This is a genomic window from Kaistella gelatinilytica, from assembly GCF_015679325.1.
Lineage (GTDB): Bacteria > Bacteroidota > Bacteroidia > Flavobacteriales > Weeksellaceae > Kaistella > Kaistella gelatinilytica.
Genome location: NZ_JADPVI010000005.1, coordinates 1 through 57,671, shown reverse-complemented (window position 1 = coordinate 57,671; position 57,671 = coordinate 1). Strand labels below are relative to the sequence as shown.

Sequence of the window (57,671 nt, the reverse complement as noted above, 5' to 3'; positions counted from 1 at the left end):
ATATAGTTATTCCGATAATTTTTAAACATTTTTATCAAAATTACCAACTATTTTTGACAACATTAACATGAAATGTTATATTAAATACTATGATATTCTAAGAAAAATTGTTTCTGAATTTGATATATTAAAATTAATGTGGTTAACAAAAATAAGCGTAAAATAAAATATCTTGTCTATTCACTAATCTTTACATTATTAAATTGTAAAAATAAAAAAAATATTTTAGTTCGTAATGTCAAAGGAATGATTTATTCGAAAATTACTAATAAACCGATTCAAAATGTAAAAATATTTGGGTATAAGTACGCTATTAATAATTTTGATACAATAAATTCTCGTAAAGATGGTGGATTTGTAATTTTAGGATGGTCAAGCACCAGTAGTGATTTCCGACGAGATAGTAGGGATGTCTCTAGTATTTTTCTACTCAAAAATAAAAATGAATTTAAGTTTGCTGATTCCAAAAAGATTTACAAAGGTGAAAACTATTATAAGAAAGATACAATTGATTTAGGTATAATTTATTTCGAAAATCTTAAGTCAATTGATAAAGATTCTATCCCCAAATAATTTTCATATTCTGATAGAACAATAGAGACAAATCTTCTAAATCTGACGAAGGAACTATAAAGGGCTGGAACGTAATTACTCAAAAAACAAATAATAATGCAGCTAATGCCTCTAAAGATGGTGAAGAGATAGATTTAATGAAATATTATAAAAATTATTATGATATTCCATGAACGATTATTACGGAATTTAATCTTCTTAAATTAATTTGGTTAACGAAAATTAGGATATCATGAAAAATTACGCGAAAAACCATCAGTTTAAAATTTACTCAATTATGATTTTTTTGTTTTTGGTATTAAATTGTTCAACCAAAAAATATGTAATATATAATGCAGTAACTGGAACGGTAGTTGATTTTGAAAATGGGAAACCACTCAAAGATGTAAAAATTTTTGTAGATAAATTTGCTTCGAATGATTTTGATACAATAAAAACTAATCAAAAAGGCTACTTTTTTATTGATGGATTTCAATCTTCTTATAAATATTTAAACATGCAAGCAAAGGTTTCTTATAATTATCATATTGAAAAATCCGGTTATAAAACGAAAATTATTACTATTAAAAATTTAATATATTCTAAAGATAACAAATTAGACACAATTAAATTAAAAGAGATTATTTTAACTAAAGAATAGAAAATTTTATAATACATATTTTTTATACTTAAATAAGACACTACCGCATCAATGGTGGTTTTTTTTCGCAATGATTCGGGCCGACCTTTTGTGATGGGTGGAATGTTTCGCGGGGGAGTTGGATTAGGAGGTGGAGTTCAGAACCACATGCGATCGATTCAAACAAAGACCGGAATTAAGGTTTTGATGAATGATAATGAGAAAAGTGTAACTATTTTGGACCCAAGCGGAAATACTTATTTTATGGATGGTAATATCGAAGTAACGGCGCCGAAAAATATGACTTTTAATGCGGGAGAGAATTTAGATATTAATGTAGGCAAAAATATGAATACAAATGTTGGTGTAGACCACAGCATGAGTATTACAAAAAACCATAAATTTACTGTAAGCAATTATAAACAAACCATCAATGAAAATAAGACGATTACTATCACTGAAGATTTAAAAGAAACTACTTCCACAACAACACATAAAGCGACCAACGGCGATATTTTAATTCAAAGTGTTGGTGTGGCGAAAGTTTTAAGGAAAATAGATGCGAAAGTAGATAGAGGTTAAAAATGAAAAATTAAAGTGAGTACTACTTTTGCTGTAAAAGGAATGGTGAATCCAAATATTAGTTATTTCACAAATTCTGAAAACATGTTAAACCGTTAACACAATTGGGAATTGCATAGGCATCTGTATTGCTTATACCTCCTGCGGAGATTGGCAAGAGTTTGACAAAAACAAAATTATCTATATCTCAAAAGCATGGCTTTACACGGAATCTTAAGATGCAGATTTAAAATTTAAAGAGACTTCAGCACACCAAGTTCGGCATCAGTTATTGTTAATCTACGGCGATCGCGAGTACAGGTATTCTAATAAAGACACATCTGGTTCAACTTGGATTCAGCAAGATGCACTTCCTGGAAAAAAAATATCTTTCAAAGCCGGAAGAAATTTATTTAATGAAAATATGCAGATGAAATTGAACCTACTGAGTATTATCAAAGAGTTATTTGTCTAAAGAAGACTTGTTAATTGTTGTATGGCTGACCAAAATAAAAATACTGAGTATTTTGATTTTTTTTTCAATTTTATTATCTCGTAACTCAAAAAAAATATAAGACTTAGCAAAGAAATTGTGAATTATTATAGTGAATTGTACTTAATCACAAAAAGAAACTACTTCAGGTGTCACGGCTGCAAAATTAATAGAATTGACTAAAAAAGTTTCTATTGTAGTTTTTGCGGTTGGTATGGATGCAGAATATCACTCAACAATTGTAATTGTAACCAAAGATTCTGTCAGTAAACTTAAGATTTGCAATACTGAAATAACTAGTACTTATTCAGAACCTTCATTTATATATAGAAGATGGAGGTGGTGCAAGATATTTTAGTAAGTCTGAATTTGAAAAATCAATGCAAGTTTGGATATATTCTGCTAGAAAATTTTATAGAGGAGACAAAATTATTGAAGGAGCGGTAGATGGCAATAAAGCTACGGATGCATCATTAGATTCAACTGTATTTCAATTACTAAAGATTTGTGAATGTTAAAAGAATTAAAAATGAAATATATTTTAGTAATTTTCTTATACATTTTTCAAAATGCATTTAATCAACAAAAAAAGGAGATAGTTGCTATTAGCAGTGAATTTAATTTTGAAATGCTCTTTAAAAAAAGTAAAAATATTGATAATCTAAAAATGAAGCAGAAAAAAAATGAAGATTATTTTAAAGGTAATTTGTCGGGATGTAACAGCTATTTTTATAAGGGAGTAATAAGAAGTAAAATGTACTATTTAGCAAATGATAAAAATGATATTGTTGTACAGGAATATATTTTTGATAATATTGATGTTGCTAAAAATGCTTTTAAAGAAGTACAAATATACGCTGATTTTACACGAAACTTAAAAAGAAAAGACTTTGGACAAAGATGTTATGAGATAGGTGATGAACAAATTTATTATAGTGCTCGTCGATCTAATCATATTTATCTTCTAACAAGTGTCAGCAATTTAAATTATAAGGATGGAAATACAAGTGCTAATGATATTTTTAAATTTCATAAAGATTTTTTATTAGATGATCTGTACAGAAATTTAACTCAGTAGCCAAAAGTTACAATCTTACAAGCTAAAAAATGTAACGTCGTTTTAGCGCTCGTCGCAAAAAAATATCAATAAAAATTTTACATAAATTTGCTGTGTTTGGCAATCAGGTTACTGTGGGCGTCTTTCACAATTATCTGGATCGCCATTTTGTTATGGTTGGGATGTTCATGTGGTAACTGTTTGGGAGTATTTGCGTACAACCTTGTGGAAGCAATCATGACCAGATGTGAACATAAAGTGGTTTTTACGGAAGATGAAAGGATCATCATCACCGATAAATCAGGCAATGAAATTCATATGGATACTACGGGAAGAAATATTTATGTAACTGCACCAGAAACAAGTATTCCAAAGTCCCTTTTTCGATGGATGCCTTGCGAAATATTGGCAGTGGAGCTCGTGAAGCAGGAATTTTGGTTCAATCATTAGAAGGACTCTATGAATATAATCGATTGATAACTTATCATTACATTTATGCTTTGTTTATAAATAATTTACATCGTTAGATTTATGAAACATTTTTTTTATCTCATTACCTTCTTGCCTCTTCTTTTTTCTTGTCAACAGAATTATAATCACAAACCCTATGATGAAAAGGAAAAAGAAATAAGAGTTTTTTAGCAATCACGCAAAAAGAAATTGTTTTAGATAGTGTTTGGCAAAAGCGAGACTCATTAACTTATTTGAGATTAGTCAATACTAAAAGGATACTGATTAAAAATTCTAAAGTTATTCCTAATTGGATTGCTCTCTATCAAAATCTAGAAACTTTAATTGTCGATTTTACATCTCTTACTAAAGTTAATGATATTCCTAATTCCTTGGGTAACAGTCGAAGTATTAAACGGATAACGTTAAAATCAAATAACATCACATATTTACCTGAAAGTTTTTTTAACCTCCAATCACTTATTTATTTGGATTTAAATCAAAATAGAATCACTAAAATTTCTGGTCGAATAAAAAATTTAAAAAATTTAGAATCGCTATATTTATCAGATAATGCTATATCAAAAGTCCCAGATGAGATATAGAAGTTTTTAAAATACGATCTCTTTATTTATCAAATAATCCTTTATTGGTAATTTCAGAAAAAATATGTAATTTAAATCACTTAGAGTCTATAGTTTTGGAAAACACCAAGATAACAGAGCTACCTAAATGCATGGGAAGTTTACCTAATTTAAATTGGATAAATATTTCAGGCACACAATTAACAGAGTTTCCAGCCGAAATTTTAAATGCACCAAAACTGGAAACGATACATGCGAGGGGTTTAAAATTGAAAAATTATAACGAAATAAAGGACATTTGCGAGAAAAAAAATATCACTTTTTATTATGATTAATAATTTATTAACCAAACATATTTAAAAACGCTGGCGAACTGGATACTTTGTGAGATGCAATCTTTTATTTTGTCCATTTTTTTGGATCCGCACCAAACGGAGAGATGTTAACATTTCCTTTTAAGTTGCCATTTGTGCCGATGGTATTTGAAAAGTTGAAAGACGATTAAAGATTTTAGATAAATTTGGCAAAAAAAATCGCAAAAAGCACCCAATAGTGGAAAAAAGTTATACAAAATTTTAAAAAAGATAATTCTTATAGTAATGGTTAATCAATTCCAGATTTAGGATTTAATTTAGTTTACCTATCTTAAGATGATATTCAAATGATTTTAAAGAAAGAAATATCTCATTCTTTAAGTCCACTCTCTGGAGGATTTAGAGGCCTGTGTGGTATTTAGAATGGGATACTGTAAAACAAAATTAAAAATGTTTCGAATTTTACAAAACGTAGAAATAGAATCAAATTCTGGTAAAGTTTTTAAAGAATATCAAACTTTCAGCGAAATATAAAACTGCGTTTTTACATGAATTCTCTAAAGATTATTTTAATTTTTTTATTTCTAATTTCTTGTAATAAACAAGAAAAAAATTTCTTAGAAAAGAAAAAAATTAATATACAAAACTTTAAAAAAAATTGGAAGGGAGGTGGTGCATTTTTTTTAATGGCAGATGGGACAAAAATTGAACAATACGAAAACGATGATGGATATAATGAGATTATTAATAAAAGTGCCCCAGAATTTATTTCAGAATACAATACTTATTATAAAAATGGAAATTTAAAATCTTCTGTTATTAATTTTAAAGGAATCCCAATTCACACCTCGATTGAATATAATAGTACAGGGGATCTTATTAGCGAAAAAAATGAAGATAAAAAATTTGGGAAGATTAAGTATACTGATATATTAAAAATATTATCTGAAGAGAAATATCTTAATTTAATCACAGGTAAAGGATGGTCTTTAGAAAACGGTAACGATGCAATTAATATAAGATTTGACGAATTGAAAAAAATATGGAAAGTCAGTATTACAAGCGGAAAATCGGGAGCAGGAGGAAAAACAGGATCCGCTTTAATATATGATCACATATTTTATATAGACGGAGAGACAGGAAAGATTGTGGGAGAATAAAATTAAATTCCGCTGTATTTTTAATAAAGGAGAAGTAATAAAATTTCTCTTTTTGTTTTTGTTTCATTTATATTTAAAATTATTGTCTTTTTTAAAAAATAATAATAAAATTTAGTTATCAGATGATGGTGGGTTTTGTAAATATATACCCGTTCCGGCCATTTCTTATGGGTTAAATATTTCATAAGTCAGGTTGGACTGGGAGGCGGAGTTCAAAAGCATATGCGATCGATCTAAACTAAAAGTTTAATTAAATTTTTATGGCTAAAAAGCGAAGCGAGTGTTTAATCCAGAACAGCATTTCTACAAATTGAAATGGTATAATATATCATTCTTTCGAAGATCAACTATATTGAAGAGTACATCCGAGAATAAAAAATAAAATGGTGGAAGACTTAATGAAAAATAAGATTTAAAAGTTCGGAAAAATATCGATTAAGATGGATATGAGAAACACAATAAAATTTTTAAGATGAAAAGAATATATTCATTTCTAATTTTTACAGCAGTTTTTTTAAGTTGTGATAAACTAAAAAACAACATGCAGGGACCAAATTACACCTATAAAAACGCAGGGATTGATCAGTTTTATTATTTAAGTCATGAAGTCGGAAATGCAACTGCCACTATTCCCTTGCTAAAACCCTATACTTTGTTTAGAGATAATTCTTCTGCTACATGGTTTTTAGATACTGATTTAGGAAATTTATACAATGAATTAGGTGGTGGTATTGCACCTTTATTTAATTTTAACGTAAATGATTCAATGATTTATGGATATAAATCTAAGCTAATAGATGAAAACAACTCTGATTTTTTAATGCCAGAGAAATGGTTCATTATTAACACAAAAGGAAAAAAACTCTCCTTATTCGATAAAGAATCTGATTTCAAGGCAGAATTAGAAAAACTTAACCTTCCCGAAGAAATGTTAAATCCCGACGAAGTTTATGAACAATTCAAAAACGATCCAATATTACCTTGGTTTCCAGAAGATATAAAAAAGCAATTGAAAGAAGCAAAAAATAAAAAGTGATATGAAGGTAATATATCAATTATTTGTTCTGTTTTTTTTCACTGCAGCGTGCAATGGTCAGGAGATAAAAGAACTTCCAGAAAATAATGATTTAAAAACTAACAAACTTTTTGGCGAAGTAAAAACAGTAAAAGAAATTGCTTACAAAATGGATACAGACCAAATTTTGGGCGCCAGTGAAACCAACTATAATAGTTTTGGTTTTATTACAAGTGTCATTAATAAAGGCACTTACGAGCAGTATAATCCTGATATTTCTAATGTTTACAAACGAAATGAAGTGCTAATTGAGACGGTGGCTATATTTGGATCTAAGCGTCTCAAAATAAAAACCAGTTATCAGTACATCAGTAAAGAAAAGATTATTAAAACCGTCACTGATAATTTTGGTCAACATCAGTTTACTGTTTTCAACCAATACGACAAAAGCAAACAACTCATTGAAACTAAAATATTTTCTAAAAATAAACTTTCCTCTCAAACCCTTATTCAAATCAATAAAAACAAGGAGAAAAATGTTGAAGAAATCTTTTTTAATACCAGTGGTGAAATAGAAGAAAAGATCAATAGTCAATTTGATAAAACAGGAAACTTAATAAAGAAAATTAGAGTGGATCGTAATGGGATAGAAATGGCGAATGTAAAATTTCAATATGATGGTGCAGGTAATACAACTAAAGAGACACATTATTTTCCAAATGGAGATATTGAATATGAAAAATCTTCAAAATTTGAACTGGATAAAACTGGCAACTGGATCAAAAAAACAGATTTTATAAATGAATTTGCTGACTCAACTGTGGTAAGAAAGATTGAATACTATTAAGATTTTAAATTAAAAGTGAACGCACGAAGTTAAAGACCTGAGCAATTACCGCCTTAGACATTCTTTATTTTAGTGAGACAACATTTTCTCTATCCGGCTTTTGTCGCACATCTAAAAATAGCAACCACGGATCAAGTAATGTTTATTCTATTCTCAATCAGAAGTAAAAAAAATAGTGTTTAAAAATTTATAAACATTATGATCAGTATGTTTTAAATTACTCTAGCTCTCAACATATTTCCATAATTTATCAGCAGTGAATTCAAAAATTACATTTAAATGAAAGATTACTCTTTTATTTAAAGAAATTGTACCCAAAATGAACTATATGTTATTTTATAGGTTCACATTTTTTATTTTAAATTAAAATTTGCTATTATTTAAAAAAAATATTTATCTTTAAACTTTAAGTAGTAACATTAATAAAAAATAAGATTATGGCAATGTTTGATTATGGCGTTGGTGGTAACGAAGTAAAAGTTGACGCTAACGAAGCAATAACACATATTCAGGAAAATAGATCTTTGATCGTAAGTAAACTTACAGAAGAAGAACCTTTTGCGCCAGAAATAGTGAAGGGATTAAAAACAGTAGAAGATGTTTTTAGACATTTTAAACCAACTGTTGGCGTGCAGCATGAAACTGAAGATGGGACTATTGTAGATGAAGAATTTAGATTTAATACTGTAGGAGATTTTACCCCAAAAAGTTTAACGCAAAATTCAGAATATCTAAAAAAGTTGAGTGTTGAGCAGGAGCAATATAATAAGATCTTAAGACAACTAAAAAATAACAAAATTTTGAAAAAGATTTTGACAGATGAAGCTACTAGAAATGCACTGGTAGATGTTTTAAAAGACGTGGCCGGAGAATTGAAAAACGATAACTAAGTACAGATGGAAAATAGCAAACAACAGGAAAGTCAAAAAGAACAGGGTCAACAGCAAGGGAAACCGCAACACAAGCAAAGTTCACTGGATGAATTAAATAAAGTTGGTGGTTTTAATTTTATTGAAACAGTGGTCGATGGCGTTGCCAATATGAATCCAACCCGAAAAGCGCGGAAGGAAATTTTTCTTAACGACAATAATAAAGGAACAGAAAGAAAAGATTTATTACAGAAACTGAACTTATGGATTTCCCTCCTAGAAAGCGGAGATTCTGCTGACGTTATGGCAGAAGCTTGCAAGGATAAAGCCTTATCTGCTGAAAAAAATCTGAAAAGTAATCTTAAAAATACCTTAGACAGTGTTCGTGAGATGGAAACCAACTACAGAACGGTTGCCCAGTTTTACAAAAATACAGAACTCGATAAAGTTGACAATGTAAGCATCGTAAATGCCTCCATGGATCAGCTGACAGATTTAGATAATCCCCTTTTTGTAGAAGCAATTGCAGACGAATTTAAACAAAATTATGACCGTCTTGATCTTCGTGACAGCTATTCTATTCTGGCTTTACCAGGCTATTTAGGCTCTAATAAAGTTGTAGAAAAATGGGCGAAAATATGCAATGAGAACAAGGTAATGATGGTTACCGATTTTGCTAATCTTGATAAACCCGATGATGTTGTAGATCTTTTTCATTCCGCAAATCTTACCGGTGGCGAGTTGCACAGGAGTAATGTCATCATGACCACAAACTGGCTGGTTGGAAGAGGCAGAGCAGAAGAAGTTGGCGAAGAGGAAAATGTAGATCTTCCACCTTCAACCTCTTTGGCAGGAAAAATCCACAGAACTTTGATGTCGCAGGTTGCAGCAGGTAAGAAGCACGGTAACATTAATGAAGTTGATGCCGTAAAATTTGATTTGAAAAAAAGTGAAATTTCTCAGCTCGAAAAAATGGGCTTAGTTCCTATGGTAAGCGAGTACGGTAAAATCATGGCATTCTCTGCGAAAACATTATTTACAGGTGATAACATCGGGTTACAGACGTATTCTGTAGTGCGTGTTTTTGATTATGTGACTAAAGTGCTTTTAGATTTCTTAAACAGAAGAGCTTTTGAAAACTGGACACCTAAAAATGAAGATGATCTTAGAAAACAGATCGTTACTTTCCTCGACGGTATCAAAGGTGCTGATAAATTAATCGAGAAATTTAAAATTGTTCGTTTTGAACAGGATAAAGTGAATAAAGACAGAGTTTGGTTAGACATCAGAATGACCCCTTATTTTCCTACCAAAAGTTTTGTTATAAAACTCGATGGTCATAAAGGTGATGATGGTAACGAATGGGAATCTGAATACCAGCAGGAATAAAATAATTGATTAAATTCATTATAAAATATTGGGACAATCTCACATGATATTGTCTCATTTTTTTTTAAAAGTTTCTTATATTTGATAAATGTCCTCTTTAAAAACTTACTAGTATGAGCGTAATAATTACCAATGAAACCGTAAAGCAGATCATCCATATTGCCCAATCAATTGCAAGGGAAAATTATAATGCTACTTATGGAGCTTCACATCTTCTGCAGGCTCTTGTGCACAAAGACGGAGGTTTGCGGGAATTTCTGATCAGTATCGATAAAGATCCGGCTTACATCTATGAATGGGCCGAAGTTCGTATTGAAGAATATCCTAAAACTGGCAATCTTCCAACAGAACCAACTGCCGATGACAAAATTAATACCATCATGTCTGAAGCCGATGATATCCGCATCAAATTGGGGCTTGATGATATTTCGGCGATCTGCGTTTTAGCGGCAATTACCAAATCAAATATCGCCTACACCGCGCAGGAATTAAAATCCCTTCCCCTACGCGAACATGAAATTCTAAATTACTTTCAGGGCGAAACTCAAAAAGTTGCCTCGCAGGAGAACAATCTTCTTTCAGGATTTCAGGATCAAAAATCTTCTTTCCCGGCGATCTCCAGCTATTGTACAGATATGACGCAGATGGCGAGAGATGGAAAATTTGAAACCATTGTTGGTCGCGATAAAGAATTGCGGATGTTGGTAGAAATTCTTTCCAGAAAAACCAAACCCAATGTAATTATTGTTGGCGAACCAGGTGTTGGTAAGACGGCGCTTTTAGAAGGTTTTGCTTCAGAAATAATCAATGGAAATGTACCCGAATTATTAAAAGAAGCTACTTTATTGGAATTAAATACAGGGTCTTTATTGGCCGGAACATCCTACAAAGGAGAAATTGAAGACCGTCTTAAAAAAGTAATTACGGAATGTAAAAAGATTAACAAAGCAGTACTTTTTATCGATGAGATACACGCATTATTAGACCCTAAAGGAAGCGCGGGAAATGTCGCAAACCTTTTAAAACCTGAACTTGCGAGAGGCGAAATTACGGTTATTGGGGCAACAACGCAGGAGGAATACCGAAAAATTATTGAACCTGAACGCGCATTTGACCGTAGGTTTGAAGTTTTGTTGGTTGAAGAACCAGATGAAGCAGCCTGTGTGAAAATGATCAAAAAAATTCTTGAAGGTTATAAAGAGCATCACAATGTTGATGTAGATGAAAATAGTTTGGGAGATTGCGTAAAATTGGCAAAAAGATATTCGAAAGGCAAAAAATTGCCGGATTCAGCCATTGATCTTTTAGACAGAACCATGGCTTCCATTAAAATGCTGGATGAACTTTCGGAAGGAGAACTTGAAAAATGGAAAACAAATTATGAAGAGATCATCGCAGAAATACCCGAAGATGATCCTTTATTGGTTGATGAATTACTCTGGAATTTCCAGTTGCTTCAAAATAAATTGAGTCCAATTCTTTGGGGTTCCTTATCAGAACAGCACGTTTTAGATAACTCAATGGATGTGAGTCAAATTAAAAAAATTATAAACGAAACTTTTGAGGAACTCCTCAAGCACGCTTCCGTAAAACGCGAAAAAGTAGGAACTCTGGAAATGGCAGCAGTAATGGCTTCCAAAACTGGCATTCCAATCGGTAAAATTCAATCCGGAGAAAAGGAAAAACTCATGAATATGGAAGACTTGCTCAAGAAAAGAGTAGTCGGACAGGATCACGCACTCAAAACTTTAGCAGATGCAATTATTGAAAACCGAAGTGGACTGAACAAACCGGGTCAACCAATTGGATCTTTTTTCCTGCTTGGACCAACTGGGACGGGGAAAACAGAACTGGCAAAATCGATGGCAGAATTGCTTTTTAACGATGAGAGTGCCATGATCAGATTCGATATGTCAGAATTTAAAGAAGAGCATTCTGCAGCTTTGCTTTATGGTGCTCCTCCGGGATATGTTGGTTATGAAGAGGGTGGAGTTTTGGTTAATAAAATCCGTCAGCAACCTTACGCCGTGGTTTTATTTGATGAAATTGAGAAAGCACATACTTCTGTTTTTGATGTATTTCTTCAAATCATGGATGAAGGAAAAATTCATGATAAATTGGGCAAAGAAGGTGATTTTAGCAATTCGTTAATATTATTTACTTCAAACATTGGCAGTGAACAAATTGTGGAGCATTTTGAAAGAAATGAAATTCCGGGCACTAAATCTTTAATGAAGATCATGACCGATTCAGGTCGTTTTCGTCCGGAGTTTTTAGCCCGAATTACAGAAATTATTCCTTTCTCTCCAATTACAGAAGCAATGGCCGAAAATATTTTCAAAATTCAATTGAAACCTCTGAGAAATGCATTGCAAAGATTGGGTATGACTTTCGATATTTCAGACGCTGCTGTGAAAGAATTAGCCTTAAACGGTTTCAGCAGTAAATATGGCGCCCGACAAATTACAGGTGTGATACGATCTCAAATTGCACGGCCAATATCAAAAAGAATTGTACGGGAAGAAGTGAAAGCCGGCGAGCAAATTAAAGTCGATTGGGACGATGAAATAAAAGAATTAATTTGGACCGTCAACTAACTGAAAATTTTTATCAGAACGATTTTGAAACAACTTTTTTTTAAATACTGTATTTTATTTTCTTGTGTAATTTCTTCTCAGAATTTTTTCGCACAGCGTTTGACCGCCACAGATACTTCTGAGAAAAGCGTTCGTAGGTATCAGAATGTGATCAATAACAATAAGCAGTTGGTTCGTTTTATCGAATATTGTTTTACGAAGAGAAACATTCCAAAACATATGCGGAATCTGGCAATAATAGAATCTGGCTTAGATAAAAGTCAGGTTTCGTCGGCAGGTGCAGCGGGAGTTTGGCAGTTCATGACGGGACATGCAAATGATTATGGATTAACGGAGAGTGACCGATCAGATATGTATAAGAGTACAAAAGCTGTCACCAATTCGCTCATTAATTTGTACAATAAATACCATAATTGGGTAACGGTCGTCGCGGCGTATAACTGTGGGGGTGGAAATGTAAATAAAGCAATGCAGAGAGCGGGATCAAAAAATTATACCGATTTCGAATCCTTTTTGCCTTTAGAAACACAAAATCATGTTCAGAAATATTTAAATGCCTGTTATGCAACGGGTGAATTGAATTCAGTTTTGCAGGATTATTACAAAACTCCTGTAAGGCAGAAAGAAACGCCGAATAAACAATCGGTTGATGTTAAAAAGTTTAAAGAAAATACGGTAAAAAATCAGGGAAAAATCGATTTAATGGAAACAACCATTAATGGAGCCTATCATCTAGACACGATCTTAAAATATTTAAAAATTGAAAAAAGTCAGTTTTTAAAATGGAATCCTGAACTTGAAAGAAATCTTGCTCAAAAAGGCGAATCGATATTGATTTTACCAAAAAATTTGATGGATATGTTCACCATTAATAAGTATAGAATTCTAACCGAATCTCTTAAAAAATAAAGATACGATATGGATAATGAGAATTACAGATTGCCCTTAAATCCTTTGTCAATGATGATGAATGGTGGACATATTGATACTTGTGGCGTGGGTGAAAGTATTGCTCAAAATATAATGCTGCTGATCATTACCAAGAAAGGAGAAAACAGATATGATGAACATTACGGAAATGATGTCTGGAATTTAGAATTTGATAATGGCGTTACATCAGCAATGTGGGAAAATATTTTTGTAAAAAGTCTGCAGCGCCAGATTGATGATTATGAGCCACGTCTTATCAATGCGAGAGTGCAGGCAAATATAAAATTTGTAGAACATAATTATGAGACAAAAGGTTTTACTGAAGTTAAAAAGAAAGTAAAAGTAGTCATCAATGCAAAATTAGAATCGACCAACGAAGCTTTTAATTTTTCTACAGAAATATTTTTAAGCCCAATGTCTATCGATTAAAAAGAGTAAATTTTATTTTTGATATTTAAAATGCGATAAATTATTATTGCATTTTTTTTGCTTAAAAATTTCATTTTTAAGAGGTTAAAGTTCTAAAATTTTTTTGTGACGTAACAGTTTGTAGTAGAACTACTACAAAATTCAAACTTTTAGGTCTGAATGTTTTTCGGTTTCCTTTTTTCCTTACTTTTACTACAGAGGAAATTTTACTGATAAAATTACACTTCTTATGCGCAATACGAATATGGAAGATTTAATTACCATTTACGATGTAACACCCAATGACACCTTGGTCAAGATTGGACAAAAGATTGGGATGACTGCCGATGAGGTTCGTGATTTCCACAACTTAAATTGCGAGCGAAATGGCTTAATGTGGTTTAATAATCTCGTGGGTATTGAAAAAATCGTTCTTCCAAAAAACTACAAAAGTGCAGCTCAGATCAGAAAAGAAAATTTAGCGGCCATTCCACTAAAAATGATGGTTCCAGATTTTTTTGCACAAACTTATGAGGTTTTAGAATCCTACGAAAGTGATTTTGAAAATAAAGTAGAGATCGCATACACGCTCGATATTCAGCTCAAAAAAATGGAGAAAAATCAGATAAAAGTTTTCGTCGCCTCTGTCCATTGTTATGATTTTAAAAAGAACGGGGAAAAACCGGATGATAAAATGAGCGAACTTTCCATTGCCTGTGCGAAAAGTATTGCACCTATAAATCTCATCATTTCACCTGAAGGAAAAATTTCGGGCATTTTTGAATTTGAAAAACTGCTTAAAACATTTGAGGACAAGAGGAAAGATTTAGAAGATTTTTTTATTGGTGAAGTTTCAGGAAAATATATGGATCAATTTGCGAAAAGCTTGTCGGATGAAAAATATTTCGAGAAGCAGATTGGGTCCACTTTGCTATATCAGGTTCTATTTCCCTCTATGATTTGGTTTTACAAAGAGTCAGCTTGGAAAGAGGAGTTTTACTTGGTCAAAAACTCTTTCCCAATAAATTGTATCTTTAATGTAGATTTTATTCATCTGGATGAGGCACAAATTCAAACCGATATTAAAGGTGAAATTCAGGATAAGATAAGTCTGCAGGAATTACTGAAGGGTAAAAAATTTGAAGAAGAGCCGGAGGAACCAGTAGTCGGATTGGTTGAATTAAAATACACGACTCACAAAAACACAAAGCAGATGCTTCAGGCAGAAGCGGGTATTGCACTTTTACAGGAAGGTGAAATTTACAGAAAGCAGAAAATATTACTTTCAAAAATTTAAGACCATGGAAGATTTAGAAAAAGATAAAAAATTGTCAGAATTGGAGACGCCACCCAAAAACGAGGATTCCAGAATTTCTTCGCCATATTTTGGTGGAGATTTTGCAGCGCAGTCCAGCGCGATGAGAGAGATTAATGAGGACGATCTTAATCCTATGAATGGTTTTGACGATGAAGCAGATGACATCTCGGAAAGTAATGAAACTGATAAAAATTCCGCAGAATCTAAAGATGGTGATAAAAAAGGTGAATCAAAAGAAAGCAAATCGAGCGAGCACGACGGCAAATATTTCGTGATCCAAAAAGGCATGTGCAAATGCGACCAAGGTTTCAAATTCCCCAAATTTAGAGTCACTTCTCACAAAAAACATTACTGGAATAATGAAGAAGGTGAAGCAGATTATCTTGCCGTTACAGAAGATGATTTGATGCTCGATCCACCTGCGATGCCCTTCGGACAGTGCAAATTGCAACCTTCAAGTGGCGGATATTTGCCCTGTTCTTATGCACCCGTCGGAAAATGGCAGAAACCTTATGAAAAAGTAAAAGTAATGGGACACAGTTGTCTGACAGAAATGTCTGAATTGCAATGCGCAGTAGGTGGGAAAATAACGGTGATGAAACATGGGCAACAGAGTGAAGCGGGGAAAAGTAATGCCGCCAATGCAAATTCGAGAGAACAGGAAATTTATAATCCGGTTATGGATTATGAAGAGTTTCAGGAGGAGGTTAATGAGGATTATAGCGAGGATTATGTTTAGTTTCCAATTTTAAAAAAGAAAATTATGATTACCGGAACCCAGAATCCAGTTGTAGGAAAAGACGAAATTTTTCAGTTCAGCGATGGTTTAGATCTATTTAATTCTTTGAATGCTACTTATGTCTGGAATATCTGGAAAAAGAAAGCTGGGAAATGGATCAACATCACTCAAAAACCTCCAAAAATAGGAAAAAAAGTTTCCTTTAAATTTGGAGAGAAAGTGCTGGGTGAAGAATTTAAACTGGAGGTTTTTAAAGCCACGCCTAAATTGTTTAGCGAAGAGTTTGAGGCAAAACCTGCAGGAGAATTTTTCCTGGTTCCCACTTCCAGCAAAGTTCCTAAAATTGACAAAGTAATTTTATTTAATCAGGGCGCAAAAGATCCCAACAAAGCAAGTTACCGCGACACTTTGATTGCGAAAGCTTATTGCGTTGCGATGTTTAATAAGGAGGTAGAGTTTCAATTGTGGGAAGATGATGCAGCTGGTCCTGGACACAATGTAAGTATTAATAAAAATAATCAACTTCCACAAACATTTAAAGGGAGAGTGAATGAAAATGGGACCGCCGAAGTAAAAATATCCTTACTATCTAACGCCTCAATTCTAAAAGCCATAGCCAACAAATACATGATGAGTGGTGATAAAGATGAAGGTGCCAATCATGAATATTATGTTACGGCGAGTTATGCTGGCAAAATACAGAAAGCCAGCCAAGTAAATGTAGATGTGGCAAACCCTGATTACAAAACCAAACCTAAGGAAGATTCTCCAAAATTTCCTTCAACAACTGCGAGCAAAACCAAAAAACAACCTGATGCAAAAGGCAATATAACGGACGCTTATTTTGTGAATGATAAGAACCAAAAATTAGCGAGTGTTCTTGTTGGATCTCCTGTAAAAGTTCAAATATTGTCAAACAATATGGTGGGAAAATACATTCAATATGTGGTTTGGGAAAAAGATTTTGGTTTTCATGACGAAATTTATAGAAGCGGCAGAATAAAAATACCTGGAGATATTGCGACAACTGGCGGTTTCACAATTACGGACACCCTATTTAAAAAAGGAATAGATTCGCCAATTGGTGATTCGGATTCTGATAAGCAAAACTATTTTATAGAAATCATCGTTTTAGATTCCACCGCAGAATCCAAAAATTTTGGTATAGATGACAAAGCTGGTCAACCGATGGAAGTGGTGAGAAGTGCTTCGATGGTGAAGGAAGTGAAGGTGGAGAAAAAGAAAGAAGAAGATAATGTTTGTGAATGTGAAGCGAGAGTGAGAGCTTATATGCGAATGCTTAGAGTTGGTGAAGGTACTGGAGAACTAATAAAATCCTCTGTATATAATAAAAAAACTAAGAAGAATGAAATAGTATATGTAACACATGATTTTGAAGGTGGTTATACTAAATTATTTGGAGGAGGCAATTTTATAAAGGCACCACATTATAAAGATATGAGTGATCATCCACAAATAAAAATTCTCTTTTATACAAAAAAGAATGGCGAAAAAGTTTATAGTTCTGCAGCTGGTGCTTATCAAGTAATGGGATATACTTGGAGCGATAAAAGCATGATTAAAAATCGAAAAACTTATACTGTAAAAGATTTCTCAGCGGAAAGTCAGGATAAATTTTGTATTGTCTTATTCAAACATAAGAGAGCAGGAATGCTTGAGATGATAATAAATGGTAATATTAAAGAAGCTACAGAAACCTACGGAAGTTATGAATGGGCAAGTTTGCCACCAGGTAGATATGGACAACCGATTGAAACAATGGATAAAGCATTAGAGTTGTATAATACATTTTATCAAGAAGAATTAAGAGGCAAAAGTCCACTACATTTAAAAAAAGGATTTTTAAAAGATTTTGGCTATGATTGTTGCGATGAAGCACCTGTAAAACCAGTTGCAACAACAGGATGTGGAAAATCTGAAATAGATTTAAGAAGTAAAATAGCATGGCAAACTCAATTTGATCCTAAATGGGGAGGACGCGATAGGCAAATGGTGGCTTGTAAAAAAACTTGCGATGATATTTTAATTAATAATGGTCTTACGGCGACGTCTTTAGCAAGTTTATACCAAACTGCATTAGAAAATGACAAGCATACAATATTAAATATTAATACCCAAGTTTCAAAGGATGCTGTTTCGTATTTGGATAGCGAATTAGAAAAGGGTCATCCAGTTCAGGTAGGAGTAGATCATGGATTAGGATATAAAATAAATAATAATGCAGATCACACCACTGATCATTTTGTTGTTATTGTTGGACGCAAATGCGAGGGCAATAAATGCTATTATATTTTTTATGACGTTGGTACAAGTCATAAAGAAAAAGGCGCAAGTGATAATAATCGTTTATATTTTGATAAAGCAGATTATTCTCTAAAAGGTAAAACAGTTTATAATGGTAATTTTTACACAGTCACACAAATACGAAAAAATTAATATTTATATGAAAAACACTCTAAAACAACTTTATTATTTTTGGTTATTATTATTATTTTTAATTATTTCATGCCAATCAAAAGAATCAAAACAAATTATAGATATTATTGCTTCAAAAAGTATTACTGAAAACTCTTACAATGGTAAATGGTTTTTAGTTAATAAAAAAAATGATATTTATTACTATTGTATAGATAGTGATCGGTTTTTAGAAATAAGTAAGAACAAAATATTGGATCACACAGCAATGGAAGATTCCAATTTCAATATAGACCATTTTAAAACTAAAGGAAATTCAACCTATTTTTATATAAATAAGAATGAATCTTCGTACTATAATTTGAAATGGATTGATAAAAATAAAGGAATTCTATCCTATCAATTAAATAGCTATGAACCAAGTCTATTTATCAATGAAAAACAATTAAAGACGATTGAAAATAGGATGTGTAAACCCAAAACTAAATCCTGTGATTTTACCGATCATTCAAATAAATTCAAATTCACTTTAGAAGCCGCAGAATATTCAAATGAAAAATTACAAAAAAATCCCATTTCAGCATGGATTATAATAATCAACAAGACAAATTCAAAATCTCAAGAAATTCATTATGAACCAAATTCATGGGCAACTTACAGTGATTTACCTTGCAATAGTTTTACTATAAAGGACTTTAATTTTGATGGTTTAGAAGATTTCGCAATTGTTTGGGATGAAGGTGGGAATGGTGGCAAATTGTATGAATATTATTTTCAGAATGAAAATGGAAACTTTTATACTTTAGATTCTTTTCCTCTTCAACATGGGCTGTTAGCCGAAGATTTCGATTTTAAAAATAAAACAATTACTACAGAAAGTCCTATTGGATGTTGCAATATTAATGTTAATACTTATAAATTAAATTCTGATAAAACTTGGGAAAAAACAAATAGACAAGAAAAATTCAACAATAATTAAAGTTTGTAATGTTATTTATTAGATTTAAATAGATTATGATAAACACCAAAATATTACTATTGATTTTCTTCTATTGCTATTTCCAAAGCTACATACCACGAATATTACGTAACGGCAAGTTATTCCGGTAAAATACAGAAAGCCAGCCAGATGATTGTAGATGTGGCGAATCCTGATTACAAACCCAAACCTAATGAAGATTCTCCAAAATTTCCTTCAACAACTGCGAGCAAAACCAAAAAACAACCTGATGCAAAAGGCAATATAACTGATGCTTATTTAGTGAATGATAAGAACCATAAATTAGCGCGTGTTCTTGTTGGGTCTCCTGTCAAAGTTCAGATATTGTCAAATAATATGTTGGGAAAATACCTACAATATGTAGTTTGTGAAAAGGATTTTGGAATACATGATGAGCTTTTCCGGAGTGGGAAAATAAAAGTTCCTTCTGATATTTGCACTACTGGAGGATTTAAAATTACAGAAATTCATTTTCAGAAAGGAATTGACTTACCGGCAGGTGATCCAGATTCTGATAAACAGAATTACTTTTTAGAGATTATCGTTTTAGATTCTACTGCCGAATCTAACAAATTTGGTTTGGATGATGCGGCGCCGCAACAGATGGAAGTGGTGAAAAGTGCGGCGATGGTGGATCAAACAAAAGTACCACCCATTGTAAATTGTGGTGAAAAATATTGTATTAAAAAAGGAGATGACAATGAATTAATACGAGAAATTAATATCCGTTTAGCTGGTTTTGGAGGAAATGTTCCTACCTCTTTATTTACAGACCGAACCGAAAAAATGGTAAAACAATTTCAGAGAGACTATATGAAAGTTCCTGAAACTGGGAAAGTTTGTGGGAATACTTTAAGGGCGATTGATGAGTTTCAAGCGAAATATCCCATTAACTTTGATGCGATCAAATGTAAATGTGGAGTTTGCACAGGCTATGGAAAAGAAAGAAATAGCGAACAGTATCAAAATATAAAAGTTTTAGAAAAACACAGGAAGTATGAATATCCAGGAATTCATAGAAGTTTAGTTTGTGGATACAGAGCTTCAATTTTTTATGTTGAAAAAGACAAAAACCTTAACTTCAAAACAAAATGGGTCGAATCTGGTTATAGATGCCACGATCATTACATCTATAAGAGAGATGGCACAACAAATCATTGTGGAAAGGCTTTAGATATTCATTATAATATTCTTAGTACAGGTCAAAGAACTAAAAGTAATGATGATATGGATAAAATTAGAAAAGAAATTTTTAAAAAATACACTGGAGCAAAAGAAGATTGGAATTCAGGTAGTGATATTTTTTATTTAGAATCTTTTGCAACAACTTGGGTTCATTTTGATGTAAGAGAATTTTCGCAGGAATATTTAATTAAAAAATACTTTATTAAAAATTCTACAGAATTAAATGGTAAAAATTTAGTTGCTTTAGCTTTGGAATTAGGATTATCAAATACATGCAGATGTTTAGGGGGAGGAAATAAATCTGAACCAGCAAATGCAACTTCTAATGCAAGTTCTTGTGAAGATAAATTTAAAAAAGTTGCTCCAATTATTTTAATTCATGAAGGAGGTTATAAAAATGAGCCATCAAAAGATAAGGGAGATCCAACAAATAAAGGAATAAGTTGGCCTATTTGGATCAAATATGCTAAAGAAGATTTAGGTGTTGAACCAACTGAAAATAATCAAAAAAAATTAACTGATGCTCAAGCTACAATTATTTATAGGAAAAGATATTGGGAACCAAAAGGATATTGCGAAATTGAAGATTTGAAAGTAGCATTAATGATTTATGATTGGTCAATTACATCGGGTGGAGCAATTAAAGAAGTACAAAAACTCTTGAGAAATGAATTTGCGCAAAATATTATCGATGATGGAGGAATGGGTCCTTTAACAGCTAAAGCAATTAATAGTGTTGAAGAACAAGATAAACTTCTTAATAGAATTGCAGAGGTAAGAAGAGAATATTATATAAAAGGTGCGAAAGAAGGTTGGTTTTCTGAAGATTATTCAAAAGATTTGGATAATAGAGTAACAAAATGTTTGAATTATGAATTATAAAAGGGTTTTATTGTTATTCTTGCTATTTACTTCATTTATTTTTTGCAAAAAAAAGAATAGTGAAAGTAATGAACAAGAAAAATTTATTGTAGAAAAAAATTTTAGTAATCAAAAAAATGATTCAATTTCCATTGGAACATGGCACTGGCGATCTGCTGACAAAACACAAGAATTTACACTAAAAATAAAAAAAATAAGTAAAGATTCAATTTTTGGGCAATATTGCGCTGTATATAATAATGGTAGCAAAATGGATTGTGATTTTGACGATATTAATAATGTTAAAGGAGTAATCCAAAAAAATAAAGCATTGCTGGAATTTAGTAGTTTTTTTGGAGCAAACAACGGAAAAGCAGAACTCATTTTTAATAAAAATAATTTAAAATGGATTGTTACAAAACCTCCACACGGAGAATATTATGCGCCGAATAATATAATTTTAACAAAAAAAAATAATTTTTCTGAATCGGAAAAATCCACAGAAATTGAAAAAAAAGAAAAACCTTTCCAATTTTCTGGTTCGATTTTACCTTATGATAAAAAAATTGATTACAAAAATATAGAATATAAAACCTTACCAACTAAAAGTATAAATGGAATATCTGAATTCGCTTGTGGCGAAATCGAAATAAGATACGTTTCATTGGCAAAAACTGACAAAGCAAGTCTGTTGTTAGTTCCAATAGATTGTGGAGATGCAGTTTACAGATATTATTTAGTTTCGATTTTTAATAATACGGTAGTTTCAAGTCTATATGTAGAAGGTGAGTTGTTCGAACCAGAAAGTAAGCAAGATGCCGAAAAAACAAATTTTAGAATTGATAAGAATTCAATTTTAACAGTTAGAACAATAAATAAAAATTTTGAAAAAAACAAAATTGAAGAAAAGAGATATTTATTGACGGATTTTGGGAAAATAATTGAAACTAAATAAAACAAAATTAATTTCAAGGAATGCAAACAAATAAAAAGATAATTATTTTAACACTTTTTATTTTTTTAGGATGTAAAAAAACTTTAAGTAATCCGAATTCTTTAGAATTAGAGAAAAACGCAAATACTCAAGTAACAGATTCAATTAATGAAAATTTGGAAAATCAGCAAGATTTTGAAGGTGGATCATTTGTTATCAGCTGCTGTTCTGGTTGTGCTATGACTTACATTGCAAGACAAGCAGAAAAAAATTCACAAAGTGTGAAAGTCAAATTTAGTGTTGATATGTATATTGATGAAACTTTGTCGGAATCTTATGATGAAAATTATATGTTTTATTATGACAGTTCAAATCAATTAAAGAATATTAAACGTGTGGGTGAAGAGGAAGACTTTTTATCCTCACAAAGCATAAACCGACAAAATTCATTTAAAAAATTTACGGATGATTTTATCGACAATGCTTTATAGCAAAAAATCATCTGATATTCCAGAAAACAAGAGTATTTTTAATTTACCAATAGTAGGGAGCAAAATTGAAATTTTGGATTATCCCGTTCCCGCAAAATACAATTACATAAATATTGATGGGGAAACTCCCACATCACTTCTAGAAATTAATAAAAATGTTTTTATCATTTGGTTCGAAGGCGATACTGAAAGATGGTATTTGGTTACTTTTAAAAACAATAAATTATTTGATAACTTATTCATAGGAAAAAGTGAAACTGTGGAAACAGAAAACGGAACCACAGTTAATTACATAAATTTTAATATTGATAAGAATTTTTTAATTACTTTAAATTACAGTTCTGGGAGAAATGTAGATTCCAGCATAATTCAGCAAACAGAAAAATACTAAATTGATAAAAATAATTATAATATCAAACGATTATAATTAAAAATAAAATAAAAAGCATTCCTTCGAATGCTTTTTTAGAATAGCCGCTCTTTAAAATTTCGAAAACCCAACCTTCCAAAAAAGGCTTGTGCAAATGCGATCAGGGTTTCAAGTTCCCAAAATTTAAAGTGACCAGTCATCAAAAACATTATTGGAATGATGCGGAAGGAGAAGCAGATTATCTCGCCGTTACAGAAGACGATCTGATGTTTGATCCACCTGCAATGCCGTTTGGAAACTTCAAACTACAACCAACGACAGGTGGATATTTACCCTGTTCTTTCGCGCCAGTTGGAAAATGGCAAAAACCTTATGAAAAAGTGAAGGTAATGGGACACAGTTGCCTGACAGAGATGTCGGAATTGCAATGTGCGGTCGGTGGGAAAATAACGGTGATGAAACATGGGCAACAAAGTGAAGCGGGGAAAAGTAATGCTGCGAATGCAAAACCTAAAGAACAGGAAGTATATAATCCGGTAATCGATTATGAGGAGTTTCAGGAGGAGTTGAGTCCAGATAATTTTGAGGTAGAATAAATTTAAAAAGTATGAATGCAATAACCGGTAATAAATCACCAAAAGCCGAAGAAAAAACGTTTTACGAAATTGGGAATAATATTTTCACTCTTAATACAACTTCGATTTTTAAAGATGACTCCAAAGCAAAATATACGTGGACCTTATTTAAAAATCAAAACGGAAGTTGGGTAAAAGTTGCTAATAATGTAAAATATGGCAAAAATGCACCCTATACTTTTGGGGAGAAAGTTGTTGGTACGCAGTTCAAAATTGTGGTATTTGAAGAATCAAGCAATTTATTTAATCAGGTAGAAAATAAATTTTATGCGAGTTTAGTCGTAACACCACAAACAACAAAGGTACCTTCAATCGGGCGCGTTATTTTGCTCAATCGGGGTAAAGAAAATGTAAATAAAGCGGCATTTGATGAATCTTTATCTGCGCAGGCAAGAACTGCAAATCTGTTTGGGAAAGAAATTACCTTCTACCTTTGGGAGGAAGGAACTTCGGAAGCAAACAAATATAAAAAACCAAAGAAAAAGAAGGTAAATAAAAACGGTGTCGCAGAAGTCAAGTTTAATTTGCTGGAATACGCATCGCAAAAAACCTTGCTGGATTTTTTCACTTCAACTACTAAAACAACAAGGAAATTCTATGTAACTGCAGTTTACGAAAATAAAAAAGCGACTAGTAAAGGAGCAGTGGAAGTTGATAAAGATAATGAACAAGATGATAGCAACTTCATAAATAAAACTGCTGAAATTGTTGCGGAAGGAAAGCAAAAGATAGAGGATTCGATTGAAAATGTTCGCACCACGACAAGCGTTGGAATGATACCGCAGGGAAAAAACGAAGAAGAAAGCAAGGATTGCAAATGCTGTAGGATTGATGAAGAATTTTTCTTTGAAAATTATCAAATAAAGTTTCCTACAAAAAATAAAAAAGGTGAAATAGTACCATTAAGTGAAAATTTGAAAAGTAGTTTGAGAATAGTTTTCAAAGGGATAAAAGAATATTATTCGAAAGAAAAAAAAGATTGCGACGTCAGCAAAATTTCATATTTGTTGGCAACGGCGAAACATGAAACAGGTTCTACATTCAATCCTGTTGAAGAAGCAAATTGGCTAAGTTGGAAAATAAGAAAAAAATATTTTGAAGAAATGTACGATCCTATTTTAGGAAAAAATGAGAAACGTAGAAGTATGGCTCTTAAAAATGAAAATAATGTACAAGGTGATGGTGTGAAATATTTTGGTAGAGGATATGTACAAATTACATGGAAGAAAAATTACCGTAAAATGGGTGAGAAGTTTGGAGTAGATTTAGTTAATAATCCTGAGAAAGTATTAGATCCCGATCTTGCAATGAAAATTATGATTTACGGCAGTGAAGAGGGTAAATTTACAGGAGTTTCTTTAAATCATTATATAAACTCAAAAAAAACAGACTACTATAATGCCAGAAGAGTTATAAACGGAACAGATAAAGCATCAACGATAGAAGGCTACGCAACAAAAATAGAATCATGCTTAAAAATAAAAAAATGCACAGATTAAGTTTAATATTAATTTTATTTTCCGTTCTTCATTCCTGCAAAGGTGATGGTCAAATTAAAGATCATTTTATTGTAGAGAAAAAAACGGGCTATGAGATAAAAAAAATTGGATATTCGATACTACAAATTGATGATAAATTAATTATAAAAAATTCTGATTCATCAGTTATATACAATAGTGAAAGATTAATTAGAAATTTTTCGGCTTTAAGTACAACTTTTAAAAAAGGATTAAGTAATGATTTCTTATTGGTATATGAGAATAATGCTACATCAGAAAAAATACAAATTGCATATCATTACTTTATCGAAAATGACAAACTGTTTTTTATTAGCAAGGAGCAGGTGAAATACAACTTTAGAAATATATTTATTTCGAAAAACTATTATAAACCTATAAATGCAACTAATCTAACTTATGAAGATTTGGATGAAAAGACAGATTTTAAAAATGATAAAATCTCAGAATATTCTACAAATAATTTGAAGAATTATATTATGCTTGATAGTAAACCAGCATTTAACCTTGAATTTAAATACAATCCCCAAGATTTTTTTATAGATTACCCGATTGACATATTTAAAATAAGTAATATCAATTTTATTGATGTGAAAAATAGTAACGATATTGCCTTTTATTTACAACAAGCTAAGATCTGTGATGAATCAATTTTTATTTTAACCAAAATAATAGATAAATTTCCAGACCGAGCTGTCGCCTACCTCAATCTTGGAGATGCTTATTGGCTTATAAATAAAAAAAGCAACGCTAAAGAGAGTTACAAAAAATACATTTCTCTAATGAAAAGCCAAAAAAAAGATTTATCTAAAATTCCAAAAGTAGTTAATGACAGGATAGGCGAAAATTAAGAGGAAGCCGTCTCAAAATATATTTTGAGACGGCTTCCTTCTAGAAAAATATTTTCGTTGAAGTATCGATAAATAACTTTCCAAAAAGGAATGTGCAAATGCGACCAAGGCTTTAAATTCCCAAAATTTAAAGTCACGAGTCACAAAAAACATTATTGGAATGATTCCGAAGGAGAAGCAGATTATCTGGCCGTAACTGAAGATGACCTCACTCTCGATCCACCTTCAATGCCCTTTGGACAATGTAAATTGAAACCTTCATCTGGAGGATATTTGCCGTGCACTTACGCACCTGTAGGTAAATGGCAGAAACCTTACGAAAAAGTTAAAGTAATGGGACAAAGTTGTCTCACGGAAATATCTGAATTAATGTGTGCGGTGGGTGGAAAGATTACCATTATGAAACATGGACAGCAGAGTGAGGCGGGGAAACGTAATGTAAAGAAAGCTGACTCGAAAGAACAGCATGTTTATAATCCTATTGTGGATTTTGAGGAATTTGGTGAGGAAATTAATGGTAATGGTGTAGAGGCATGGTGATATTTAAAATTTAAATTATGTCAAAAAAAGGAGTTTCAGTTATATCAGGAAGCAAATCGCCTGTGATAGGAGTAAAGAATATTTACAATATTGTGAGTTGGTATCCAGCTACGTCAGTTTTAGAACAGGATCCTACAAAAGTCACGTGGGAACTTTTCAAAAAAAGAAGCAGCGGCAAATTCACAACTACTAATAACAAAAAATTAGGTCGCAGCGATTTTACTTTTGGGGAGTCAGCTGCTGGTCATACTTATAGATTAGAAGCATATCGATACCGTCCTGAAGGCGGCGGTTTAGTAATAACTCCCCAACCCGCCAAAATCCCTAAAATCAATAAAGTTGAATTATTTTATGTTGATGATACCAAGGGGACCACTTTCAGCTTTATGGAAAAATTGAGAGCCAGAGCCAATTGTACTAATATGTTGGGCAAAGAGTTGGTGTTTACTTTGTGGGAAGACGATGCAGCAGGAGGAGGACATAATGAAAAAAATATGCCGATTTCTACACAAAAATCACGCGTTAATGCAAACGGTTTGGCAGCTGTTGATTTTTCGTTGAGCACTGCGCTTATGTTAAAAGCTTCAAGAGGAGAACAGGATTCGAAACTGGAATTTTATGTGACTGTGGAATATTATAAAAATAAAAAACACGCCACCAATAATGTAAATGTAAATAATACTTATCCTCAAATCCCTGCTACAAATAAACCTGCAACAAAGACAAAAGCAAAAGGATCACCTGCAGAAAGTAAACCAGCAAGCAAGAAAGAGGAAAAAGGAATTATGGAAACCATTTCTGACAAAGCAGGTGAACTTTGGGATTATGCAGAAAGTGTAGGAACAGCCATAAAAGATAAATTGCCCACTTTTTCTTTGCCGGATGGTAAAAGTACAACTGTTGTTAAAAAAACTGAGGTAAAAAAACCTGCTTCAAAATGTGAATGTGAACAATATGATTTAATTTGGGGAAATAAGGTTAATTGTGATTTTAGAAAAAAGGTTGTTGAAATCTGCAAAGATTTGTGGGGAGAAGAGAATAAAATAAAAATGGCTAATAATCTAATGGCAGTTTTTCGATGGGAAAGTGGAGGTACCTTCAAACCTGATGCTCCAAATCAGGCAAATTCTGGAGGAACTGGATTAATACAATTTATGCCAAGTACGGCAAAAGGTTTACTTGGCAGAGATGTTACAACAGAAATGGTTAAGAATTATTATGGAAAGAAATATAATAAAAAAACTAAACAGAAAGAAGACTGGTATTTAAAAAGAGTAAAAGAATTTGCTGATATGACTGCTCTTGATCAATTGGATTATGTGAAAAAATATTTTGAGCCGTTACGGGGAAAAACAGTGGAATTTGTAGATTTCTATTTACAAGTTTTGTTTCCAGCATCCTCCCGTAAAGAAGAACATATTGTTTTTGCCTCATCTTTAGATAAATTGACTACCCGAACTAATGAGTCAGATAAACTTAGGAGATTAAGAGTCACAGCATATAATCAGAATAAAGGTTTGGATATAAATAATGATGGTAAAGTATGGAAATCAGAAGTTCAATTGAAAGTTCAAGTATATATTACAGAAGGACTTACAAATAAAACACAAGATTTTGAATGTGGAAAGCATATTGAAACAGCTTCTAAAATATCTGCATCAAAATGTCCAGAAGATTTTTCGCAATGTCTTGATTACGCTGATGTTGTAGCAAGTCCAAAAGTTAATGATCAAAGTGGACATAGAAATCACAATAGATATAATAAGGAAGCAAGAACACGAGCAAATGGAACGCAATATTTTCATACAGGAACAGATATATTAGCATCAGTTGGTACATCCGTTCATTCGATGATGTGTGGAGAGGTAGTTCATGTTAGGAAAGATCTACCTCAGAATAATTATACTTTAGGTTATGAAAGTGCAAGTAGCTATGGAAATACCGTTACCATAAAATCTAAAGATGAAAACGGAAACATTGTTTATGTTTTTTATGCACATTTATCTCTACCGAAAGTAATTGTGGGTCAGAAGGTAAAACACGGAGAAATAATAGCGTTGTCTGGTAGTACTGGAAATGCAATGCATGTAGATGAGAAATATAGACATGTTCATGTAGAAGCAGGAACATCATACACGTTATATGGAGGGGCAAGTGGAAAATTAAAATGCAAACTTACAGGTCGCTTAAACCCTGAGGATTATATGAAAACAAAATTTGATGATAAAGGAAATTAAAAATGAAAACAGAAACAATAAATCTATCACTTAAGTTATTGCTAATTTTTTTTATAATATCATGTAATGGGCAAGATAAAAAGCAATCACCACAAAAGCAAATTTCAACTACTTCAGAAAAAGGAATTGAAACACCCGATTTTTTTAATAAAGAATATTTTAATGGCTATCAATTAAGTCCTACTTCAGATTTTCCGATGTATTCTTATGTCGATAATACTATTGGTGAATTCACAATAAATTATGTGAACAAAAAAATCGAAAACCAAAAAGAATGGTTGGATTTTGATACCAAAAATAATGTAATTTCTGAGGATGAACCAGATGATAATTACTTTAAACAATTAAATAAATTAATAAAGAATAAACTTGAGCCAAAATTATCAGAATACCATATAATAGCAGTTTTTACTCCAAGTAATTTTATTAATAAAAATAAAGATTATAAATACCCTTACGAGAAATATTTTTATTTGTACAATACTAAAGAAAAATCTTGGAGATTGATAAATACAAAATCAATCAACGATGCAAATGAAAATATTACTTCTTTGGGTGAGTTAAATTCTCTATTGAAACTAAAGGAAACACAAGTTAAGTCAGACACAAAAAATGCTAAAAGATGGAACGGCAATTATGAAGTAAATATTGATTATGGAAAGTTGGATGAAAATTCTGAAATGGCAATCGATTTTAATTTAGAAATTAAAGATGGAAACTGTACTTTTTCTGGAATGGGCTATAAAACCGATTTTACAGATCAATGTAAAATGGTAGAAGAAGATAATACCTTAATTTTAAAATATGAGAAAAACATAGATGGAGACGGTTTTTCAGATCACTCGGACTTTAAAGATTTAGGTGAAATAATCTATAAGAACGGTGAGTATTATTTAAAGAGTCCAATTGTTGCAGATTCTAAATGGAATTACAATACCGAAATTAAGTTAACGAAAAGCAAATGATTTTTTATAAAATATTATGTCTTAACGAATCAGGACATAATATACCTAATAAATTTATTCTAAGAAAAAAAGCATTCAACGGAATGCTTTTTTACAAAATAGTTCATTGACATATCCGAAATAATAATTATAAAAGTGATGGGACACAGTTGCCTCACGGAAATATATGAATTAATGTGTGCGGTGGGTGGTAAAATTACCATTATGAAACATGAACAAAATAATCAATATAAGGAATCAGTTTATTTACTTCACAATATTTTAGAGAAATATCCGCTTTGCGTATTATCATGGATTAACTATGGCGATTCGTTATGGGGATTGAATGAAAAGTCTCAGGCTAAAATTGCTTATCAAAAATATATATATACAATGAAAAGTCAAAACAAAGATTTAACTAAAATTTCGCAACGAGTATTTGAAAGAAGTAAATAATCAATAGAGGTTGTTGCTTTGATTATCAATAATAAAAACATTTATAAAATATTTAGTAATAATTCTTTTTTCATTTAATTTTTGAAGTTGTAAAGAAAATCCTGCCAAAACCGTGAAATGCGATAATAAAAAGCCGCAGTCAAAATCTAATAACAGTAAATCTTTATCAATATGAGTTTAGTGCACTCGTAAGTTTAACTTTTAATACAGGGGTTAAATTTTTAAGTATAGGAGGCGCTAAAAAAGGTGACACAAAAATTAAACTAAAAATTAATAATAAAGATTACGAAGGTGGTGCAGACGAGATGGCAGATGTAACTAATGGTGGCACCGTAGGGTTAATTAAAAGAAGAAAAGCAGAAATAAATATGTTTAAAACAAATACTTATGATTCCACACATTAAAATGAGCAAATTACTATTGATTTTAGTTATATATATAAATATATCATGTAAGGAAAATACTTCAAATAATAATAAAGATTTTAAATCTACTAGCATTGATAGCGTAAATACCAAAAAAGCAGACATTAATTTTGTAAATGAAGCTATTGGTTCAAATTACACTAAAAATACGAAAGATAAATGGATTTTCGAAAATGTAGAATCAATTTGGGAATCAACAAAATGTAAAAATATAGATCAATATACAAGTGTCGATTTTTATTTTTCAAATGATTCTGTATTTATTAATAATGTTTATACAGATGACATTTTTAATGGAGAAATTGAATCTGATATTTTATATAAAAAACATGGATTAACAAAAGAATTTATTTTGAAAAAATTTAATTTGGATACCCCTAAAAAAATTGAATATATTAGAAATAAAAAAGCATTTGATAAAAGTTCAAAACTTGATTTATATTTTCAAGATGCTTTTTTTATTGATAAATATCTTCTTTTTGAAAAAGATGGATGTGTTTACAAATTTAAAAATAAACTTTTCGAAAAAAAATATAATCACCCAACCTTAAATTTTCCAATCTCAAGCAAAGAAATTCAAAAAATAGAGCCTTCTAAATTACAAAATAAGATTTTTAGTGATTATAATTGTGGGACGGAATCTCGTGGTTACTACCTAAAACGAATAAATGAATTTGATATTTTCATTTTGATTAATGATTGCGGTGATTTTCCCTATAAGGACTTAATTTCAGTAAAAGGAAATCAGATTATTTCAAAATTATTATTAGAATCAGATTCTTGGGATACTGAAAAAGATGAAAAAAACATAAGAGATGAAACCATACTTACATTTAAAATTAGTAATCCTTTAAATATTAATATTTCTCAAACTCACCTAATTAATAGCAAAATTGATAGAGTTAAAGAGTACAAATATGTAATAAATATTAATGGTGAATTTGTGGAGAAATAAATATTATAAAACATTACTTCTAAAAATACGACAAATCTGCACAATCTTTTAAAGCGAGAGTAAATGTAAATGGCATTACGGAAGTAAAAATCTCCCTGCTTTCAAATGCCTGTCTCCTAAAAATGCTAGCAAATAAATTCATGATGAGAGAGATCAAAAGTGAAGTCTCCATCATGAATATTATGTAACGGCCAGTTATGCATGCAAAATACAGAAAGACAGCCAGGTAAGTGTAATGTTGCTAATTCTGAAAATCAGCGGAAGCACAAAAACTAATCTGCAAAGTTCTCTGTTACTAATGAAAAGTCAAAACAAATGTAGGTAGTTCAGGTTTTTATATTTATAGAAATGGTGATATAAAATATATAAAATCTCAAGATTCAATAGCATATTATGTACAGAAAGAAGATGACTCAAATAATTTCGTTAAATTTTTTACACTTACTAAAAATTCCTACGGATTTGTAAAATTTCCTGATTCTGGCAGCGGTTTTAATAGATATGGAGGAGTTGATACAGGTGGTGAATCAACAATTGAATATGTTGGTAAAGGTGATCATTACCTTAAACCAGAAACTGCAGCAGCATTAGTTGGAATAGTTTCACACATAAAGGACAAAAATTGGGAAATTCATTTCGGAGATATGTCCTCAGAAAACGGAAGTGACCCTACAAGTACACCGTCGAAAGCATCAAGTCATCATGCTGGTCATGGTCATAAGGGAAAACAATCAGGCTTAAATGCTGATTTTAGATATCTAAATAAGAATGGCAAAAGTTTTCAAGGTGTAAGTAGTTCAGATGTTTTTGATGATGCCAAAAATAAAGAGTTTTTTACAATTGCTTTAAAATATGGATTTAATAAAAATTATGCAACTGGTAAAACCTATTCAGGTGTAAATTCAAAAGTTGGTGGTCATTATGATCATGGACATATTGGTGCTTTATCCATACCATTTGAAACTGTAGAAAAAATAGATGCAAAAATCGTTCAATAGAAATTTTAATATTATGTATATAAAAATATTTTTAGTCTTGTCAATTTTATCATGTAATAATAAAAGTTCTGAAAATTCTCCTAAAAGTAAGATAAATTTAAAGGATTCTATTAAGGCTCAAGTTAAAATAAAAGATGATGCACGTATAGTATTAAATAATAATGGATTTGTCATATTGAAAAATACATTTAATCATAAAAATTTATTAACAATATATAATATAGACGGTTCCAAGTGGAAATCTTTTAAATTCAATGATAATTTTAGTGATGAAGAAATAAGTCCTTATGCTATAAAACCTGAAAATATTTTACTTGTCTTTAAATATTTAGGTAAAGATAATGGATTTTATAAAATCATAGTCAATGAAGATAAAAATATTACAAAATATATAAAAGAATCTGATCCAGATTTTAAATACCAAACTATCAATGAACATATTTTAACCGTATTTTCCGTGGATTTTAATGAAAAGGAAAACCCATTATTATCTCAACCTAATGAAAAGTCTCAGCAAAATCCAAAAAATAAAAATAGTTTCTATTATCCTATTAAAATTAGTGGTGATTTTTTAATGGTAGAAGATGACAATAAAAAAGATTTTTGGATAAGATGGTGCGATGAAAAAGGTAACTTAATTTTAACTTTATTTTATGATGCATAAACAATTGAAAATGAAAAATCAAATAATCCTATTTTCTTTTTTAGCTTTACTAAGTTGCAAAACCACTGAGAATAAAGCAACAACTTTAAATGATCCTTCCAGTTTAGAAAATTTGCAATTTATAAACCCAAAATTTCAAGGGCAATACTCCGTAAAGCAAGAAATTGAAGAGACTACAACAGGTACCTCATTTATTACATATTCTTTTAGTATCGAAAAAGATAATGTGCTCTTGAAGACTAACACTTATCACGAACCTATCATTTGTAATGGACATTATAAAGCGGTTGAGCACAATAATATTTTAGAATTATATTACCTTGGAAATGAAGGAAATTGCAAATCTGGAACACCAAATTTTCAAATTAAAAAAGATGAAAATAAATATTTTATTAAGGGTGTTGGAGGAGAAGGTACAATTAATCAATGGGTAGTTCTTCAAAAGAAATAACTTCCTATTACATCCAAAAACTTCATAAGACTCTCCAAAGTTTCTAGCGACGACGACACGTCAAGCGAAAACGGATACTGATCCAAAAGGTGAAATCAGTGATGCTTACATTGTGAAAAACAAAGATCAGCGCTAGTTATATATATTCTGTTGCTAATAATGGTAGACTGATAATTCATTTTAATGCTGCAGAAAAACATCTTATTAAAAATTTTTTTAAAGAGAGTTTCTGAACTAAAAAATAGTTTAAAAAGTGCACTTTCCAGACATCCTGAAAGACCTGAAACGTGGGATATTTTTGTGACCACTAAAAATTTTTTTCTGAAAATCGATCATCAAACCAATACTATACTGAATGAAAAAATACACTTATTTATTAACATTAATTATTTTATTATTCAGTTGCGACAAGGGTAATTCTATTGTTCTAACGCAAAAACCTGTTCATAAAAGTAGCAATGTTGGTAAAACTGGTGGTGATTCAAGGGAAGATATAAACATTAGCGGAGAATGGTTTTATGAAGTTAATTCTGCTGATAACGAATTAATGAACAGAACTTTTCAAATAAATATTGTTGTGAAAGATGGTATTTGAGTGGTCAGTATTGTGCAATTGCCAGAAATGGAAATAAAATTGACTGCTCAAATGATGAGATCAATAATTTAACGGGTGAAATTGCAGGAAATAAGTATAAAGTAAACTTTTCTAGTTTTTTTGGAGGTAAAAATGGCGAAGCAGAAATCACAATTTTAAATGAGAATTCCATCAACTGGAAAATAGTCAAAAACGTAGAAGGTGGTGAATGTTATGCGCCTATTAAATGTAATCTCATAAAAAAGAAAAAGACTAGTGAACTTGACGGTTCCTATGTTTTAAAATCCTGCGAAAATGGACGGTTCAGCATAAAACTTATCAAAGTAAAACAAGATTATGATTACTTAATTTACGACAAAAATAAAATTATTTCAAAAGGATTATTAGCTATTTATAATTCTGAAATGCCGAAGCAAATTGACATTGGGAGAATTGGAGATATTTTTTATGGAGACAGTATTGTTATTCAGAATAGCGGTAATTCTATGAATCAGTTCACTAATTTTACGCAATGTGATGAGAAGTATTTTTCATTTATAAGAAGTAAAAGCAATGACTAAAAAATTATATTTCGGCTTTTTCCTAATTCTATTTTCAGTTTGCACAACTTCTTGCAAAAAACAATTATCGCCGAAGGAGACAGATAATTTCTCTAAGCAAGATTCTGTAGCTATTGTGAGGTTGGATAAAAAGGACTCTAAAAATACCATATCTTCTGCTGTAGATATCTCTATTTATGATAAAACGACAGATCCAAAAACTGCAAGTTATGAATTACTTGACACATCTTCAATAAAAAACTTAAAAGAATATAGCTGTGCCGAAGAAAAAACAAGGTACATTTCCTTACCTAATAAAGATGATATTCGTTTAGTTTTAGTTCCGCAAGATTGTGGAGATTTTGACTATCGGTACTACTTATTAACCATTAAAAATAATGCAGTAGTTTCTGATTTGTATGTTGAAGGCACTTGGCAAGAACCGGAAGATGACAGTTCTAAAGAAAATACGTCTTTTAAAATTGATAAAGATTTCAAAATTTTTGTCAAAACAGAAATTTCAAATTCAACCAAATCTATCTCTTATAAAATCGATGAAGATGGAAAAATAGTTGAACTTTAATATTACAAAACAATAATTAAAAATTTTCGGTTTCTGTTTTTAATAAGTTCATTTTTAACGAAAGAAGAAGACAATGAATTTGCATTAATTCTTCCTATAAGATCGCTACTGATACTTGATTAGGCAACTAGCTTCTTGTAAATTCAAATAATAATAAATAATGTTTCGCAAAATATTGATAGTGCAAATCTGGTATTCTTATCAATAATGCATAAGATTAACCGGTATTCAATGTTTTAAGAGCCCAAAATTTGAATGTGCAAATTTCCTAAAAAAAATGATCAGCTCGTCTATTCATGATTTAAGAATGATAAGATGTCGGTCAGCTTCGATGAACAACATATTATTTCTCTAATATTTTTAGAGCAAAATAAATGCGAAATCCTCTTTTAGACAAAAAAAAGACTGAGAATTAAATCTCAGTCTTCATTTTTATAAACTTTGTTGTGGCGTGATCAGTGGTGCAAAATAATTGCTTAACCAATAATAGGTTTCACCATTCTGATCGATCTTTATTTTAGGATTGCTTTTGTTTTCCAGTAAGCGATCTGCTAAAAGACGAAACTGTTTGAAGTAAGCTTTTACAGCTTCTTCAGGCATCACTTTAGACTGTTTCCAGCCCGCAAGCATGTACTTCGAAAGGATTTCATCTGCTGATGTGTCAAAACCAGTGCTTAAACCTACAGAGTAAGCCATTGATTTGGTCTTCAAATCACTTGATCTCAATTTTTCTGTCGATAAATTATACTTTTTCAATATTTTGATGTAGGCATTTACAGCGCTGCTCTGTGAAAAGGTCTTGCTGAAAGAAAAGGTCTCTTTATAAATTTCTTCATACAAGTTTCTAAGGCGATTATATTCCGGCTCAGAAATTAAAATACCTTTCTGAACAACCGGAAATGAATTTTTGAAATCATCCGTGTAAGTTCCTTTCGTTAAAAAAGGATTGTCGTACTTCACAAATTGTGATGAAGTTTCCGTTGGCAAAGGTGCCGGAACATCAGAGTACTCGGAGCGGAAATCAGGCTTTATTTCAGTTCTTGTATTCGCGAGCGAAGATTGAAAATATTTTGTTAAAGATTTTTCTAAAAATTTATTTTGTGCAGTTGCCTGAGACAAGAGACTGTCTAAACTTTTTGAAAGTAATGCGCTCGAGTTAAAATCACCTTTTTTCGGGTAAATTACAAAACCTTGCCACATACTTTTCTTCGGATAATCGAGAGAGAAAAGTCCTTCTTCCTGCTGCAGAAGGCTATAGTCATTTTTATTCAGAACCATCGCCTGATCTGCAATTCTTTCCTTTTCAAGTTCTGCAATATTTTTCCCGGAGTTTGTAATTATATTTTCAGATAGAAGGACGAAATTATTCGATGATTCTGAATTTCCGGAAAAAGTCTGATAGGAAATAATTCGTGCTCTGGCTGCAGATAAATTGGAAATTGCATTCCCCATATTACTTTGGCTGGAATTTGCACCAATAAGAACCACGACATTTGTTTCGTTTTTATGATCTGCTAAAACCTGTCCTGCCATTTCCATTCCTTTTTGCATCGGTTGTCCACCATATCCGCTGCAACGCATTAATATAATTTGTCTGTCGATATATTGGGAAACTTTCTCGGGATCTGCGGTTAATTCTGACGCAGCGACATCTTCCCCACAAGAATTGTTTTTATATAAAACAACGCCAAAATTAACCTGTCGGAAATATTTTATATTTTTTAATTTTAAAGACAGATCCTGCAAAGTTGATTTTGCAACTGCTATATTTTGATCATTTTCATTGCTCGCATCTACGGTAAGAACGATATTCAGATTTTTATTTTTCGATATGATCTCTTTATATTGAGGATGATAAAGAGGTTGACCTAAAATATTGTAAATAAAATTTTTGCTGTAATCTAAAGCATTGGTGTAGAATTTCCCCTTCGTGGCCATTGCTGCATTTAATGGATTTGTACTGATGATATTTTGTAGAGGATCTCTGTTGATCGCATCTGATACCGGGAAAGTTGTACTTGCGGCACCACCGAAGCTTTCTTTTGTTACCGATAAATCATTTTCCCCTGCAAATTTGTAATCAGGTGAAACTCTAAGTGCAGATTTATCACCCCAAAGCGTTACAATATTAGAGCTTACCCACCCATACAGATTTTTCGAAATGCTGTCAATTTTCACAGATGGAGATTTACCGATTAAATATCGTTTGCTGTCTTCTGCTTTTTTATAGATATAAACCAACTGACCAATCGGAAGTTTTACTTTCGCCTGATTTGTTAGATCCGGCGAAGTGAATACAAGTACAGAATCATTTTTCAAATACTTATCTCCATTTTTTAAAACGTCAGATCTATTTGGAGTTAGGGTTGCTTTGATGTTAAAACCATTTGCATCATTTTTTACTGAATTGGTCCAGAGTAATAACTGATCTTCCGGAATCCAGCCGTAAGTTTTTACTGATTTTGAAGGAAGCTTTTGCAAAAGAGCATCAGGATTATAGGCTGCAACTTTTACCAAACCTCTCGCATCTTTATGTTTTACAACCAAAAGTGGTTCTAAAAATTTAATTTCTTTCGGTGATTTTTCATCACCTTTTTTCATAAAAACAACATTGCTGTTTCTATCGGATATTACGACCCATGGCTCTTTTTTTAGAGGATAACCATTTGTAATTTTAATTTGGTCGATCATTCCGTACACCGTAGGTTTTGGCGTGGTATTCGACGGAATTCTCACGTTACAGCCCATGATCAGGAATGATATTGCAAGAAGAAAGGCTGTCTTTAGTAATGTATGTTTCATAATTGTAGTCTTTTTTATTCTTTGCTTTGTTTTACTTCAACTTTCGTTATACAGTTTTGCCCCGGATCGATCGTGGTTGTAACTTCCTGAATAAGATTGTTTTTATCGAACTGAAGTCCTGTGCAGTAGTAATAGAAAGAAATATTTTTTCCGTTCGCAGATACCGAGACATTGTCTTTGTTACACAAATAAGTTCTTAGCAAATAATAGTAATGCATATTAAAATTGCTTCCGTTTGCAATTTGCTGCAGATGGTATCTGAAATCATCATTTATTTTACTGATCACTTCCGTTTGGGTTGCCTCAATGGGTTTAATCTCCTGAATTTCGTTCACGGGATAAGAAGGTAAGATTTTTATTTGATGAATGATAGGATCGGTGTCTGTATCTGTGAAAAGCGTCACCACATAAGTTCCGGGATTCTTAAATGAATAAGTCACCATTTTATCTTTCGCATCAATGTTACCTGATTCGCCGAATTTCCAGGAATATATTTTTGCATTGCTGGATACCGCGCGAAAGAGGACATTCTCTAGCTGCATTGCCTGTGAAGGAGCATCAATAACCGTTGCACCCGCAACTTCGCCTGAGACTACTGCTATAGGTGCAGAAGATACAAGCACCGGAAAAGATTTAGTATACTCGTTATCTACAATAAGAGAAATTTGATAATAACCTGGTTTTTTAAATATATGAGAACCTTTTTGGTCTTTCGTTTCGAAGCCATCTCCAAAGACCCATTTACGGTTCGTAGAGAAAGCGGTTTTATCTTCAAAATTTACATTTTCACCTGCGTTAACCGAGATGGGATAAACCGTTGCGACCATATCATCCGAAGTATGCCCTTTTTTCTGTAGCAGATAAATTAATAATCCTACAATAAGCACTAAGGCGCCTGAAATAACCAGAATATTCCTTCTGTTTTTTTGTATATAATTCATGTTAGTTAGTTTTACTTTTCATTATCCAAATTTATTGCTGCTGATTTCTTTGTTGAGCTCTTTCCTTTACGTTGATGAGACAATTGTCATATTGTTTTTTGAAGAGATCAACGTTTTCTGTACTGATGTGCATGTTTTTTTTATCGAGTTCGTACATTTTATAAAAATTGGCGATTCTGGCATATCCGTTCTGCCGTTTATCTGTAACTGCCGTGATTTTAAAAGCATTACCAATATCACTGATGCCTATATCGATCGCATTTTCCTTCATTGGATCATTCTTTTCAGGATCAAATTTTTCGATGAGCGCGAAAGTACTGTCGATGTTTTTCTGGATGGATTTTTGCGCTTCATCAAATTTCGATTTTTCCTCCAGGACCAATACAGAATGAAGATCTGCGTCTCCAAAAGGCGAAGGGAATTTTCTTAGCGTCAATACTGAAACGATCAGTATTGTAATAAGCATCATTCCCAAAAGATAGAGGAAATAATGTCGTTTTTCTTTATTCGATAATGTTATATTGACCTGCATATTATTTCTTATTAAATAATTTCCCCGGAATTTTCGTATTGTTTCTCACCACTGCTTCAGCTCTGGTATTGCTTTCAATACACTGTCTTAATAATCTGGCATAACTGCTTTCTTCCATCTTTTTTTTCAAAAGTTCATTTTTGTAAGTAAGCATTGGTTGCAATTGCCCCAGAAGTTTTGAGATCTGGCGCAGATCTGCTGCGCTGTCTTTCCCGATAATATCCCGCCCGACCTGAATATCTTCGATAATTGAATTTCGAAGAAAAATGTCGTTTTGAGTCTTCTCATTGCTCATCTGCGTCATTTTATAATAAATGGTGTCTAATTTAATGTTAAGAACTTCATTTCTACCGAGCATACTTCGGTACGCTTCTAAATCATCGTGTATTTCTTTTTTCTGCAGTTCAGCACTTTTAAAAAATAAAAAAACTGCACAGAAAGCCATTCCGCAAAGGATTATAAAGGAAAGAATAAAATTTCTAGTCCCTTTTTGTACGTCGTCTCTATTAAGCCTTTTTTGTCCGGATGATATCATAATATTTTAAATACTTGAGTTATAGTACCCTTTCTCCACGCAAAATCTCACCAGATCCAGTTTGCTTTTTAAACCTAATTTTTCTGTAAGACGCGTGATATAAGTGTCAATAGTTCTTGCACTGAGATTTATTCTGTCCCCGATCTCTTTGTTGCTGTAGCCTTCGTAGGAAAGTTTAATAATTTGGATTTCAGTTACAGAAATGTCCTGCTGTTCCCGCTTCTGTCTTTCCATATAGTTTTGCACCGATTGAGATTGCGATGCCCATTCTTTTTTATAATCTTCATAATTACTATTTTCAGACAAGATGCAATTTCTAAGTAAGTCTTTGATGATTATGCTGTTTTTTTGACAGTAAAAAACATTGGGAATATCTGCGATGAGATTAGCCATATCTTCCTGGTAAGTGTCAGAATAGGTGAGGATCGGAACGGTATTATTTGTTTCGCGTATAAATTTTATCGCTTCTATGCCGCTAAGAATGGGCATAAAGAGGTTAAGAATGAAAATATCTTCTTGTTTTCTGTACAGTCTGTTGATCAGTTCATTCCCATTATTGCAATCATTAACAATGGAATAGAAGGGATTTTCTAAAAGCATTTTGATCAAAAACTGTTTAAAGTAATAATCACTTTCAGCAATAGAAAAACGGACTAAATTAGTAGAATTATTTCGCATATAAACTCATTTAATTACTCCTTAACTTTTTTCAAGATACTTTATTATAAAATCTGTTGGCAGATCATTTTTTACTTAATCTAGAACACTCCATCCTTTTTTAGGATCATTGGTCGATTTTACCTGCTGCTCATTTACGATCACATTTTCTTTTCTCTGACCGATATAATCCAGTTCACTCAGTTTACCTAAAACCTGCTCCAGACTTTTTAGCATTATTTGCGTATTGCGGAAAATTTCGCCCGTATCATGATGAACGTAATCGATCTCTGCAACGCTTGAAAGCTGGTTTAGTAGAGTATGAGGAGCTACTTCGCTCCATTCTAAACTGTAATTAAGCATTTCTTCCAGTTCAGCCGGGATCATCATCTGCGTGTCATTGTACAGGTGAAGTGCTAATTTAGAAAAAACATTCATCATATAAATTGGTGGCTCATTGTACACCATATTTTTAAATTCAAAATAGTTTTCGCTGATATGATTTACGATTGTTTTACAAATCTTTTTTACATTATTGGCCAGTTCATCATTTTGATTTTTATGGGCAACTTTCTGTAAAATTTTAAAGGCATAAACCCTTAAATTACTCATCGAATGAGAATATTGATTATAGTATTCTACCAGTTTAGGATGCGCTTCCACAGAAGTACATGGTGGAATAAAATGCTCATCGATCTGCGCAATTCCAGATTTAATAGCCACTTTACCTAAAATAATAAAATTTCCGCCAGAATATCCACTTAACAGTAAAGCAGTATCGACAAGTTCTATTTTGGAGTTTGCCTTCGTAAACGGATGTCTGGGTGGAATTTCTTCCGAATTTATTTCCCCGAAAGAGATTTTGTCAAAAGGATTTACAGATGCCAGAATGTAGTAATCGCCGTTACTCTCATTGTCTTCAGTATTAAGCTCTTTGGCTAAACTGCGGATGTTCACTTTAAAATCATTGACTTCTATTCGATGACCGGCTAATGTAACTGCTGACAATTTTTTTATAATTAATTGTGCATCGTTGGTCGCAGTAGATTGGATCTCAAAAATGCGCTTGTCTCCGTAACTGTCTGAAAATGGCAGCAAACCATAATTAAAAGCATTTATTTTAACGGAATTAGCGTCCCGAATAGCATCAATTATGAAGTTTTCCTGCTGTATCAAGTGCTCTCTGGAAATTTTCATTCCATCTACCCAATTGACGGCGTAATGTTTTATTGGCTCAATCATACTGTTTAATTTTTAAAGGAAAAGCCTTCCTCCTTATTGTTAATAACCCGTTTGCAAATTACATATTCGTTCTCAGTGAGATTATTGGTCAAAATATCTTTTTCAAAATCGATATATTTTCTCATGCTGAAAAATGATTTCTTTACATAAAATATCCAGTAAAATGCTTTTCCCGTTTCATCAAAAAGCTGAATTTTAGAATTGGCATTTTTAAAATTGTAATCATCAACCACTCTAAAAAACCATTCTCCAAAAGTAATTTCTGTAGGAAGTGTTTTTGCTTTAATGTTAAATCGCTGCTCGTCATCAACTTTTTTACTGAGCTCAACATTTAAAACGAGTAACTGATCAAAATCGACTCCTTTAAAATTAAAGGCTTTCTGATCCGGATCAAACTGCCACGTTTTATAAATATCAAATGGAATGCTAATAAATTGCAGATAACTGTAGTAAAAAATTAGAGGAAGGATAAAAATAAATAAACTGCTTGCAGCCATATATTCATTGCCTAAACCTTTACCTGTAAAATTAAAAATCAAAGCGAAAAAATAACCGCCGACGATTAAACACGTGATCGTTAAAACAAACTCAAAAAGTATGGCTTTCCACATTTTCTCGAAATGCTTTCTAAAATAGAAGTGCAGCAAATTAACGTGTAAAATCCCCAATCCTAAACTAATACCCATGCTTAAAAGATACCAGTAAGGACTAAAAAGATTACCGGAAAAGCCCAAAAACCCTAGAAGCGCAAAAGAAAGAGAGGTTAGTAAAACATAAATGATGATCGTTCTGATCTTGATGTCTGGTTTGCCTTTACGGATCGCGCCCATTATGAAAATCATAACGGCTGCAAAAATTGGCATTAACAAATACCTTAAAAAAATTCCTTTAACAGAGCTCAACTCCATCGTATTCTTGTTTTAGTTTATAAATATAATTAAATTAAATGAAAGTCGAATAACTAAGTCTGCTCGTGTTTTCGGTCTCATTTAAATAAAAAGATCTCTCATTTTTCTCCGTTATAAAGTCTTCAAAGATCTTAACAGAAAGAGGGAAAAGATAGTCGTAAATTTTCAATAAAAGTTCACGAAAAGGATGTCCCGGTATAAATTTATAGATTTGTTCATATTGAATGGGTCCGATATTAACTTTCCAGTTGCGTTCACCGTCCATATGTTTGCCATTTGGTATCAAAGAAATGCCCAGTTTTGCTTTTCCCAGAACCATCATATCTGTTTTATCTTCAAAAGATTCTATACTGTTTGGGACAAATGTAATATTGACGTTCAATTTTAAAAACGCGGAGAGAAAGCTTTCGATCCATTCAACATTTCCCCTGAATTCATGCAAAAAAGGGATGATATAGAAAAAAATATGGGCTGTATTTCTGTCCAGATCTTTTATTAAAGGCCAAAGTTCTGCCAAGGTGTTCGTTAAAACATCAGATTTATCTGCGATGGAATATTCAGATTCTTTTAAAAGCGCTAAAATTTCTGTGTGGAAAATTTCTAATTCAAAAGGCTGAAAAAAATTGCGTGCATTTTCTTCCACTTCTTTTTGCCGACGAATTTCTTTTACTACATTTTCTACACCTTTATTATAGTTACCGAGTGTTGGAGGGTGAAAAAGTCCTTCCGGGAGATAGTCATAGAGGCTTTCCCGATAAGTTTCCATGATAATGGTTTCTTCGTCTAATCCATAATTGCTGAAGTATACTTTTTTAAGGTCCTTTAAATAAGGTCTGTCATTAATACCCGTTCTTTTAATAAATATGTTTGAATTTTCGTCGTAATATTTTAAAAGATTGGCAGCGACAACTTCTACTTTAAAATCTGTTCCTAAAGTGTTATAATCGAGTTGTGCCAAATAAGTAGTGTCTTTTTTCATAAAGTAATCCTTAAACCTCTAGAATTGCCGCATCCTCACTTATTTTTAGTCGATATTCTATTCCGTCTATCGCTTTATTTTTGATGTTATTTTTCATCGTAGTTGCCATATTATTCCAGTATTTACTTCCGTAATAGGAATAATCCTGTACAACGATTTCAATATCTACCGTTCGGATAAAACCTTCGCGGGGTTTATCACTGATCATCGTTCCTCTCGACACATTTATTTTTTTCAATGAATCTTTTAGGATCATTTTGCAGTAGTTTTTTACATCTTCTACCGAAATTATTTTGTCTTTCGTCGTCAAAGCGTATTTGTAAGCTAAAATAGTGTCTGACTGTTTCTGCTCTTCTGCGCCACCGGAAGTTTGAGTAAGAAGAGTTAAAGACTGCGCTCTTTTTTGCGAATTAAAAACGGTTCCCGGCCGGATATTATTTGCCAAAGTACAGTGTGAGATCCAGAAAGAAGCATAAGTGTGCGCTGCGCTTTCTACCGGTTCTATGATCACATAATTCACATCTTCCTTCAATTCCTGATTGGCGATTTCAACCTTCTTCATCAAGCCTTTCATTTTCTCAGAAATTTCTCCAAGAACATCTTTTACTTTATCCCTGTTGATGATGGAAAACGCGGCCACTTCATCCCGAAGCAGCTCCATCACGTGTGCCATAAGATCTGTGGCGTTGCGGTTTGTAAATCTTTCCATTCCACCTTTTCTCAGGGTATACAGATCACCGTCGAGATTTCCTGTTGGTGTAAAGGGGATTTCCATATATTTTTTTCCTTTTCCGTCGATCACTTCATCTACGTATAGAAAAAATTCGTCATCGGTGGTTTCCAGCGGAATATTATTCCCCATAATATCCAAAGCATATTCGGTTTTTTTCCAACCGCGGTTGTAGATGGGAAAAGCATTTAACACAAAAAGAAAATTTTCCAAAATTTCTGCGGTAAACTGTGGTGGAAATTCAAGTTTTAGCCAAAGGATTTTTTTACTTCGGTAAGGTGCCCATGCTGTATTTCCATCGTCAATATCATCTGGCAATCCCGGTTCTATTTTTTTAAACATCGAAGGATAAATTCCGGTAACTTCAATAAATTTTTCCCGGTACGTATTCTTAATGTCTTCTTTAATTTTTTCTTTGATGGACTGGAATTCAAAAATCTTTTCAAAACCTTCTGAAGTTCTGTCTTCATGATAACTTAATCCTGATGATACTTCTAAAGGAATATCATTATGAAAAACCTTCACATGAGGCAAAAGCCGATAAACAAAATCAACATTTTCGTAGGTAGGATTTGAACAGAATAAAGCAATTTTTGTCGGAAAAACTTCAGAATTATAATCGCTGATGTCGATTCCTAATTTGATCGTTCGATATTCCTCCACCTTAGCTTCCAATCGAAGAATAGGAATTTTATTGAGTTCTTCATCAATACTGTAAGCTGTATTTCCCACAATGATTAAGGCAGTTTGAGCCCTGATCAATTCAACACTGTCGATGGGAGTGAAAGAAATTTCCACCTGTTTGTCAGATTGGTTTTTCTGAAGAGAATTCAGCTGTTTTTTCAGAAAATATTCCGAATGTTCCATGATCAATTCCTTGTCTTCATCCGGATAGGAAAAAGCAATGGCATGGGAAGGATTTGGGTGCGCGTATTTTGTCGGCGTCAATAAACGGGATAATTTTTCTAAAATTCTACCATTTATGCTTTCAATTTCATTGTTTGCTTTAAAAATTTCTGTGCTGAAAGCGTCAATAAGTAACTTGACGAAAGGGTCGAGAGACTGGATGTTCTTTAGTCCCCACAATTTTGTGGCGTTTTGCAACATTCTAGCCTTAATGGCTTCTTTAGAGTAAATTTGTTGATTTAAATTCATATTGATTTACCGAATGATGTCTGGTTTTCTGTTGAATTACACTATTATTTCTCAAAAACTAAATGTACATAAATTTAAATTAAATACGTGCGATTTTAATGCTTTGAAATCTAGTCTTTTAGCAAAATTTAACATTTTATTTGACGTGTTTATTTGTATAAATTTTGTAGTTCAATAAAAATAATGTTCAAAATTGTAGTAGAATTACTACAAAGAATATTGAAAAGTGGGTTTATCTTTGAATTATCAAAAACAGAAAGACATTAAAATAATTTAAAAGTAATTCAATAATTTAAAATTTAGAAATCATGGCAGCAAACAATTCAAGAGGCGTTCTAAAATTCAACGGAGGCGCAGAGCAGAAAGTTTTAAAACTTAATTACAGTGTATCGAGATCTACTGACGTTTCCGGACGTGTAGCTTCAGATCCTTCAAATGCATTGATCAAAATTACCATCGAAGCGACTGAAGATGCGCACGTTTTGGAAAGTTTATTGAACGGGAAATACAAACCAACAACGGGTGAAATTACTTTCAATAAATCTCACGAAGAAGGAACATTGATCACTTTGAAATGGAACAACGGTTACGTGATCCAGCACGAAGTAGATTTCGATGCGATCGATTCAGACAACATGTTGATCTCTTTCGTAGTAAGCGCAGAGAAAATCGACTACGGTACTTCTGCTTATGAAGGAGTTTGGCCAGGTAAATAAAAGGTAAAGTATAAGATTTACCTTCTGTTTTATACCAATGTAAAACTATTTTAAAATTCCTGATAGAGATGTTTTTCGCATCATCTGTCAGGAATTTTTTATTTATTTTTAGAACGTCCAAAAAAAGTTTTTTCTAATTTATTTGACCAGAATTGAGATCAGGTGATTTTTGAAATCATTATGAATCATCAGCACTTCATCTCAAATAGACTTTAAATTCTGCAGTTTAATTATCAACCAACCTGTTTTTTTATTATTTTTACTAGGAAAAGATTTAATAAACGGAAATGCAGCAAAAAAAACTCTGGGTTTTTACAGAACGAAATAAGGATGATGAAAGCTTTCTCGACGCCCTTCAAAATCCCGAAAATGCTGTAATTTTTCTAACTCAAAATGGAGAAGCACAAATTGTGCAAAAGGAGGAAACTATTTCTTTGCTTAAAAATTCCATCGTTTTTTTTGAACCAAGTCAGGTGAAATCGATAGAACAAATTACACCTGATTTTGAGATGAAAGTTTTGGTTTATCAACAAAGTTTTCTAACAGTTATCAATATTAAGCTGAACAAATTAAAGGTATTTAAATACTTTATTCATTATTTTAAAGAACTGTCTGATTTTACGGATCAGGAAATGGATCTGTTATCAAAGCAGATCGATTCTATAAAATGTCTGCAGGATTTTCAGGAAAAGATTGGTTTTGATGAAAAAGTTTTGGAGAATTTGTTTTCAGCTTTGATCTACACCGTCACAGGAATTTATTTGCAGAATGATTTTTTTGAACAGCACAAGATGTCCCGTGCAGACGAAATTACGTTTCAGTTTACGAAAAATGTATTTCAAAATTTTATTACAGAAAAATCTCCTAAATTCTATGCCGATCTGCAACATATTACGTCCCGACATCTCACCTCGATGGTGAAAAGCGTAACGGGTAAAACTGCCACCCAAATCATCGCAGAATTTGTAATGAATGAGGCGAAAATTCTTTTGAATTCAACAGATAAAACAATTATGCAGATTGCAGACGAATTGAATTTTGGTGATTCCTACACGTTCTCGCACTATTTTAAAAGATATTCCGGCAAAAGTCCTGCGCTATATCGTTCTTCAAAAATTTAGAAATCTTACTTTCAGACATCTTTTAACTATTTATATACATTGCATCGGGAATTATCTCGCCGTTACTTTGTATAAAATTAGGAGAATGAGAAGTTTATATAAAGTTTTAATAATGATTTCAGTTTTTCTTTGTGGAATTTTTGTTAATTCACAGGAAACGCGAAAAATCACAGTCGATGAGGTAATGGGTCTTGTCTTAAAACGCAATGCGCAACTTTCTGTTTCTGAAAAGAAAGTACAGATTGCAAAACAAAATATTGAAGTTGCAAAACTTCAAAAATTACCAACCATTACTGCTTCTACGAGTCAGTTTTATTTGGGAAATTCATTTATTATTCAAAAAGATTTTTCAGATGTTACAAGCATTAAACTGCCCCATTACGGAAGTTCGTACGGTGTTCAGGCTAGCCAATTAATTTACAAAGGTGGACTCATCAATAAATCGATTGAAGTTGCGGGTTTGCAGGAAAAAATTTCTGAATTTGATTATTTAAAAGACCAGCAAGATGTAAAATTAAACGCAATAAATAATTTGCTGGAAATCTACAAGATCAACAATCAGGAGTTGGTTTACGAGAATAATAAAACTTTGGCTGTAGAACGACTGAACAATATCAAAAAGTTTTATCAGCAGGGAATGATCACCAGAAACGAAGTGATATCCGGAGAACTCGCCATCATCAATATCGAACAGGGTTTGGTCGTTCTTAAAAATAACAGGAAGATCATCAATTATAATCTCAATATTTTGATGGGAACCGATACTACAACGGAATTATTACCTGTTCAGGTTTTCGATCTGGATGCGCCTTCTACTTTGAAAGATCAGCAATATTATTTACAACTCGCCCAAGAAAATAATCCTTTGAGTAAATCTTACAAAACGAATATTGAAATTGCTCAGAAAAATATTGAGATCATCAATACCGATAAATATCCCTCTATTGCAGGCTTCAGTTCTACGAGTGTGAATAAACCTTTGAGCAGCGGAAATCCTATTCTGGATGCTTATTCCGGCGGTTTTCAGGTGGGAGTTTCAGTAAGTTATGACATCGATAATTTATTTAAAACCAAGAAACGATTGCAAGTTGGCGTTCTTCAAAAAGAACAGGCAGAAGCGGGTTCAAAATTAATAGAAGAAAATATCGCGATGGATGTTAACGCAGCTTATATCAGGAGACAAAACGCATTGGAGAATCTGAAAATTTTGGAAAAGGCAAAAGTTCTGGCCGCGGAGAATTATAAAATCACCGAAGCAAAATACCTCAATCAGTTTGCAGTTCAAGCAGAAATGACCGATGCTCAAAATCAAAATATTCAGACCGAACTGGATTATGTAAATGCTGAAATAGATGTCCTATACCAACATTACACCTTGTTAAAATCTACCGGAACCCTTTAATAAAATCTAGAAAATAGAATCATGGAAAATAAAGACCAAATAAATACAGAAGATTCAGTGCAAGTAGAATCACCAAAAGTGGAGGCGCCAACAAAGATTGCCAATCCGAATAAAGCGGAAAAACTCAAAGAAAATAAAAAGAATAAGGCAAAAAATATCTTCGCCAATGTACTCGTATTTTTCGTAGTGGCATTTGGTTTTTATTGGCTCATCAAAGAATATTTTCACATCGGAAAAGAAAATTATACGGAATCTGCGCAAGTTCAGGAATTTATCAATCCCATAAATTCCAGAGTTTCTGGCTACATTAAAGAGATTAAATTTACGGAACATCAAGCCGTGAAAAAAGGCGATACTTTAGTGATTTTAGATGATAATGAATTAAAAACCCAGGTTGCACAGGCGCAGGCAACTTACCAAAATTCTTTGGCGCAGAAAAACGCGACTTACTCTTCCATCAACACCGTTTCCAGTAATGTTTCTGTTTTGGAAAGTAATATTGCCGGACAAAAAGCAAGATTATGGAATGCAGAACAGAATTTGAATCGTTATCGAAATTTATTAAAAGCCGAAGCCGTTACGAAACAGCAATATGATCAAATCAAGACCGAATATGATGCGCAGCAAGCTTCTTATCAAACTTTACTCAATCAAAAAAATTCTGCCAATCTTTCTACTTCAGAAGTAAAAACCAGAATTAATGTGAACGATGCAGATATTGCGCGTACAAAAGCTGCTCTCGATATGGCAAAAATCAATTTGTCTTATGCCGTGATCATCGCACCTTATGACGGATTTATGGGAAGAAGAATTATTTCAGATGGACAATTATTACAATCCGGTCAGCAGATCGCAACCATCGTTTTAGATGGTCAAAAATGGGTAACTGCGAACTTTTTAGAAAGCCAAATGCCCGGAATTCAAGTCGGTAAAAAAATGACCATGAAAGCAGACGCGATGAATGGGAAAGCTTTTGAAGGAACTATTTCAGCGATTTCAGCAGCGACTGGTTCGCAATATTCTAATGTCGCGACAGACAATTCTACAGGAAATTTCGTGAAAGTGCAGCAAAGAATTCCAGTACGAATTGATTTTACAAAAAATAATAAAAAGGAAGATTTAGATCAGCTTCGTGCAGGGATGAATATGGAAATTACCATAGAAAAAAAGCCATAATGACCAGCAAAATATTCAAAAATAATTTCTCCATTTCTATTTTTAAAAAGCCAGTAAATGTATAATCAGGGACTTTTTAGCAGTTGGGTGCCCAAATTGGTACAATTGCTTTTAATCATTATTTTTATCTCCATAATAATTCCGGTCAATGGGATTTATTCCGGCGCGCTTTCTTACATGGTGAGCGATACAGGTTATTCTTCAGAATATTTTGTCTGGGCAAATTATGCTTCAATTATAGGAATGAGTGCCGCGATGCCTTTATTGCTGAGGTTTAAATTTCGATTTAAGATCCGGGACAAATCGGTTATCATTTTTCTAATAATTGCCTTGTTAAGTTATGTCAACGGAACCACAGATAATGCCTATCTCATCGTTGCAAATACCTTAATTATTGGTTTTGCTAAAATGATCTTGATGATCGAATTCATCATCCCGATTATGATGATGATCGCACCGGATGGAAATCGCGGGAAATTTTATTCTGTTTTTTATCCCTTTTCGATAGGACTATCTCAGTTAGCAGGTTATGTGTTGACGGTTGTTGCATCTGATCACAACTGGCAATATGTCCATCTGATTTCTGCCGTTGTTTGTCTTGCGATGGCTTTACTCGCCTGGATTTTCATGCATGATAAATATTTTGGATTCATCATGAGATTGTATTACATCGACTGGATCAGTATCGTCCTTTTTGTGGCGGTTTTTATGTCCGGAGCGTACGTTTTTGCTTTTGGAAAATTGCTCGATTGGTTTAATTCTAATGCGATAATTAATGTTTCTATTTTCTCTTTTATTTCTTTCGTTTTATTGGTGATCAGACAATATACTACCGCAAGACCTTACCTTTCTTTCAGCGTTTTCAAAAGAGCCAACGTTCTGCATGGTTTATTAATGCTCATATTTTTAGGAATGTTTTTAAGCACAGGCGGAATGCAAAGTATTTTCACCTCTGGAATTTTAAAATACAGCGCGGTGCAAAATGCGAGTCTCAATTTAATGATGATTCCCGGGATTGTGGTTTCCGGATTTTACATGGCGTACTGGTTTAAAAAAGATCGTGGTTTAAAAATGTTTATTTTTCTGGGATTTGCTGCAATGTTGGCGAATACCATCATTCTCTATTTTTCCATGGCAATGGAACTTGACTTTTCCGCCTGGGTTTTGCCCATGTTTTTGAAAGGTTTCGGAATGGGTGCGCTCTTTATTTCTGTTTGGTATTACACTTTGGATAATATCAGTATGGATGAAATGCTTCCTGTTGCAGCTTTGGTTTTGGCGTGGAGAACATTTTTCACAGTCGGATTATTTTCGGCCATTTTCGGATATCTGCAGTATCATTTTCAAATTCAGGCAGTCGGCGATATGGCGGTTTATCTGGATGGAAATTCCTTCAGTACCAATCAAATCATGGGAAATTTAAAATCCATTCAACTCAACGCCATTTTAGCTGCGAATAAAAAATTATTGGGTTACGTCTGCATTGCCGGTATTGGAATTCTGTTGTATGTTTTATCTTATAATTTCGGCGTGAAGCGTTTTAAATTAATGCCAATCGTACCGTTAGACAAAAGAAGATATTCCAAAAGGTTTCGCAATCGTTTACGCAATAAGCAATTGAAACAAATAGAAGATGCTGCAGGAGCGATGATATAAATTATTAAATTAAAAATTATGGAAAATGAAATGAAGTCGAAATTAATGAAAGGTGCGGTCGCGGATTATTTGAAAAAGAAAAAATAACTTGTAGACGAAAAGATGATAGACGGATAGATAATAGACTCCGAGATAATAGATCATAAATAAATTTTAAAATAAAAAAAATGGATACTAAAAAATTATTTGACTTAACAGGAAAAACAGCCATCGTTACAGGTGGTGCAGGTGGAATCGGAAAAGCATGCTGCGAAATGTTGGCAGCCTTCGGTGCAAACGTGGTTGTTTCAGATTATAATCTGGAAGCAGCAAAAGAAACCTCAAAATCAATCAACGATAATGGCGGAAAATCAATCGCCATCGACTGCAATGTATTGGAAGATGAAGCGTTGGTTAATTTAGTTGATAAAACCGTTGAGCATTTTGGCAGCATTGAAATCCTCGTCAACAATGTTGGCGGCGGCGGTGCAGGAAAAGAAAGTCCGTATGATATCGAAGTTGCACAATTCAAAAAAGTATTTGATATGAATGTTTTCAGCATGTGGAGATTGTGCCAGTTGGTTGCACCACATATGAAAAAAGCGGGTTACGGAAGTATTATTAACATGTCTTCAATGGCGTCTATTAATAAAAGTCCGGCAATTAGTGCGTATGCTTCTTCAAAAGCAGCCATCAATCACATGACCAGAAATTTAGCTTTTGATTATGGCCCAGATAATATCAGAATTAATGCGATCGGACCTGGAGCTACAAGAACTGCTGCTTTGAGTACCGTTTTAACTCCAGAATTAGAAAAAGCAATGCTTAAACATACGCCAATACACAGATTAGGCGAGGCTGAAGATATTGCCGGAGCGGTATTGTATTTTGCTGCACCAATTTCCAGCTGGACAAGTGGACAGGTGATATTCATCAATGGTGGTGGTGAACAGACTTTGGACATGTAATTGAAAATCAAAAAATACGTAATGCCGTTTCGATTTAAATTGAGACGGTATTTTTTTTGATGGAAAATCGTTAAAAAGCATTTTAAAATAATCCTTAAAGAGAGAGAATTATTTTGCTCTTTTGGTTAAAAAAAATAGAAACGGTAAGTAATAGCTCCAGTTTTGCATTAATTCAAGTAAATGCGGTTGATTTAGAGATGACATAACTTTGGTTATAGCCCAACATTTCACATTAATTATTAATTTTCATGAAAATCAGCTATAATTAGAAAATTCTACTTTAATTTTACATTCAGATAATATTCTCAGGTTCGATCGTCTTCCTTTTTTTAAGCATCGTACCTTTCTTTTTAAAACCGATACAATTAGATTTTCAATAGCAAAAAAATGAATGGTGGATCTCCAACAAAATAAATGCAGGCATTGTGAAAGCACCTTTTGAAGGTTTGAGCTAAAATGTCGGAAAACCTACAACATAATTTCGTAAAAAATCATTTCTCTCAACATTGATTAAGTTTCTAAAATACAATTAACTAAAACACGAAAGCCATGAACTCAAAAGTATTAAAGCAAACGATAGCAGAGATTTTTGCCAATGGTAAAGGTATTCTTGCAATGGATGAAAGTACACCAACGTGTAAAAAACGTTTTGAAGCTGCCGGAATTCCGCAAACCATCGAGATGTACCGTCAATACCGGCAATTGATTGTTACGACGCCCGGTTTAAATGAAAGTATTGGTGGTGCTATTTTATTTGATGAAACCATTCGGCAACAAACTGACGATGGTGAACCGATGGTAAAAGCTTTGATGAAAGCAGGCATCATTCCGGGGATAAAAGTAGATATGGGCGCCAAACCTTTACCTGAGTTTCCAAAAGAATTGGTGACAGAAGGTCTGGATGGTTTGCGCGAAAGATTAGCAGAATATAAAACAATGGGCGCTCGTTTTGCAAAATGGCGAGCAGTCATTACGATTGGCGAAGGTATTCTGACCGATGCCTGTATTCATGCGAATGTTCACGCTTTGGCGAGATATGCAGCTTTATGTCAGGAAGCAGATATTGTCCCGATCGTAGAACCGGAGGTTTTGATGGACGGAAATCATTCCATTCAGGAAACTTATGACGTCACCGAAAAAGTGTTAAAAGCGCTCTTCTCAAAATTATATTTATTCAAAGTTGATCTGGAAGGCATTATCTTAAAACCCAATATGATCGTTGCCGGCAAAGGCTGTCCGAATCAAAACAGTGTTGATGAAGTCGCCGAAGCAACCGTGAATTGTCTGCGTTCTGCTGTTCCCGCTTCAGTTCCTGCAATTGCATTTTTATCTGGTGGACAATCACCAAAAGTTGCCGCAGAACATTTGAATGCCATCAATAAAAATTTTAAAGATCGTTTGCCGTGGATCGTCGCTTTTTCTTTTGCCAGAGCGATTCAACAACCGGCTTTAGATGTCTGGAAAGGTGAATCATCAAATATAAAAAAAGCGCAGGAAATATTGAGCAGTCGTGCAAAAATCGCTGCTGCAGCAAGACGCGGCGAATACAATTCCGTCATGGAATAGTGACCTAAAATTAATTCCTGAACATGATTCCGCATTTCACAGCAGCAGAAAAAGCAGTTCATTATCCTGATCCTGAAGACAGAAAAGCCTTTTTAGGAATGAAGCCGTACACGAAATTGATACTGCTGATTCTTTTTATTGCTTTATTTGGTGCAGCCTGGTTTCAGTATTTTTTCTTCGGTTTACCACCAGATCCTGCCATTTCGTTTTTATCTCAACAGGTGGATGAACCTATTGGTTTTCCCTTATGGATCAGACTGAGCCATTGGGTGAATTTCTTTTTTCTCCTACTGATTATAAGAAGCGGACTTTCTATTTTATACGATCATCCTCGTTTATACTGGAATAACAGCTGCAAATCCAATTCTTCCTGGATTCGCTTTACACCCGTGAAAATACCACTCGATAGACCTTACACCGCAAAAGAGGATGCGAGATATATAAATCCCATCGCGGGTTTGCCTGGTTATAAACATACCGTCGGAATTGCAAGAGTCTGGCATTTTTTGACTGTTCCTTTTTTTGTTTTGAATGGTGCCGTTTTTATTTCCTTCTTATTTTTTACGAATCAATGGAAACGTTTAGTTCCGGTTTCCTGGCAAATTTTTCCTGATCCGTGGACTGTTTTTGTGCATTATGCTACTTTTCATTTTCCTGTTAATGTTGATGGTTTTTATCATTACAACGCCATACAGCAACTCTCTTATTTCGCGGTCATCTTTATTTTAGCACCGCTTGGAATGTTGACGGGAATTGCAATGTCACCTGCGATAGAAAACCGTTTTCGCTGGTATCCGAAATTATTTGGAAACAGACAGAGTGCGCGTTCTATTCACTTTTTAGTAATGATATCCTACTGTGTTTTTATAGTCATTCATGTCAGTTTGGTCGCTGCAACAGGTCTTGTGAAAAACATGAATCACATGGTGATGGGAACTGACAGCGCCGAAAGTTACACTGGACTTTACATCGGAATTGCTATTATTTTGATGACGATTGCTTTTGCCATTTTAGCGCATTGGCTTTCCTGGAACAAACAGAGGGCTCTCCAAAAGCTGCAGGCTTCTACCAATGGCAAAATTTGGAAATATACCATCAACCGTTTTAAAGCGAAAACCGATTACGAAAAAAAAGACATCACTTCTTATTTCTGGTTAAATGGAAAAATGCCCGAATCCTCTGACTGGAAAAATCTGGCTGAAAATAACTTCGCAGATTATAAATTAAAGATCAGTGGTTTGGTAGAAAATCCAGTGGAATTGTCGCTGGAAGATTTAAAAGAAATGGGTAAAGAACAAAATGTTACCATGCATCATTGCATTCAAGGCTGGTCTGGAATTGCAGAGTGGGGCGGATTACCATTAAGCAGGATCATCGCATTGGTAAAACCCGATCCTTCAGTAACGACCGTGGCTTTCTATTCTTTTGGGGAAGGAATGTACGGCGGTGTTTATTACGACACTCATATAATTGGAAATTGCATGAAACCAGATTCTATTCTTGCCTGGGAAATGAATTACGAACCTCTTTCACTCGAACATGGTGCGCCTTTAAGGTTGCGTGTTGAAAATCAATTGGGCTATAAAATGGTAAAATGGATCGAGCGGATTGAATTTGTAAGATCACCTAAAAATCTGGGAACGGGCTTTGGTGGAAAAAATGAAGATGACGAATATTTTGATTTAATGGCCGATAGTTAGATCCATTTCTATTGGTGTTGATTTTATAATCTCGTACCTTTAATGTTCGTAAAATCTTTTAACTAAAAAAATAGCTATCATGCCAAAGACTACCATGACCACGCTTTCTGAAGTGACGAATTTACTGAAGAAAAGAGGATACACCATCGAATTTAATTTGAAGCACGATCACCTTGAATGTTTAGGCGATCATTTAAAAATACTTCCGGGTGAATTTATTGTCGATAAACATTACCGTTTTGAAGGCGTTTCTGATCCGGGAGATGAAGCCATCGTATTTGCGATTTCATCCGAAAAACATAATTTAAAAGGCGTGTTGATTGATGGATACGGCATTTCCAGTGAAGGAATTTCGGTTGAAATGATTAAAGCTTTGGATGAGGTAAAGATTTAACAGGAGAATTGCGAAGAATTTTTCTACTAATATATTACTTTCAAATTGGATTGAAAATGGATTCGGCAGAATGGTACAGATTTTTTTGCTCTTCTTTTTCGGATAACATCATGATTGCGGCAGAATAGCAATAGGCGGAATTCTCTTTCGTGAAGCAAGCTCTCTTATGAACGCAGTGATAAACGACCTTTCAGACATGACTAAAAATCTTTGTAAAAGTTTCTAAAAATTTAGATCATATAGCAGATCTCCTCTTCAGAAGTAAAGTATCAAATTTTATTACAGTAGTAATTTTACTTAAGGCAGAAATATCCAATCTAGAGGTATCAGCTGCTGTTTTTTGGTCAAAATGGTTTGGTTAAAGTTTCTAAATCAAGCAACTTTCTAAAATTACTTTCAAAATTGTAGTAGAATTACTACAAAGAATTTAGAAAAGTGGGTCTATCTTTGAATTATCAAAAACAGAAAGACAATAATATAATTCAAAAATAATTTAATAATTTAAAATTTAGAAATCATGGCAGCAAACAATTCAAGAGGTGTTCTGAAATTCAACGGAGGAGCAGAACAGAAAGTTTTAAAACTTAATTACAGTGTATCAAGATCTACGGACGTTTCCGGACGAGTAGCTTCTGATCCATCAAATGCATTGATCAAAATTACGATCGAAGCAACAGAAGATGCGCACGTACTGGAAAGTTTATTGAATGGGAAATACAAACCAACAACTGGTGAAATTACATTCAATAAATCTCACGAAGAAGGAACATTGATCACTTTGAAATGGAATAATGGTTATGTGATCCAGCACGAAGTAGATTTCGATGCTATTGATTCAGACAACATGTTGATCTCATTCGTAGTAAGTGCAGAGAAAATCGACTACGGTACCTCTGCTTATGAAGGAGTTTGGCCGGGTAAA

At 32.8% G+C, this 57,671-nt stretch carries 57 protein-coding genes; 48 read left to right on the top strand and 9 right to left on the bottom strand.

Translation table 11 applies throughout. The features are described 5' to 3' along the window. Window positions 1-138 precede the first annotated feature (138 nt). From IV494_RS14635 to IV494_RS14455, 38 genes are all read left to right on the top strand, one after another. Window positions 139-573, top strand: coding sequence for a hypothetical protein (locus IV494_RS14635; protein ID WP_196080855.1), 435 nt, complete (start codon window positions 139-141; stop codon window positions 571-573). A 232-nt stretch (window positions 574-805) separates the two neighbouring features. After that, the gene (locus tag IV494_RS14630) at window positions 806-1,213 is read left to right on the top strand and encodes a carboxypeptidase-like regulatory domain-containing protein (RefSeq protein ID WP_196080854.1); all 408 of its coding nucleotides are present in this window, start codon (window positions 806-808) and stop codon (window positions 1,211-1,213) included. 51 nt (window positions 1,214-1,264) lie between these two features. Continuing rightward, window positions 1,265-1,774: a hypothetical protein gene (locus IV494_RS14815; RefSeq protein ID WP_230380262.1), complete on the top strand. Its 510-nt coding sequence runs from the start codon at window positions 1,265-1,267 to the stop codon at window positions 1,772-1,774. Window positions 1,775-2,757: 983 nt separating this feature from the next. Beyond that, window positions 2,758-3,324, top strand: a complete 567-nt coding sequence (locus tag IV494_RS14620) for a hypothetical protein (RefSeq protein ID WP_196080853.1) — start codon at window positions 2,758-2,760, stop codon at window positions 3,322-3,324. A gap of 96 nt (window positions 3,325-3,420) precedes the next feature. Then, entirely contained in the window at window positions 3,421-3,753 is a 333-nt protein-coding gene (locus tag IV494_RS14615) for a hypothetical protein (protein WP_196080852.1), read from the top strand. A 254-nt stretch (window positions 3,754-4,007) separates the two neighbouring features. Beyond that, the gene (locus tag IV494_RS14965; RefSeq protein WP_196080851.1) at window positions 4,008-4,358 is read left to right on the top strand and encodes a leucine-rich repeat domain-containing protein; all 351 of its coding nucleotides are present in this window, start codon (window positions 4,008-4,010) and stop codon (window positions 4,356-4,358) included. Further along, window positions 4,355-4,672, top strand: coding sequence for a leucine-rich repeat domain-containing protein (locus IV494_RS14960; RefSeq protein ID WP_394368413.1), 318 nt, complete (start codon window positions 4,355-4,357; stop codon window positions 4,670-4,672). Before IV494_RS14965 ends, IV494_RS14960 begins: the two co-directional genes overlap by 4 nt. Before the next feature lie 527 nt (window positions 4,673-5,199). Continuing rightward, window positions 5,200-5,811, top strand: coding sequence for a hypothetical protein (locus tag IV494_RS14600; protein WP_196080849.1), 612 nt, complete (start codon window positions 5,200-5,202; stop codon window positions 5,809-5,811). Between the two features lie 472 nt (window positions 5,812-6,283). Beyond that, window positions 6,284-6,847: a hypothetical protein gene (locus IV494_RS14595; protein ID WP_196080848.1), complete on the top strand. Its 564-nt coding sequence runs from the start codon at window positions 6,284-6,286 to the stop codon at window positions 6,845-6,847. Window position 6,848: 1 nt separating this feature from the next. Then, the gene (locus IV494_RS14590) at window positions 6,849-7,673 is read left to right on the top strand and encodes a hypothetical protein (RefSeq protein ID WP_196080847.1); all 825 of its coding nucleotides are present in this window, start codon (window positions 6,849-6,851) and stop codon (window positions 7,671-7,673) included. 437 nt (window positions 7,674-8,110) lie between these two features. After that, window positions 8,111-8,563, top strand: a complete 453-nt coding sequence (locus IV494_RS14585) for a type VI secretion system contractile sheath small subunit (RefSeq protein WP_196080846.1) — start codon at window positions 8,111-8,113, stop codon at window positions 8,561-8,563. A gap of 6 nt (window positions 8,564-8,569) precedes the next feature. After that, window positions 8,570-9,931 carry a DUF5458 family protein gene (locus IV494_RS14580; protein WP_196080845.1) on the top strand — a complete coding sequence of 454 codons (1,362 nt, stop codon included), beginning with the start codon at window positions 8,570-8,572 and terminating at the stop codon, window positions 9,929-9,931. A gap of 113 nt (window positions 9,932-10,044) precedes the next feature. Beyond that, window positions 10,045-12,528 (top strand): ATP-dependent Clp protease ATP-binding subunit, encoded by a 2,484-nt coding sequence (locus IV494_RS14575; protein WP_196080844.1) that lies wholly within the window; start codon window positions 10,045-10,047, stop codon window positions 12,526-12,528. A gap of 24 nt (window positions 12,529-12,552) precedes the next feature. Next, a complete protein-coding gene (locus IV494_RS14570; RefSeq protein ID WP_230380261.1) occupies window positions 12,553-13,437 on the top strand; it encodes a lytic transglycosylase domain-containing protein in 885 nt (294 codons plus the stop codon). A gap of 9 nt (window positions 13,438-13,446) precedes the next feature. Further along, entirely contained in the window at window positions 13,447-13,887 is a 441-nt protein-coding gene (locus IV494_RS14565) for a GPW/gp25 family protein (RefSeq protein WP_196080843.1), read from the top strand. Window positions 13,888-14,116: 229 nt separating this feature from the next. Then, entirely contained in the window at window positions 14,117-15,163 is a 1,047-nt protein-coding gene (locus IV494_RS14560; protein WP_196080842.1) for a hypothetical protein, read from the top strand. Between the two features lie 4 nt (window positions 15,164-15,167). Then, entirely contained in the window at window positions 15,168-15,923 is a 756-nt protein-coding gene (locus IV494_RS14555; RefSeq protein ID WP_196080841.1) for a DUF4280 domain-containing protein, read from the top strand. A gap of 24 nt (window positions 15,924-15,947) precedes the next feature. Further along, complete coding sequence (locus tag IV494_RS14550) at window positions 15,948-18,380, top strand: glycoside hydrolase family 24 protein (RefSeq protein ID WP_196080840.1); 2,433 nt, start codon at window positions 15,948-15,950, stop codon at window positions 18,378-18,380. A 7-nt stretch (window positions 18,381-18,387) separates the two neighbouring features. Next, window positions 18,388-19,338 (top strand): XAC2610-related protein, encoded by a 951-nt coding sequence (locus IV494_RS14545; protein ID WP_196080839.1) that lies wholly within the window; start codon window positions 18,388-18,390, stop codon window positions 19,336-19,338. A gap of 150 nt (window positions 19,339-19,488) precedes the next feature. Continuing rightward, window positions 19,489-21,426 carry a glycosyl hydrolase 108 family protein gene (locus tag IV494_RS14810; RefSeq protein WP_230380260.1) on the top strand — a complete coding sequence of 646 codons (1,938 nt, stop codon included), beginning with the start codon at window positions 19,489-19,491 and terminating at the stop codon, window positions 21,424-21,426. After that, window positions 21,416-22,360, top strand: coding sequence for a hypothetical protein (locus tag IV494_RS14535; protein ID WP_196080838.1), 945 nt, complete (start codon window positions 21,416-21,418; stop codon window positions 22,358-22,360). The genes IV494_RS14810 and IV494_RS14535 overlap by 11 nt, the downstream gene beginning before the upstream one ends. A gap of 20 nt (window positions 22,361-22,380) precedes the next feature. Beyond that, the gene (locus tag IV494_RS14530; protein WP_196080837.1) at window positions 22,381-22,830 is read left to right on the top strand and encodes a hypothetical protein; all 450 of its coding nucleotides are present in this window, start codon (window positions 22,381-22,383) and stop codon (window positions 22,828-22,830) included. Next, entirely contained in the window at window positions 22,805-23,221 is a 417-nt protein-coding gene (locus IV494_RS14525; protein ID WP_196080836.1) for a hypothetical protein, read from the top strand. Before IV494_RS14530 ends, IV494_RS14525 begins: the two co-directional genes overlap by 26 nt. A gap of 125 nt (window positions 23,222-23,346) precedes the next feature. Continuing rightward, window positions 23,347-23,796: a DUF4280 domain-containing protein gene (locus IV494_RS14520; RefSeq protein WP_230380258.1), complete on the top strand. Its 450-nt coding sequence runs from the start codon at window positions 23,347-23,349 to the stop codon at window positions 23,794-23,796. A gap of 254 nt (window positions 23,797-24,050) precedes the next feature. Beyond that, window positions 24,051-25,334, top strand: a complete 1,284-nt coding sequence (locus tag IV494_RS14920; protein ID WP_196080835.1) for a glycoside hydrolase family 19 protein — start codon at window positions 24,051-24,053, stop codon at window positions 25,332-25,334. Continuing rightward, window positions 25,304-26,203 (top strand): tetratricopeptide repeat protein, encoded by a 900-nt coding sequence (locus tag IV494_RS14510; protein WP_196080834.1) that lies wholly within the window; start codon window positions 25,304-25,306, stop codon window positions 26,201-26,203. The genes IV494_RS14920 and IV494_RS14510 overlap by 31 nt, the downstream gene beginning before the upstream one ends. A gap of 90 nt (window positions 26,204-26,293) precedes the next feature. Then, window positions 26,294-26,743 (top strand): DUF4280 domain-containing protein, encoded by a 450-nt coding sequence (locus IV494_RS14505; protein ID WP_196080833.1) that lies wholly within the window; start codon window positions 26,294-26,296, stop codon window positions 26,741-26,743. 17 nt (window positions 26,744-26,760) lie between these two features. Then, window positions 26,761-28,980: a peptidoglycan DD-metalloendopeptidase family protein gene (locus IV494_RS14800; protein ID WP_230380257.1), complete on the top strand. Its 2,220-nt coding sequence runs from the start codon at window positions 26,761-26,763 to the stop codon at window positions 28,978-28,980. Window positions 28,981-28,982: 2 nt separating this feature from the next. Next, window positions 28,983-29,945, top strand: a complete 963-nt coding sequence (locus tag IV494_RS14495; protein ID WP_196080832.1) for a DUF5991 domain-containing protein — start codon at window positions 28,983-28,985, stop codon at window positions 29,943-29,945. Between the two features lie 204 nt (window positions 29,946-30,149). Continuing rightward, window positions 30,150-30,380, top strand: coding sequence for a hypothetical protein (locus tag IV494_RS14490; RefSeq protein WP_196080831.1), 231 nt, complete (start codon window positions 30,150-30,152; stop codon window positions 30,378-30,380). A 122-nt stretch (window positions 30,381-30,502) separates the two neighbouring features. After that, window positions 30,503-30,784, top strand: a complete 282-nt coding sequence (locus tag IV494_RS14955) for a glycoside hydrolase family protein (protein ID WP_394368412.1) — start codon at window positions 30,503-30,505, stop codon at window positions 30,782-30,784. After that, a complete protein-coding gene (locus IV494_RS14485; protein ID WP_196080830.1) occupies window positions 30,768-31,760 on the top strand; it encodes a hypothetical protein in 993 nt (330 codons plus the stop codon). The genes IV494_RS14955 and IV494_RS14485 overlap by 17 nt, the downstream gene beginning before the upstream one ends. A gap of 644 nt (window positions 31,761-32,404) precedes the next feature. After that, window positions 32,405-32,758 (top strand): hypothetical protein, encoded by a 354-nt coding sequence (locus IV494_RS14480; RefSeq protein WP_196080829.1) that lies wholly within the window; start codon window positions 32,405-32,407, stop codon window positions 32,756-32,758. A 13-nt stretch (window positions 32,759-32,771) separates the two neighbouring features. Beyond that, window positions 32,772-33,422, top strand: a complete 651-nt coding sequence (locus IV494_RS14475; protein ID WP_196080828.1) for a hypothetical protein — start codon at window positions 32,772-32,774, stop codon at window positions 33,420-33,422. Between the two features lie 10 nt (window positions 33,423-33,432). Continuing rightward, window positions 33,433-33,873, top strand: a complete 441-nt coding sequence (locus IV494_RS14470; RefSeq protein WP_196080827.1) for a hypothetical protein — start codon at window positions 33,433-33,435, stop codon at window positions 33,871-33,873. Window positions 33,874-34,228: 355 nt separating this feature from the next. Further along, window positions 34,229-34,468, top strand: a complete 240-nt coding sequence (locus IV494_RS14465) for a hypothetical protein (RefSeq protein WP_196080826.1) — start codon at window positions 34,229-34,231, stop codon at window positions 34,466-34,468. Then, the gene (locus IV494_RS14460) at window positions 34,465-35,028 is read left to right on the top strand and encodes a hypothetical protein (RefSeq protein WP_196080825.1); all 564 of its coding nucleotides are present in this window, start codon (window positions 34,465-34,467) and stop codon (window positions 35,026-35,028) included. The genes IV494_RS14465 and IV494_RS14460 overlap by 4 nt, the downstream gene beginning before the upstream one ends. Beyond that, window positions 35,021-35,590 carry a hypothetical protein gene (locus IV494_RS14455; RefSeq protein WP_196080824.1) on the top strand — a complete coding sequence of 190 codons (570 nt, stop codon included), beginning with the start codon at window positions 35,021-35,023 and terminating at the stop codon, window positions 35,588-35,590. Before IV494_RS14460 ends, IV494_RS14455 begins: the two co-directional genes overlap by 8 nt. Before the next feature lie 432 nt (window positions 35,591-36,022). Here IV494_RS14455 and tssR read toward each other — a convergent pair whose 3' ends face one another. The 9 genes from tssR to IV494_RS14410 form a co-directional block, all read right to left on the bottom strand. Beyond that, window positions 36,023-38,392, bottom strand: a complete 2,370-nt coding sequence (gene tssR / locus IV494_RS14450) for a type VI secretion system protein TssR domain-containing protein (RefSeq protein ID WP_196080823.1) — start codon at window positions 38,390-38,392, stop codon at window positions 36,023-36,025. A gap of 14 nt (window positions 38,393-38,406) precedes the next feature. Continuing rightward, a complete protein-coding gene (locus tag IV494_RS14445) occupies window positions 38,407-39,333 on the bottom strand; it encodes a PKD domain-containing protein (RefSeq protein WP_196080822.1) in 927 nt (308 codons plus the stop codon). A gap of 31 nt (window positions 39,334-39,364) precedes the next feature. Then, window positions 39,365-39,865: a type VI secretion system TssO gene (gene tssO / locus IV494_RS14440; RefSeq protein ID WP_196080821.1), complete on the bottom strand. Its 501-nt coding sequence runs from the start codon at window positions 39,863-39,865 to the stop codon at window positions 39,365-39,367. Between the two features lies 1 nt (window position 39,866). Then, window positions 39,867-40,400 carry a type VI secretion system TssO gene (gene tssO / locus IV494_RS14435; protein ID WP_196080820.1) on the bottom strand — a complete coding sequence of 178 codons (534 nt, stop codon included), beginning with the start codon at window positions 40,398-40,400 and terminating at the stop codon, window positions 39,867-39,869. A 6-nt stretch (window positions 40,401-40,406) separates the two neighbouring features. Then, window positions 40,407-41,078, bottom strand: coding sequence for a response regulator transcription factor (locus tag IV494_RS14430; RefSeq protein WP_196080819.1), 672 nt, complete (start codon window positions 41,076-41,078; stop codon window positions 40,407-40,409). 75 nt (window positions 41,079-41,153) lie between these two features. Further along, entirely contained in the window at window positions 41,154-42,299 is a 1,146-nt protein-coding gene (locus IV494_RS14425; RefSeq protein WP_196080818.1) for a hypothetical protein, read from the bottom strand. Window positions 42,300-42,304: 5 nt separating this feature from the next. Continuing rightward, window positions 42,305-43,207 carry a TssN family type VI secretion system protein gene (locus tag IV494_RS14420; RefSeq protein WP_196080817.1) on the bottom strand — a complete coding sequence of 301 codons (903 nt, stop codon included), beginning with the start codon at window positions 43,205-43,207 and terminating at the stop codon, window positions 42,305-42,307. 34 nt (window positions 43,208-43,241) lie between these two features. After that, entirely contained in the window at window positions 43,242-44,186 is a 945-nt protein-coding gene (locus IV494_RS14415) for a hypothetical protein (RefSeq protein WP_196080816.1), read from the bottom strand. A gap of 10 nt (window positions 44,187-44,196) precedes the next feature. Then, window positions 44,197-46,071, bottom strand: a complete 1,875-nt coding sequence (locus IV494_RS14410; protein WP_196080815.1) for a type VI secretion system baseplate subunit TssF — start codon at window positions 46,069-46,071, stop codon at window positions 44,197-44,199. Between the two features lie 308 nt (window positions 46,072-46,379). Between IV494_RS14410 and tssD (IV494_RS14405) the strand changes: the two genes are divergently transcribed. The 10 genes from tssD (IV494_RS14405) to tssD (IV494_RS14360) all read left to right on the top strand — a co-directional run. Further along, complete coding sequence (gene tssD, locus IV494_RS14405; RefSeq protein WP_074781444.1) at window positions 46,380-46,787, top strand: type VI secretion system tube protein TssD; 408 nt, start codon at window positions 46,380-46,382, stop codon at window positions 46,785-46,787. Between the two features lie 287 nt (window positions 46,788-47,074). Next, window positions 47,075-47,908, top strand: a complete 834-nt coding sequence (locus IV494_RS14400; protein WP_196080814.1) for a helix-turn-helix domain-containing protein — start codon at window positions 47,075-47,077, stop codon at window positions 47,906-47,908. A gap of 85 nt (window positions 47,909-47,993) precedes the next feature. Beyond that, complete coding sequence (locus IV494_RS14395; protein ID WP_196080813.1) at window positions 47,994-49,310, top strand: TolC family protein; 1,317 nt, start codon at window positions 47,994-47,996, stop codon at window positions 49,308-49,310. A 21-nt stretch (window positions 49,311-49,331) separates the two neighbouring features. Continuing rightward, window positions 49,332-50,486 (top strand): HlyD family secretion protein, encoded by a 1,155-nt coding sequence (locus tag IV494_RS14390; protein ID WP_196080812.1) that lies wholly within the window; start codon window positions 49,332-49,334, stop codon window positions 50,484-50,486. Window positions 50,487-50,543: 57 nt separating this feature from the next. Then, window positions 50,544-52,142: an efflux MFS transporter permease gene (locus tag IV494_RS14385; RefSeq protein WP_196080811.1), complete on the top strand. Its 1,599-nt coding sequence runs from the start codon at window positions 50,544-50,546 to the stop codon at window positions 52,140-52,142. A gap of 167 nt (window positions 52,143-52,309) precedes the next feature. Next, window positions 52,310-53,089 carry a glucose 1-dehydrogenase gene (locus tag IV494_RS14380; RefSeq protein ID WP_196080810.1) on the top strand — a complete coding sequence of 260 codons (780 nt, stop codon included), beginning with the start codon at window positions 52,310-52,312 and terminating at the stop codon, window positions 53,087-53,089. A 549-nt stretch (window positions 53,090-53,638) separates the two neighbouring features. Then, window positions 53,639-54,655 carry a class I fructose-bisphosphate aldolase gene (locus tag IV494_RS14375; protein ID WP_196080809.1) on the top strand — a complete coding sequence of 339 codons (1,017 nt, stop codon included), beginning with the start codon at window positions 53,639-53,641 and terminating at the stop codon, window positions 54,653-54,655. A 23-nt stretch (window positions 54,656-54,678) separates the two neighbouring features. Beyond that, window positions 54,679-56,355, top strand: a complete 1,677-nt coding sequence (locus IV494_RS14370) for a molybdopterin-dependent oxidoreductase (protein WP_196080808.1) — start codon at window positions 54,679-54,681, stop codon at window positions 56,353-56,355. Window positions 56,356-56,434: 79 nt separating this feature from the next. After that, on the top strand, window positions 56,435-56,749 hold the full coding sequence (locus IV494_RS14365; protein WP_230380255.1) for a phosphoribosylpyrophosphate synthetase: 315 nt from the start codon (window positions 56,435-56,437) through the stop codon (window positions 56,747-56,749). 517 nt (window positions 56,750-57,266) lie between these two features. Further along, the coding region (gene tssD, locus IV494_RS14360) for a type VI secretion system tube protein TssD (protein ID WP_074781444.1) at window positions 57,267-57,671 on the top strand (405 nt) is incomplete at its 3' end.

Excerpts from the sequence above, each read along its gene's own strand:
- IV494_RS14630 (WP_196080854.1), top strand. The coding sequence starts at position 806 with ATGAAAAATTACGCGAAAAACCATCAGTTTAAAATTTACTCAATTATG.
- IV494_RS14815 (WP_230380262.1), top strand. The coding sequence starts at position 1,265 with ATGGTGGTTTTTTTTCGCAATGATTCGGGCCGACCTTTTGTGATGGGT.
- IV494_RS14620 (WP_196080853.1), top strand. The coding sequence starts at position 2,758 with ATGTTAAAAGAATTAAAAATGAAATATATTTTAGTAATTTTCTTATAC.
- IV494_RS14600 (WP_196080849.1), top strand. The coding sequence starts at position 5,200 with ATGAATTCTCTAAAGATTATTTTAATTTTTTTATTTCTAATTTCTTGT.
- IV494_RS14595 (WP_196080848.1), top strand. The coding sequence starts at position 6,284 with ATGAAAAGAATATATTCATTTCTAATTTTTACAGCAGTTTTTTTAAGT.
- IV494_RS14590 (WP_196080847.1), top strand. The coding sequence starts at position 6,849 with ATGAAGGTAATATATCAATTATTTGTTCTGTTTTTTTTCACTGCAGCG.
- IV494_RS14585 (WP_196080846.1), top strand. The coding sequence starts at position 8,111 with ATGGCAATGTTTGATTATGGCGTTGGTGGTAACGAAGTAAAAGTTGAC.
- IV494_RS14580 (WP_196080845.1), top strand. The coding sequence starts at position 8,570 with ATGGAAAATAGCAAACAACAGGAAAGTCAAAAAGAACAGGGTCAACAG.
- IV494_RS14575 (WP_196080844.1), top strand. The coding sequence starts at position 10,045 with ATGAGCGTAATAATTACCAATGAAACCGTAAAGCAGATCATCCATATT.
- IV494_RS14565 (WP_196080843.1), top strand. The coding sequence starts at position 13,447 with ATGGATAATGAGAATTACAGATTGCCCTTAAATCCTTTGTCAATGATG.
- IV494_RS14560 (WP_196080842.1), top strand. The coding sequence starts at position 14,117 with ATGCGCAATACGAATATGGAAGATTTAATTACCATTTACGATGTAACA.
- IV494_RS14555 (WP_196080841.1), top strand. The coding sequence starts at position 15,168 with ATGGAAGATTTAGAAAAAGATAAAAAATTGTCAGAATTGGAGACGCCA.
- IV494_RS14550 (WP_196080840.1), top strand. The coding sequence starts at position 15,948 with ATGATTACCGGAACCCAGAATCCAGTTGTAGGAAAAGACGAAATTTTT.
- IV494_RS14545 (WP_196080839.1), top strand. The coding sequence starts at position 18,388 with ATGAAAAACACTCTAAAACAACTTTATTATTTTTGGTTATTATTATTA.
- IV494_RS14810 (WP_230380260.1), top strand. The coding sequence starts at position 19,489 with ATGATTGTAGATGTGGCGAATCCTGATTACAAACCCAAACCTAATGAA.
- IV494_RS14535 (WP_196080838.1), top strand. The coding sequence starts at position 21,416 with ATGAATTATAAAAGGGTTTTATTGTTATTCTTGCTATTTACTTCATTT.
- IV494_RS14530 (WP_196080837.1), top strand. The coding sequence starts at position 22,381 with ATGCAAACAAATAAAAAGATAATTATTTTAACACTTTTTATTTTTTTA.
- IV494_RS14525 (WP_196080836.1), top strand. The coding sequence starts at position 22,805 with ATGATTTTATCGACAATGCTTTATAGCAAAAAATCATCTGATATTCCA.
- IV494_RS14510 (WP_196080834.1), top strand. The coding sequence starts at position 25,304 with ATGCTTAAAAATAAAAAAATGCACAGATTAAGTTTAATATTAATTTTA.
- IV494_RS14505 (WP_196080833.1), top strand. The coding sequence starts at position 26,294 with ATGTGCAAATGCGACCAAGGCTTTAAATTCCCAAAATTTAAAGTCACG.
- IV494_RS14800 (WP_230380257.1), top strand. The coding sequence starts at position 26,761 with ATGTCAAAAAAAGGAGTTTCAGTTATATCAGGAAGCAAATCGCCTGTG.
- IV494_RS14495 (WP_196080832.1), top strand. The coding sequence starts at position 28,983 with ATGAAAACAGAAACAATAAATCTATCACTTAAGTTATTGCTAATTTTT.
- IV494_RS14490 (WP_196080831.1), top strand. The coding sequence starts at position 30,150 with ATGAAACATGAACAAAATAATCAATATAAGGAATCAGTTTATTTACTT.
- IV494_RS14485 (WP_196080830.1), top strand. The coding sequence starts at position 30,768 with ATGATTCCACACATTAAAATGAGCAAATTACTATTGATTTTAGTTATA.
- IV494_RS14480 (WP_196080829.1), top strand. The coding sequence starts at position 32,405 with ATGTCCTCAGAAAACGGAAGTGACCCTACAAGTACACCGTCGAAAGCA.
- IV494_RS14475 (WP_196080828.1), top strand. The coding sequence starts at position 32,772 with ATGTATATAAAAATATTTTTAGTCTTGTCAATTTTATCATGTAATAAT.
- IV494_RS14470 (WP_196080827.1), top strand. The coding sequence starts at position 33,433 with ATGAAAAATCAAATAATCCTATTTTCTTTTTTAGCTTTACTAAGTTGC.
- IV494_RS14465 (WP_196080826.1), top strand. The coding sequence starts at position 34,229 with ATGAAAAAATACACTTATTTATTAACATTAATTATTTTATTATTCAGT.
- IV494_RS14455 (WP_196080824.1), top strand. The coding sequence starts at position 35,021 with ATGACTAAAAAATTATATTTCGGCTTTTTCCTAATTCTATTTTCAGTT.
- tssR (WP_196080823.1), bottom strand. The coding sequence starts at position 38,392 with ATGAAACATACATTACTAAAGACAGCCTTTCTTCTTGCAATATCATTC.
- IV494_RS14445 (WP_196080822.1), bottom strand. The coding sequence starts at position 39,333 with ATGAATTATATACAAAAAAACAGAAGGAATATTCTGGTTATTTCAGGC.
- tssO (WP_196080821.1), bottom strand. The coding sequence starts at position 39,865 with ATGCAGGTCAATATAACATTATCGAATAAAGAAAAACGACATTATTTC.
- tssO (WP_196080820.1), bottom strand. The coding sequence starts at position 40,400 with ATGATATCATCCGGACAAAAAAGGCTTAATAGAGACGACGTACAAAAA.
- IV494_RS14430 (WP_196080819.1), bottom strand. The coding sequence starts at position 41,078 with ATGCGAAATAATTCTACTAATTTAGTCCGTTTTTCTATTGCTGAAAGT.
- IV494_RS14425 (WP_196080818.1), bottom strand. The coding sequence starts at position 42,299 with ATGATTGAGCCAATAAAACATTACGCCGTCAATTGGGTAGATGGAATG.
- IV494_RS14420 (WP_196080817.1), bottom strand. The coding sequence starts at position 43,207 with ATGGAGTTGAGCTCTGTTAAAGGAATTTTTTTAAGGTATTTGTTAATG.
- IV494_RS14415 (WP_196080816.1), bottom strand. The coding sequence starts at position 44,186 with ATGAAAAAAGACACTACTTATTTGGCACAACTCGATTATAACACTTTA.
- IV494_RS14410 (WP_196080815.1), bottom strand. The coding sequence starts at position 46,071 with ATGAATTTAAATCAACAAATTTACTCTAAAGAAGCCATTAAGGCTAGA.
- tssD (WP_074781444.1), top strand. The coding sequence starts at position 46,380 with ATGGCAGCAAACAATTCAAGAGGCGTTCTAAAATTCAACGGAGGCGCA.
- IV494_RS14400 (WP_196080814.1), top strand. The coding sequence starts at position 47,075 with ATGCAGCAAAAAAAACTCTGGGTTTTTACAGAACGAAATAAGGATGAT.
- IV494_RS14395 (WP_196080813.1), top strand. The coding sequence starts at position 47,994 with ATGAGAAGTTTATATAAAGTTTTAATAATGATTTCAGTTTTTCTTTGT.
- IV494_RS14390 (WP_196080812.1), top strand. The coding sequence starts at position 49,332 with ATGGAAAATAAAGACCAAATAAATACAGAAGATTCAGTGCAAGTAGAA.
- IV494_RS14385 (WP_196080811.1), top strand. The coding sequence starts at position 50,544 with ATGTATAATCAGGGACTTTTTAGCAGTTGGGTGCCCAAATTGGTACAA.
- IV494_RS14380 (WP_196080810.1), top strand. The coding sequence starts at position 52,310 with ATGGATACTAAAAAATTATTTGACTTAACAGGAAAAACAGCCATCGTT.
- IV494_RS14375 (WP_196080809.1), top strand. The coding sequence starts at position 53,639 with ATGAACTCAAAAGTATTAAAGCAAACGATAGCAGAGATTTTTGCCAAT.
- IV494_RS14370 (WP_196080808.1), top strand. The coding sequence starts at position 54,679 with ATGATTCCGCATTTCACAGCAGCAGAAAAAGCAGTTCATTATCCTGAT.
- IV494_RS14365 (WP_230380255.1), top strand. The coding sequence starts at position 56,435 with ATGCCAAAGACTACCATGACCACGCTTTCTGAAGTGACGAATTTACTG.